This window comes from Achromobacter sp. NFACC18-2, from assembly GCF_900108985.1.
Taxonomy (GTDB): Bacteria; Pseudomonadota; Gammaproteobacteria; order Burkholderiales; family Burkholderiaceae_B; genus Achromobacter.
The window spans coordinates 1-57,180 of the sequence record NZ_FNYM01000011.1; the positions used below are offsets into that span (position 1 = coordinate 1).

A 57,180-nucleotide genomic window follows, 5' to 3' on the forward strand; every position below is an offset into this window, starting at 1 on the left:
TCCTCAACCTTGTATGGTGCGGATGCGTCTTTCGAAGAAGAAAGGCGCTGGGGTAAGGGACGTCCTCAACCATCAGCCGGTTGCACCCGGACTGCCACTACGAGAGCATCCCACCCCGCCTCACGCGTCGATAAGGAATCTAGCGGCCGAGACCGCCGATTGATCGCAAGGTAACGCCCGAGGCGTGGCTACCCCAGCGGACTTAACGTATCGCAGGGAGAGCTGTCATGCAAACTTCAATCATTTTTATTGGGGTCGATGTCGGCAAGTTTGAGTTGCAAGTAGCCGGGGCCAACGGTGAGATCGTGGCAGGCGTCTTGCACAACAATCGCTCCAGCATCGTGGGCTGGTTAAAGCGTCTGCCGGACACTAGTGTGATCGCCATGGAAGCGACAGGAGGCTATCAAGAGCTCCTGGCTCGTGCGGCGCATGAGCGCGGATTTGAGGTTTATGTCCTTAATCCGACCCACGTCCATCATTACGCCATCTCGTTGGGGAACCGCGGCAAGACAGATCGATTGGATGCCGCCGTCATCGCGCAATACATCGCGCAGCATCACAAAAAACTGCATCGTTACGAACCAATATCTCCAGAATTGCAGGAAGTCAGAGCACTTCATGCGCTGAGATCGACGGTGGTCCGTGTGGGCACATCCTTGCGATTGTCGGCACAGCGACATGGTTGCGTAAGCAGCCATCAGAAGAAGGCACTCGCAAGTTTGACAGCCTGGTCAGAGCAGCTCGAAAAGGAAATGATCGCCAAGATTAAGGCCCACAGTGACTGGGCCAAGACGTATGGTCTGCTGACCGGAATCTGCGGCATAGGACCGATAACCGGGGTTGCCCTGACGAACTTGTTCAGCCGGATCGACTTTGCCACCAGCGATGCGGCGGTAGCCTTCTGTGGCCTAGATCCGAGGCCGAACGAATCCGGAAGAAAAGTCGGCCGGCGCCGGCTAAGCAAGCAGGGCGATAAAGCGGCGAGGACATTGCTCTACAACGCGGCTAGCTCAGCGGCGCGCACGGCACAATTCAAGGATTACTACGCCATGCTCAGGGCTCGAGGGCTGGCCCCGACTGCGGCCTTGGTCATAATCGCCCGCAAACTCTTGCGGATAGCGTACGGGGTATGGCGAACAGGCCAACCCTTTGATCCAGAGAAATTGCGACCGGCAATTGCTTGACCAAGACCATAGAATCTCGTCCGCCTTCGGCTCCCTTCGGTTTCCGTCGGGCGCACCTGAACGCCCCGCCCACCCCAGGCCCACGCCACACCGGGCTTTGGTGGTTTCAGCTTTGCGGCCGCTTGGACGGGTGGAGTTCTTTAGGTTCTTGCCTGCGCTGGTTGGGTGTTGGAACGTCTTGCGGGGCCCGCCCCCGGCCGGCCGCGCGGGCGGCCTTTGGGGGCTTACGCGAGGGCTTGCGCCGTTGCTTTGACGCTGCGCGCTCGCGGGGGCGTCTCTAGGTGTCTCCAGGTGTCTGACACCGGTAAACTGCGCGGTCATGCGGCGCGGCGCCAGTCGGCGGCCGGGGGTGCGCATCATCTGGAGAGCATTGCATCATGATTCGTCATCTGATCTTTTCAGCGTCTCTGGCGATTGCCGGCAGCGCGGCGGCCGCGCCGTCGTTCAATTGCGCCAAGGCCGCGACGCCGGTTGAAAAGTCCATCTGCGGCAATTCGGTGCTGGCGAACCAGGACGCGGCGATCGCGCAGCAATACAAGGCCGTGCGCGGTGCGCTGGATGCGGAGGCGGCCAAGGCGCTGAATGCCGATCAAAAGTACTTTCTTAGCGTGCGCGACAATGCCTACGCGGAGCCCTACTCGCAATCCACGCCGTTCAAGGCGCTCAGCGACACTATGCGTTACCGGCTGGAATTCCTGAAGGCCATCAATCCGAAGCCGGCCGCTGGCTTTGTGGGCAAGTGGAAGAACATCGAAGGCGAAATCGAGATCACGCAGAACGCGCATGGCGAGTTGCTGGTGGCCGCCAATTCGGCGCAGCCGTACAACGGGCGCTGGGTCTGCGATTTGAGCGGCAAGGCGGTCGAGTCCGGGGACACGCTGACGGTGACCTATCAGGACGGTGCGCCGTGGACGCTGACGCTGACGCGTCGCGGCGCGGTGCTGGTGGCGCGGGAAACGCCGCCGGCTGGCGTGAAGGAAGAGGGCTTTGGTCCGCCCTTCTGCGGGATGAACGGCAGCTTTTACGGCGACTGGTTCGCCGTGCGCTGACTGCCGCCCCCTTCCCTGTCGACGCCCCCGTGGCCTGAGCCGCGATCACCCACGCAGTCCGGTCACTCCAGCTTGATGTTCGCGGTCTTGATCAGATCGCGCCACTTCACGATCTCGTCCCGCACGAACGCTCCGAACTGCTCCGGCGAACCGGGCTTGGGCTCCGCGCCCGCCGCGATCATCGCCTTGGCCGTGCCCGCGTCCGACAAGACCTTGACCATGTCCGCGTTGATGCGTTTGACGATGTCGGGCGGCGTGCCTTTCGGGGCCATCACGCCGCTCCAGGAATAGGCCTCGTAGCCGGGCAGGCCCGATTCGGCGATGGTCGGGATGTCGGGCACCATGCTGGATCGCGTGGGGTTGCCGACGCCCAGCGCGCGGATCTTGCCGCCTTTCAGGTGGGGCACCGCCGACGGGCCGTCGGCGAACATGACCTGGACCTGGCCGCCCAGGAGGTCCTGCATGGCCGGTGCGCTGCCCCGATAGGGCACGTGCTGGATGCGCACGCCAGCCATGGCGTTGAAGAGTTCGCCGGCCAGGTGCGTGCCGCCGCCGGTGCCGGATGAACTGAAAGAGAGCTTGCCGGGGTTCTGCTTGGCGTAGGCGATCAGTTCGCTGACCGAGTTGACCGGCAGCGATGCATTGACGACGAGGATGATGGGAAACACCGCCGCCATGCCGACCGGCACGAAGTCGGTGGTGATGTCGTAGCTGAGGTTGGCGCGCAAGCTGGGCAGTACGGCGTGGTGGATGGACGCGAAAAAGAAGTTGTAGCCGTCGGGTTCGGCCTTGGCGGCGAACTGGGCGCCGACGATGCCGCCCGCGCCGGATTTGTTGTCGACGACCGTGGGCACGGACCACATCTGGCCCAGGGGCTGCGTCGTGAATCGCGCGGTGGTGTCGACCGGGCCGCCTGCGGGAAAGGGGACGATGAAGGTCACGGCGTGGCCCGGCCAGGTGGCGGCGCGGGCCCAGGAAGGAAGCATGGCGGCGCCGCATGCGGCGCCCAGCCCCGCGAGGACGCGGCGGCGGTCTTGATTGGTCACGGCAGTCTCCTGAGTCTTGTTCTGGTCGCGGTCGGGCATCGCGCACTGCCGCCCGCCGCTGTTTTTTATTATTTGCCGAATGCAGGAAACCGCCGCTACATATTTGCAAAAGCCCCTCTTTCGCGCGGCCTGAAGGTTCGCTCACCGGACACGGCAAGCGCTGCGCCACGCCGCTACGGCCCACTGCCTACGGCATCTGGACGAGGACGCCGGCCCAACCCGCTGCGCCATGACGCCCGGTAAGGCCGGCAGTTTTCGTTATTGTCCGCGCGCCGCGCGTTGCACGTGGCCGATGAAGCATTCAGCGAAGCTGGGCAGGTCTCGGCCGCGCTGGCGGCACAGCAGGCGGTCGCGCAAGGCCCAAGGATCGTCGAGCTTGAGCACGTGCAGGGCGTCGGGACGGCTGTAGCGCGCGGCGCAGGCGCGCGGCACGACGGCGATGCCGGCGCCGGCCTCGACCATGCGGCACACGGCCTCGAAGCTGCCCACGTGCACGCGCTGGCAGAGGCGCTTGCCCAGGCCGCTGGCGATGTCTTCCAGGAAGGTCTGGATGGCGCTGTCGGGATGGATGCCGACGAATTGATAGGCATCCACCAGGTCCGCGAAATGCGCGGTCTCCTGGGCAGCCAGCGGATGGTCCAGCGCGGTCACCACGGTGAGTTCGTCGCGGAACAGCGGCGTGACGTCCAGGCCTTCGACGTCGATGTTGCCGGCCACGAGGCCCAGGTCCCCCGCCCCCGCGCGAATCGCGATGACGATGTCGCCGGAGATCTTTTCTTCCAGCTCGACGTCGACGTCCGGGTTCTCGGACAGGAACGTCGACAGCGCATCGGCCAGGAAGGAGTTGGTGGCGGTGGTGTTGGCCAGCAGCCTGAGCCTGCCTTTCAGGCCGCTCGCATAGGGCTGCAGGTCGGCGTTCAGGCATTCGAGCTGCCGGAAGACGGCGTTGGCGTGCTTGAGCAATACCTCGCCGGCCGGCGTCAGCGCCACACCGGTAGCCATGCGCACCAGCAGCCGGGCCTTGAACGCCTCTTCCATGTGCTTGACGCGCGCGCTCGCGGCCGGCAGGGACAGAAACGTGCGCTCCGCCGCACGGGTCAGATTGAGTGTTTCTCCCACGTTCAAGAACAAACGCAGGTCAGTCAGATCATGTCTCATGTTCCACCACGCAGAAGGGGGGCATTTCTAATTTTGAATTCTTCGAATGCCGTGTCGAATCTACCATGAGGCATGCCCATGAACCAGACGGGTTGATGCGGAACTGTTTTCCACACACGGCGTGCGCGCCGCAGCACAGGAGTCAGATGCAATGAGCGGCTTGGTATCCGGAAAAGTGGTGATCGTGACGGGCGCGGGCGGCGGCATCGGCCGCAGCGTCGCGCTGGCAATGGCGCAGGCGGGCGCCAAGGTCGTGGTGAACGACATCGGCGTGTCCCTCACGGGCGAAGGCGGCGCGGACGGTCCCGCGCAGGCCGTGGTCAAAGAGATCGCCGAAGCGGGCGGCGTCGCGGTGGCCAATACCGACAGCGTGGCCGCGTACGACAGCGCCAGCCGCGTGGTGCAGACCGCCATCGACGCCTTCGGCCGCATCGACGCGGTGATCAACAACGCGGGCAACCTGCGCGACCGCGTTTTCCACAAGATGAGCGAAGAAGAATGGCGCCAGGTGATCGACGTGCACCTGAACGGCTCGTTCTACATGAGCCGCGCGGCGGCGCCCTACTTTCGCGAGCAGGAGTCCGGCGCGTTCGTGCACATGACGTCCACGTCGGGACTCATCGGCAACTTCGGCCAGGCCAATTACGCGGCCGCCAAGCTGGGCATCGTGGCGCTGTCCAAGTCCATCGCGCTGGACATGGCGCGCTACAACGTGCGGTCCAACTGCATCGCACCATTTGCCTGGAGCCGCATGACCAGCTCCATCCCCGCAGAAACAGACGAAGAGAAGGCGCGCGTCGAAAAGCTCAAGAAGATGGAGGCCGGAAAAGTCGCACCGATGGCGGTGTTCCTGGCCAGCGACGCGGCCAGCGAAGTCACGGCGCAGATCTTCGCCGTGCGCGCCAACGAGATCATGCTGATGAGCCAGCCGCGCCCGCTGCGCACCGTGCACCACGCCGAAGGCTGGACGCCGGAGCGCATCGCCGAGATCGCGGCGCCCGCCATGCGCAAGCACTTCTACGCGTTGGAGCGTTCGCCCGACGTGATCGACTGGGATCCCATCTGAGGCCGCCACATGCCGTTGGACTATGCAACCGTGAAGGACTGGCGTTTCGACGACGTGCGCCAGCGCTACGACCAGAAGGACACGATGCTGTATGCGCTGGGCATCGGCCTGGGGCAGGACCCGGAAGACACGGGCCAGCTTCGTTACGTCTACGAAAAAGACCTGCGCGCGTTTCCGACGATGAGCGTGATCCTGGGCTATCCGGGCTTCTGGGTCAGCGACCCGCGCTCCACCGTCGACTGGGTGAAGGTGGTGCACGGCGAACAGCGGCTGACGCTGCATGCGCCGCTGCCCGTGGCGGGCGTGGTCGTTGGCCGCACGCGCAACACGCATGTGATCGACAAGGGCGCGGACAAGGGCGCCATCATCGTCAGCGAACGCACGCTGCACGATGAAGACGGCGCGTGCCTGGCCACGCTGCGCAGCAGCACGTTCTGCCGCGGCGATGGCGGCTTCGGCGATGGCGACGCCAGCCCCGAGCCCCTGCCCGCCGCCCCCGACGGCGATCCCGAACTGCGCTGCGAACTGCGCATCCCGCCCAGCGCGGCGCTGCTGTATCGCCTGAACGCCGACCGCAACCCGCTGCACGCCGATCCGGACGTCGCACGCCAGGCCGGCTATCCGCGTCCCATCCTGCATGGCCTGTGCTCCTACGGCGTCGCCGCGCACGCGCTCGTCAAGACGTTCTGCGACTACGACGCGACGCGGCTCACCAGTTTGAACACGCGCTTCTCGGCGCCCGTGTACCCCGGCGAAACGCTGCAATGCGACATGTGGCGCATGCCGGATGGCCAGATCCGCTTCATCGCCCGCGCCAAGGAGCGCGGCGTGTTGGTCATGAGCCACGGCACCGCGACGGTGCAATCATGACGCGCCCGCCTCCGCTCGATGGCATCCGCGTGCTGGACCTGTCGCGCATCCTGGCCGGTCCGTGGTGCACGCAGAACCTGGCCGACCTGGGCGCGGACGTCATCAAGATCGAACGGCCGCGCGTGGGCGACGACACGCGCGCCTGGGGACCGCCCTACCTGAAGGATGGCAACGGCCAGGACACCAACGAATCGGCCTACTACCTCAGCGCCAACCGCAACAAGCGCTCGGTCGAGGCCGACATGGCCACGCCGGAAGGCGCGGCGCTGATCCGCGAGCTGGCCGCGGTCAGCGACATCCTGGTCGAGAACTTCAAGGTGGGCGGCCTGGCCAAGTACGGCCTGGACTACCAGAGCCTGAAAGCGGTCAATCCGCGCCTCATTTATTGCTCGGTCACCGGCTTCGGCCAGGACGGGCCGTTCGCGCAGCGGCCCGGCTACGATTTCATGATCCAGGGCATGGGCGGGCTGATGAGCATCACGGGCGAGCGCGACGACCTGCCCGGCGGCGGACCGCAGAAGGCGGGCGTAGCCGTCACCGACATCGTCACCGGCATGTACGCCACCGTGGCGGTGCTGGCAGCCCTGCAGGAGCGCCATCGCAGCGGCCAGGGCCAGCACCTGGACATTGCGCTCCTGGACAGCCACGTGGCGCTGCTGGCCAACCAGAACTCCAACTATTTCAATTCGGGCGTCGCGCCCACGCGCGCCGGCAATGCGCACCAGAACGTGGTGCCCTACCAGGTGTTCGCCGCCAGCGACGGCCACCTGATCGTGGCCACGGGCAACGAATCGCAATATCGCGCCTACTGCCGCGCCATCGGCGTGCCGGAACTGGGCGACGATCCGCGTTTTGCCACCAACCGGCTGCGCGTCACCAACCGCGTCGAACTGATCGGGATCCTGACGGCGATCATGCGCGAAGGCCGCCGCGACGACTGGATCGCCAAGCTGGAGGCCGTGGGCGTGCCCTGCGGACCGATCAACGACATCGCCCAGGCGTTCGCGCATCCCCAGGCGCAGGCGCGCCAGTTGCGGCGCGACATGCCGCATCCGGCCGGCGGCGTGGCGCCGGTGACGGCCAGCCCGCTGCGGTTTTCGGATTCACCCGTGGTGTACCGGCGCGCGCCGCCGCTGCTGGGCGAGCACACCGAGGAAGTGCTGCGCGACGTGCTGGGCAAATCCGCGCAGGCGATTGCGGCGTTCAAGGGTGACGCAGAGACGTAACGGTGCGTGGAGGCCCGATCACGCCTTTGCGGCGACGGGAAGCCGGAACGGGGCGCCCAGCCGATTGAACGCATTCATGGCCGCGATCGTGATCGTGAGGTCGACCAGGTCTTTGGGCTCGAACGCGGCCGAGGCGGCGGCATAGGCCTCGTCCGAGGCATGGGTTTCGCTCACCCGCGTCACCTCCTCCGCCCAGGCAAGCGCGGCACGTTCCTGGTCGGAGAACAGGTGAGGCACCTCGTCCCATACCGGCAGCAGCGTGATCTTGTCGACCGACATGGTTTTCCGGAGGTCGCGGCTGTGCAGGTCGATGCAGTGCGCGCAGCCATTGATCTGCGAGACGCGGAGAAAAACGAGATGAACGAGTTCCTGCGGCAGGTTCGTTCGGGTCGTGACGTAGTGGTAGACGCCAAAGAGCGCCTTCGCGCCTTCGGGTGCGATCTCTTGCCAGTTCATGCGGGTCATTTCAGTCCTTTGCGTTCGTCGAAAGTGAACACCGCCACCTTACCTGCCGGCGACCTGGCGAAACAGGTCCAAGAATCGGCGTATTGACTGAGCCAAGATCCGCGCGGAATGCCCAAAAAATTGGCCGCTGTCTCCAGCGGCCAATTCATCTGTACTTAGGACTTAGGCAACGGCAACCGGGATCTTCCCGATCTTCGCCTGCCACTCCTTGGGTCCGGTCGTGTGGACCGACGTGCCCTGGGCGTCGACCGCCACGGTCACCGGCATGTCCTTCACGTCGAACTCATAGATGGCTTCCATGCCCAGGTCGGCAAAGCCCAGCACCTTGGCACCGCGGATCGCCTTGGACACCAGGTAGGCCGCGCCGCCCACGGCCATCAGGTAGGCCGAGCCGTGCTTCTTGATGGCGTCGATGGCGACCGGGCCGCGCTCGGACTTGCCGATCATCGCGATCAGGCCGGTCTTGTCCAGCATCATGTCGGTGAACTTGTCCATGCGGGTGGCGGTGGTGGGGCCGGCGGGGCCGACCACTTCGTCGCGCACCGGATCGACCGGGCCCACGTAGTAGATGACCCGGTTGGTGAAGTCCACGGGCAGTTGCTCGCCCTTGGCCAGCATGTCCTGGATGCGCTTGTGCGCGGCGTCGCGGCCGGTGAGCATCTTGCCCGACAGCAGCAGGGTCTGGCCCGGCTTCCAGCTGGCGACTTCTTCGCGGGTCAGGGTGTTCAGGTCGACCTGCTTGGACTTGTTGTAGTCCGGCGCCCAGTGCACTTCAGGCCATTCGGACAGCGACGGCGGGTCCAGGCGCGCGGGGCCCGAGCCGTCAAGCTCGAAGTGCGCATGGCGGGTGGCCGCGCAGTTCGGGATCATGGCGACGGGCTTGGATGCCGCGTGCGTGGGGAACGTGTTGATCTTGACGTCCAGCACGGTCGTCAGGCCGCCCAGGCCCTGCGCGCCGATGCCCAGCGCGTTGACCTTTTCGTACAGTTCAATGCGCAGCTCTTCCAGCTTGTTCTGCGGGCCGCGGGCCAGCAGTTCGTACATGTCGATGTCTTCCATCAGCGACTGCTTGGCCATCAGCATGGCTTTTTCGGCCGTGCCGCCGACGCCGATGCCCAGCATGCCGGGCGGGCACCAGCCGGCGCCCATCGACGGAACGGTCTTGAGCACCCAGTCCACCAGCGAATCGCTGGGGTTCAGCATGGCGAACTTGGTCTTGTTTTCGGAGCCGCCGCCCTTCGAGGCGATCTGCACGTCAACCTTGTCACCCTGGACAAGTTCGACGTGCAGGATACAGGGCGTGTTGTCGCGCGTGTTCTTGCGCGCGAACAGCGGGTCGTCCAGCACCGAGGCACGCAGCGGATTGTCCGGGTTCAGGTAGCCGCGGCGCACGCCTTCGTCGCACAGTTCCTGCAGGGTGCGCTTGGTGTCGAAGCGCACGCTCATGCCGATCTTCAGGAAGACGTTGACGATGCCGGTGTCCTGGCACAGCGGGCGCTTGCCCTCGGCGCACATGCGCGAGTTGGTCAGGATCTGCGCCATCGCATCGCGCGCGGCCGGGCTTTCCTCGCGCTCGTAGGCGCGCGCCAGGTGGCGGATGTAATCGACGGGATGGTAATAGCTGATGAACTGGATCCCGTCGGCGATCGACTGGATGAAGTCTTCTTCTTTAATGATGACGGACATGGCGATTTGCAGGTCTGGAGGGAAAACGTGAAAACGCGGCGGGCGTTGGCTGCCCGCCGCGCGAGGTAAACGCTATTTTTGCCGTGGCCCCGCCTGAAGGCAAATGGGGTTGCCGGGGACAGGTTCCGGCGCTGCGGCGTGGCGCTTCGAATTCAATTCACTTGCCTTGCCACACGGGCTTGCGCTTTTCGGCAAAGGCGGTGGCGCCTTCCTTGGCATCGGCCGACGTGAAAATGTGCGCGATCAGCGGACGCTGGCGGTCGAACATGCCTTCCTGGTCCCAGTCGCCCGCCTGCGCGACGATGCTCTTGGCGGTCTGGACGGCCAGGGGGCCGTTCTCGACGATGGCGCGGGCCAGTTCCAGCGCGCCGGCCAGGGCGCCGCCCGGCTCGGTCAGGCGGTTGACCAGGCCGAAGGCGTGGGCGCGCTCGGCGCTCAGCATTTCGCCGGTCAGGATGACTTCCATGGCGATGTGGTACGGCAGGCGGCGCGGCAGGCGCAGCAGGCCGCCGGCGCCGGCCACCAGGCCGCGCTTGACTTCGGGCAGGCCGAACTTGGCGTTGCTGGCGGCCACGATCAGGTCGGAGGCCAGGGCCATTTCGCAGCCGCCGGCCAGGGCATAGCCTTCAACCGCCGCGATCAGCGGCTTCTTGGGGGGACGCTCGTTCAGGCCGGCGAAGCCGCGGCCATCCACGTAGGGGCGCTGGCCCGACGCGGCGAACGCCTTCAGGTCCATGCCCGACGAGAACGTGCCGCCGCCCCCGGTCAGGATGCCGATGCGCACATCGTCACGGCTGTCCAGCTGGTCCAGCGCGGCGGCCATGGCCACGGCGGTTTCCAGGTTGATGGCGTTCTTGGCCTCGGGACGGTTGATCGTGATGATCTGGATGCCGTCGGTGACTTCCACCGTGATCAGGTCGGACATGGGACTGCTCCTTTTTCGCGAATTTCTCGGAATCGGGTTCCGGGTTTTATATAAGACTCAGGCTCAACCCGGAATCATACGACCATTGGTTTGCGGGCGCAGGCGCGGGCGGCGCGCGTGTCCACCAGCGGCACATTCAGGGACGCTTCGCCCGGGCAGATGTAACCGGAATGTCCCCCTCGCGGCCCGCTACGGTCGCGGGCCAGTTAAAATGCCGGGTTTCCCACGCGCAGGGCAGCCCTTGCCTGGCGGCCGAATTCCAAGAATCCTATGCTCACCTTTCAGCAAATCATCCTTACGCTCCAGGAATACTGGGACAAGCAGGGTTGCGCCCTGCTGCAGCCCTACGACATGGAAGTCGGCGCCGGCACCTCGCACACCGCCACGTTCCTGCGCGCGATCGGCCCGGAACCCTGGCGCGCCGCCTACGTGCAGCCCTCGCGCCGGCCCAAGGATGGCCGCTACGGCGAAAACCCCAATCGCCTGCAGCATTACTACCAATATCAGGTGGTGCTCAAGCCCGCGCCCCCCGAAATCCTGGATCTCTACATCGGTTCGCTCAAGGCGCTGGGCATCGATCCCACGCAGCACGACATCCGCTTCGTCGAGGACGACTGGGAAAACCCCACGCTCGGCGCCTGGGGCCTGGGCTGGGAAGTCTGGCTGAACGGCATGGAAGTGACCCAGTTCACGTACTTCCAGCAGGTCGGCGGCCTGGACTGCACGCCCACCACCGGTGAAATCACCTACGGCCTGGAACGCCTGGCCATGTACTTGCAGGACGTGCAAAGCGTCTACGACCTGGTCTGGACCGAAGGCGCCAACGGCAATCGCGTGCTGTACCGCGACGTGTTCCACCAGAACGAAGTCGAGCAGTCCACCTACAACTTCGAGCATTCGTCGGCCGAGATGCTGTTCTCGCATTTCAACGACTACGAAGCCGAGGCCAAGCGCCTGATGGACGTGCCGCTGGCGCTGCCCGCCTACGAGGCCGCGCTCAAGGCCGCGCACACCTTCAACATGCTGGACGCGCGCGGCGCGATCAGCGTGACCGAACGCGCCGCCTACATCGGCCGCATCCGCAACCTGTCGCGCGCCGTCGCGCAGGCCTACTACGATTCCCGCGAACGACTGGGCTTTCCCATGCTGGGCCGCGACAAGGCCGCCGGGGAGGCTGCATAAATGACGACGAACATCCGCCCGCTGCTGGTCGAACTGCTGACCGAAGAACTCCCGCCCAAGGCCCTGCAAAAGCTCGGCCAGGCCTTTGCCGAAGGCGTGCGCGCCACGCTGGACCGCCACGGCCTGCTGGCCGACGGCTGCGCCGTGACCGCGTATTCGACGCCGCGCCGCCTGGCCGTCCACCTGTCGGCCGTGCTGGCCCAGGCGCCCGACCAGGCCTACGCCGAAAAGCTGATGCCCGTGAAGATCGGCCTCACTGAAGACGGCAAGGCCACGCCCGCGCTGCAGAAGAAGCTGGCCGCCAAGGGCCTGGAAAACATCGACGTGTCCACGCTGGACCGCGAATCCGACGGCAAGCAGGACTACCTGGTCGCGCGCGGCACCGCCGCGGGCGCCCAGCTGGCCGCTGGCCTGCAGGAAGGGATCGACGCCGCCATCGACGGCCTGCCCATCCCCAAGGTCATGCGCTACCAGCTGGCCGACGGCGTCACCACCGTCAAGTTCGTGCGCCCGGCGCATGGCCTGATCGCCCTGTTCGGTGCGGACGTGGTGCCGGTGTCGGCGCTGGGCCTGACCGCCGGCCGCGACACCCTGGGCCACCGCTTCATGAGCCAGGGCGCCGTGTCCATCGCCGATGCCGACGCCTACGCCGCCACGCTGGCCGAAAAGGGCCGCGTCGTGGCCTCGTTCGAGACCCGCCGCGATGAGATCCAGCGCCAGTTGCAGGACGAGGCGACCCGCCTGTCGGCCACCCTGGGCGACGACCCCGAAGTGGCCGCGCTGCTGGACGAAGTGACCGCGCTGGTCGAACACCCCACGGTCTACGTCGGCCAGTTCGAAGAACAGTTCCTGCAAGTGCCGCAGGAATGCCTGATCCTGACCATGCGGCTGAACCAGAAGTACTTCCCGCTGTTCGATCCGGCCACCGGCCGCCTGACGCACCGCTTCCTGATCGTGAGCAACATGCGCACGGACAACCCGGTGAACATCGTCGAAGGCAATCAGCGCGTAGTGCGTCCCCGCCTGGCCGACGCGCAGTTCTTCTTTGAAACCGACCGCAAGACGCCGCTGGCCGCGCGCGTCGAGCAGCTGGGCTCCATCGTATACCACAACAAGCTGGGCACCCAGCTCGAACGCGTGGAGCGCGTGCGCGCCATCGCGCGCGGCATCGCCGGCCAGATCGGCGGCGACCAATCCGCCGCCGACCGGGCCGCCATGCTGGCCAAGGCCGACCTGGGCTCGAACATGGTGGGCGAATTCCCCGAGCTGCAAGGCATCATGGGCGCCTACTACGCCGCCGGCGACGGCGAGCCCGCCAGCGTCGTCGAGGCCCTGCGCAGCCAGTACCGCAACCGTTACGACGCGCCGGTGACGCAGGACACCCTGACCGCCGCGACGCTGTTCATCGCCGAACGCGTGGAAACGCTGGTCGGCATCTGGGCGATCGGCCTGGCCCCCACCGGCGAGCGCGACCCCTTCGGCCTGCGCCGCGCCGCGCTGGGCCTGATCAGCGCCTTCGAACAACTGGCGGCGGGCGGCTGGCTGAAGATCAGCCAGGACGGTCCGCTGAGCCTGGACGGCCTGCTGGCGTTGGCCGCGGGCACGTTCCCCGAGGGCAAGATCCCGGCCGACACGCTCCCCGAGGTCCGCGCCTTCATCTACGAACGCTACCGCAACCAGCTCATCAACGACTTCGACCGCAATGCCGTCGAGGCCGTGATCGCGCTGACCCCGCCGCTGCACCAGGTGGCCGAGCGCGTGCGCGCCGCCGCGGCCTTTGCGCAGTTGCCCGAGGCCGCCAGCCTGGCCGCCGCCAACAAGCGCATCGGCAACCTGCTCAAGAAGGCCGAAGGCGAGATCGGCGCGGTGAACGACGCGGCGCTGGTGGAACCGGCTGAAAAGGCCCTGGCCGCCGCCGTGGCGGCCCTGCGTCCCAAGGCCGAGGCGCAACTGGCAGCGGGCGACTTCGCCGGCAGCCTGTCCACGCTGGCCCAGGCGCGCGAACCCGTGGACGCCTTCTTCGCGGACGTCATGGTCATGGCCGAGGATCCTGCCGTACGCGCCAACCGTCTGGCCCTGCTCGGCCAGCTTCATGGCCTGATGAACCAGGTCGCCGACATTTCCAGGCTCGCACAGTGAAGCTCATCATTCTCGATCGCGACGGCGTCATCAATCAGGACAGCGACGCCTTCGTCAAGACGCCCGACGAGTGGATCGCCCTGCCGGGCAGTCTGCAGGCCATTGCGCGGCTCACGCAGGCCGGCTGGAAAGTGGTGCTTGCCACCAACCAGTCGGGCCTGGCGCGCGGCCTCTTCGACATGGACACACTGACGGCCATCCACACCAAGATGCGACGCGAACTCGCCGCCGTCGGCGGCAGCATCGACGCCATCTTCATGTGCCCGCACGGCCCCGACGACGACTGCGCCTGCCGCAAGCCGCGTCCCGGCATGTTCGAGCAGATCGGTCACCGCTACGACGTCGACCTGGCCGGCGTGCCGGCGGTGGGCGATTCGCTGCGCGACCTGCAGGCCTCGTCCGCCGCCGGGTGCTCGCCCTGGCTGGTGCTGACGGGCAATGGCGCCAAGACGCTCGCCAAGGGCGGACTGCCTGACAACGTGCGCGTCTGCGACGACCTGTTGGCCGTGGTCGACACCCTGCTGCAGGACGCGTGACCCGATGGCCCGGCTCCGTTCGCTGCTGTATTTCCTGTTCCTGTCCGTCACGGTCATCCCCTACGCCTTCGCCTGCATCCTGTGGGCGCCGCTGCCGCTGCACTGGCGCTACAAGCTGACGGTCGGCTGGCCGCGGCTGGCCATCTGGGGCGCCAAGGTCATCTGCGGCATCCGCTGGCAGGTCAAGGGCTGGGAGAACCTGCCCGACGGCCCGGCGGTGCTGCTGTCCAAGCACCAGTCGGCCTGGGAAACCCTGTTCTTTCCGGCCTACATGCCGCGCGAGGTCTGCTTCGTCTACAAGAAAGAACTGCACATGGTGCCGTTCTTCGGCTGGGGCCTGGCGCTCCTGCGCATGATCGCCATTGACCGCGCCAAGGGCCGCGACGCCTTCGAGCAAGTGGTCAAACAGGGCCAGACCCGCCTGGACGAAGGCCGCTGGCCGCTGCTGTTTCCCGAAGGCACGCGCGTGGCGCCGGGCAAGACCGGACGCTTCAAGATGGGCGGCGCCCTGCTGGCGTCGCGCACCGGCGCGGCGGTCATTCCCATCGCGCACAACGCGGGCGAATGCTGGCGGCGCAACGCCTTCGTCAAGCAGCCCGGGCTGATTACCCTGTCGATCGGTCCCGCGATAGAATCCAAGGGTCTCTCCCCCGAAGAACTGAACCAGAAGGTCCAGGACTGGATCGAAGGGGAAATGCGGCGTCTCAACCCAGAAAGGTATGCCCAGCACTGATCAGCTCGAACTCCTGTTCGACTCGCAGGAACACGACGCGCCCTCGGGCGCGCCGCCGCTGATCGCCGCGCCGACGCCGCCGGCCGCGCCCCGGCCGCCGTCTTCCGGACCCGGCGCCCCTCGGCCGGTCCCACCCGCCAACCTGTTTCCCGACGCCGCCTCGGCCCCCGCGCCCGTGGGCGAACCGCTGCTGACGCCGTCGCCCAACGCGACGGCGCGCGTGCCCACGCCCTGCCCCGATCCGCTGCCGCCCGGCGCGCGCTGGCGCGAGGTGCCCACCGAGCAGCAGCCCATCGGCTTTGTCCTGTTGCGCTCGCGGCGCCGCAGCATCGGCTTCGTGATCACCGACGACGGCCTGCGCGTCACCGCCCCCAACTGGGTGACGCTGACGCAGATCGACGACGCGGTGCGCGAGAAATCGCGCTGGATCCTGGCCAAGCTGCGCGAATGGCACGCCCGCAAGCAGCAGCTCGCCATGGCGCACACCCGCTGGCAGGCCGGCGGCGAGCTGCCCTACCTGGGCCGGCGCATCATCATCGGCGTGGGCGGCGACAGCCGCCAGGCCAGCCTGTCCGGCGACGCCGAGGCGCCGCAGGACGGCGACACCCTCTGGCTGGCGCTGCCGTCCCATGCCGACCAGGGACGCATCCGCGACGCGGCGCAAGCCTGGCTGCAACAGCGCGCGGGCGCCTGGTTCGGGGCGCGCCTGGCGCATTTCCTGCAGGTCAGCGGGCTGAAGATCCGCCGCTGGCGCCTGTCGTCGGCCGCCACCCGCTGGGGCTCGTGCACCAGCGACGGCAACATCATGCTGAACTGGCGCCTGATCCATTTCGCGCCCGCCATCATCGACTACGTCATCGCGCACGAGCTTGCCCATTTGCGCGAGATGAACCACAGTCAGGACTTCTGGCGCGAAGTGGGCCAGATCCTGCCCGATTTCGAAGACGCCAAGAACATCCTGCGGCGTCACGATCCCGCTTCGCTGCCCCAATTCTGAGGCCCGGGGCGCCCCAGCGCCCCGGTTCCCCCAACCCCTCACCGCTTAAGGAATCCTCCCATGCGTCTGCTCCACACCATGCTGCGCGTCGGCAACCTCGACAAGTCCATCGACTTCTACACCAACGTGCTGGGCATGCGGCTGCTGCGCCGCAACGACTACCCGGACGGCAAGTTCACGCTGGCCTTCGTGGGCTACCAGGACGAAGCGGACGGCGCGGTCATCGAACTGACCCACAACTGGGACACCGACAAATACGACCTGGGCAACGGCTACGGCCACATCGCCCTGGAAGTCGACAATGCCTACGAAGCCTGTGACAAGGTCAAGGAACGCGGCGGCAAGGTCACCCGCGAGGCCGGCCCGATGAAGCACGGCAAGACGGTCATCGCCTTCGTGGAAGATCCCGACGGCTACAAGATCGAGTTCATCCAGAAGAAAGGCCGCCAGGACTGACCGGGACGCCCGCCATGATCCATCCCATCCTGAAAATGGGCGACCCGCGGCTGCTGCGCGTGGCGCCGCCGGTCGAGCGCTTCGACACCCCGGAACTGCACGCCCTGATCGACGACATGTTCGAGACCATGGCGGCCGCGCAGGGCGTGGGGCTGGCCGCGCCGCAGATCGGCGTGGACCTGCAACTGGTGATCTTCGGGTTTGACCGCAACGACCGCTACCCCGACGCGCCGCCGGTGCCGCAGACCATCCTGTGCAATCCGGTCATCACGCCGCTCTCGGACGAGATGGAAGACGGCTGGGAAGGCTGCCTGTCGGTGCCGGGCCTGCGCGGGCTGGTGCCGCGCTACCGCCACATCCGCTACAGCGGCCGCGACCCGTACGGCCAGGTGATCGAACGGGAAGCCGAAGGCTTTCACGCGCGGGTCGTGCAGCACGAGTGCGACCACCTGATCGGCCGCCTGTATCCGTCCCGCATCCAGGATTTCAGCAAGTTCGGCTTTACCGAAATCCTGTTCCCGGGCATGGATCCCAATCAGGACGACTAGGCGTTTTCGCCGGGTTCCGGCGCGGCCGGGGGGGCCTCCTCCCGCTGCGCGCCGGCCGGCGCCGCGTCGCCTTGGGGCGTCCGCGCTTGCGGCATCGGTGCGTCCGGCGTCAGTTCCTGCGGCGCGAAATCATCCACCTGCAACACCCGCAGCACCGTCGCTTCGGCGGCCTCGAGCTGCGCCGCCTGCGCGTCCGTGATCGCCCCGCGCTGATGGGCCTGGCGCCAGTCGCGCACATTGGACTGGCGCAGGCGGTCGCGGATGGGCTGCACCGCGTCGGCCAGCGCGAACGCGCGGGTCAGGAGGCCCAGCGGATCGTCGCCCGGCTCGCGCTGCAGGTCTGCCGCCAGGCGCGCGTGGGTGGGCGACGGCTTGAGCAGCAGGTCGGCGCATTCCCGCGTGAGCGCGTCGCCCGGCCCCTTGGCCAGGCGGACGGGCAGGATGGCCGCGCGCAAGCCCCAGGACAGCAGCTTGACCGGCAGGTTGCGCAGCGCCTGGTCCATGCTGTGTTCGATGCTTGCATAGCCGCGTTCCATGCACCACCGCACCAGCGGCAGGTCATCGTGCTTGCGACCTTCGTCTGCCCAGCGCTTGAGCACGGCGGACAGCAGATAGAGTTCGGACAGGATGTCGCCCAGGCGCGCGGAGATCATCTCGCGGCGCTTCAGCCCGCCGCCCAACTGGGCCAGCGTGGCATCGGCCAGCAGCGCGAAGCCCGCGGCATAGCGCCCAAGCCGGCGGTAATGGACGGCCACCGGCCCGGAGGCCGGCGCGGGCGCCAGCAGGCCGCCCGTCCAGGCCCGGCCGATGGCGCGCAGCGCGTTCAGGCCGGCGTGGCGCAGATGGCGCCAGAAAACATCGTGGAAGACCTCGATGCCGCGTTCCTCGTCCGGATTGCCCAAGGCCAGGATTTCCGGCATCAGGTAGGGATGGGCGCGGATGGCGCCCTGCCCGAAGATGATGAGGTTGCGCGTCAGGATGTTGGCGCCCTCGACCGTGATGGCGATGGGCACGGCGCGGTACAGCGCCCCCAGGTAATTGCTGGGGCCGTCCATGACGGCGCGGCCGGCATGCACGTCCATGGCGTCGTTCACCGAGACCCGCATGCGTTCGGTGGCGTGGTACTTCATGATGCCCGAGACGACCGCGGGCTTGATGCCCTGGTTGAGCGCGGCGCAGGTCAGCCGGCGCGCGGCCTCGACCAGATACGCGTTGCCGGCCAGGCTGGCCAGCCGTTCCTGCACGCCCTCGAACTTGCCGATCGGAATGCCGAACTGTTCGCGCACCCGGGCGTACATGCCCGTGGTGTGCGCGCACATCGACGTGGCGGCGGCCGACAGCGATGGCAGGGAAATGCCGCGCCCGGCGGCCAGCGCGCCCATCAGCATCTGCCAGCCCTGCCCGGCGCGTTCGACGCCGCCGATCAGCGCATCCAGGGGCACGAAGACGTCGCGCCCCGAATTGGGCCCGTTCTGAAAGACCTGCATCGCCGGCAGATGCCGGCGGCCGATTTCCACGCCCGGCGCGTCGGTGGGCACCAGCGCCACCGAGATGCCGATCTCTTTGGCGCCGCCCAGGATGCCGTCGGGGTCGGACATCTTGAACGCCAGGCCGAGCACCGTCGCCACCGGCCCCAGCGTGATGTAGCGCTTGTGCCAGTTGAGCCGGATGCCGATGATCTCGCGGCCGTCCACGACCTGGCGGCACACGATGCCGGTATCGACCATGGAGGCCGCGTCCGATCCGGCTTCGGGGCTGGTGAGGCCGAAGCACGGCACCTCGCGGCCATCGGCCAGCCGGGGAAGCCAGTAATCGCGCTGGGCGGGCGTGCCGAACTGCATGAGCAGTTCGCCGGGCCCCAGCGAGTTGGGCACCATGACCGTCACGCCCGCGGTGATGGAATAGGCGGAAATGCGCCGGACCACCTCGGAGTGCGCATAGGGCGAGAACCCCAGGCCGCCGTGGCGCCGCGGGATGATCATGCCGAAGAAGCGTTGCGACTTGAGGAATTCCCAGACCTGCGGCGGCAGGTCGCGCCGGTTCCAGTTGATGTCCCATTCATCCAGCATGGCGCACAGTTCGCGCACGGGACCGTCGATGAAGCGTTGTTCGTCCGGCGTCAGCGTGGCGGGGGGGACGCTCAGCAGCTTGCGCCAGTCGGGGTTGCCGGTGAACAGATCGGCGTCCCACCAGCTGTCCCCGGCTTCGATGGCTTCGCGTTCGGTGGCCGACATGGCGGGCATCGCGTTGCGCGCCCAGCGGTATGCAGGTTCCGAAATGCGGCGCCGGCGCCAGGCGTTGAAATCCATGAATCCCCCTTGTATTCGCGACAGGACGTACCGGGGCAAAGTACCAGAATTGGCGCTGCCCGGCCAAGCTGCGGCTTGCCGACTCTGCGACAATGGGCGTCGCCGCGCAGATGCGCAATCAACCGCTGTCCGGGCTCGTCCGCATGCTGAACAAACTCTGGCTAGGCTTCTTTCTCACCGCCGCCGCGGCCGCGCTGTACCGCTGGCTGGTCATCGGAGATCCCGAGGTCTTTCGCCAGATGGTCGCCAGCCTGTTCGACATGGCGCGCGTGTCCGTGGACGTGATGGTGCTGCTTTTCGGCACGCTGACCCTGTGGCTGGGTTTCTTGCGCATCGCCGAAGGCGCCGGCCTGGTCGAAAAGCTGGCGCGCCTGCTGGGGCCGCTGTTTGCGCGCCTGATGCCGGAGGTGCCGCGCAATCATCCGGCCATCGGCCTGATCACCCTGAACTTCGCGGCCAACGGGCTCGGGCTGGACAATGCCGCCACGCCCATCGGCCTGCGCGCCATGCGCGAGCTGCAATCGCTGAACCCCACGCCGCAAACCGCGACCAACGCGCAGATCCTTTTCCTGGTGCTCAATGCGTCCTCGCTGACGCTGCTGCCCGTCACGCTGTTCATGTTCCGCGCGCAACAAGGCGCGCCCGACCCCACCCTGGTCTTCCTGCCCATCCTGCTGGCCACCAGCGCGTCCACGCTGGCCGGCTTTCTGGCGGTGGCGATCTGCCAGCGCCTGCGCCTGGCGGACCCGGTCGTGATGCTCTGGCTGGGCGGCGCGGCGCTGGCGCTGGGCGGATTCATGGCGCTGCTGGCCAGCATGTCGGCCGCGGCCATTGCCTCGCTGTCCTCGCTGATGGGCAACCTGGCGCTCTTCGGCATCCTGCTGGCCTTTCTCGTGGTGGGCGCCTGGAAAAAGGTGCCCGTGTACGAAGCCTTCATCGAAGGCGCCAAGGAAGGCTTCGATATCGCCAGAAGCCTGCTGCCCTATCTGGTGGCGATGCTGTGCGCCGTGGGGGTGCTGCGCGCGTCCGGCGCGCTGGATTTCCTGCTGGACGGCGTCCGCTGGCTGGCGCTGCAGGCCAGTTGGGACACGCGCTTCGTGGACGCGCTGCCGACCGCGCTGGTCAAGCCGTTTTCGGGCAGCGCGGCGCGCGCGATGATGCTGGAGACCATGACGCATTTCGGCGTGGACAGCTTTCCTGCGCTGCTGGCCGCCGTCATGCAGGGCAGCACCGAGACCACGTTCTATGTCCTGGCGGTGTACTTCGGATCGGTGGGCATCCTGCGCGCCCGCCATGCGGTGGGCTGCGCGCTGATCGCCGATCTGGCCGGGGTGCTGGCCGCGATCGGCGTCTGCTACTGGTTCTTCGGATAGGGCGGGCGATTCGCGGGGGCTCAGTCCACCCGCAGGATCTTCATTCCGTTGGTGCCGCCGCTGTCGCGGTAGAAATCGCCCTTGGTCAGGATCACCCAGTCGCCCGTCTGCACCAGATTGCGCTTGCGCAGCTCTTCGATGGCGGCGTTGGACAGCTCGGCGGGATCGTAGTCCGACGGCGCGAACGGAATCGTGTACACGCCGCGGAACATCGCCACGCGGTTCTGCGTCAGGCTGTGCGGGCTGTAGCAGTAGATCGGCACGCCCGAGCGGATGCGCGACATGATCAGCGGGGTATGGCCGCTTTCCGTGAGCGCGATGATGGCCTTCACGCCCGGGAAATGGTTGGCCGCGTACATGGCCGCCAGCGCGATCGTCTCATCGCAGCGCGTGAAGGTTTCGCCCAGGCGGTGATGCGATTTCGTCGAGGTGGGGTGCTTTTCCGCCCCCAGGCACACGCGCGCCATGGCCTGCACGGCTTCGACCGGATACTGGCCCGATGCGCTCTCGGCCGACAGCATGACGGCGTCGGTGTAGTCCAGCACCGCGTTGGCCACGTCGGAGACTTCCGCGCGTGTCGGCATGGGGCTGGAGATCATCGACTCCATCATCTGCGTGGCGGTGATGACGACCTTGTTCAGCGTGCGCGCGTGCTGGATGATGCGCTTCTGGATGCCCACCAGTTCGGCGTCGCCGACTTCCACGCCCAGGTCGCCGCGCGCCACCATCACGCCGTCGCTCGCGCGGATCAGCGCGTCCAGGGCCTCGTCGTCGGCCACCGCTTCGGCGCGCTCGATCTTGGCGATGATCCATGCCTGGCTGCCGGCCGCCGCCAGCAGCGTGCGCGCCTCGTCGATGTCGCTGCCATAGCGGGGAAAGGACACGGCCACGTAGTCCAGTTCCATTTCGGCGGCCAGCTTGATGTCGACCCGGTCCTTGTCGGTCAGGCTGGGCGCGGACAGGCCGCCGCCGCGGCGGTTGATGCCCTTGTTGTTGGACAGCGGCCCGCCGACCGTGACGGTGGTGTGGACCTCGTCGCCGTCGACGCGGTCCACGACGAGCACGACGCGGCCATCATCGAGCAGCAGTTCGTCGCCCACGCGGCAGTCGGTCACGAGTTCCGGATAATCGATGCCGACGATGCTGGCGGTGCCCGCATCCTTGGGATGCGCGCGCGACAACGTGAACGGCTGCCCCACCTGAAGCTGCACCAGCTTGTCGGTGAAGCGGGCAATGCGGATCTTGGGCCCCTGCAGATCGCCCATGATCGCGACGAACCGGCCCTGCCTGGCGGCAATCTCGCGCACCAGGCGCGCGCGTTCGCGATGATCGTCGGCGCTGCCGTGCGAGAAGTTCAGCCGCGCCACGTCCAGCCCCGCGCGGATGAGCGCGTCGATGCGTTCGGGCGACGAGGTCGAGGGTCCCAGGGTGGCGACAATTTTTGTGCGGCGCAATACAGGCATGGCGGTCCACTCTCGCAAAAACAACGGAAGCGCTATGGTACGCCGGCCGCGTTCGCACGGGTATCATGGGGCTCACATCGACCTTCAACGCGCCCATCGACACCCGTGAAAATCGTCATCGCTCCCGACTCGTTCAAAGAAAGCGTTTCCGCGCCCGATGCGGCCGCGGCCATCGCGCGCGGCGTCAAGGCCGCCTTCCCCGGCGCGCACACCGTGTGTGTGCCCATGGCCGATGGCGGCGAAGGCACCGTCGAGGCCGTGCTGGCGGCCACCGGCGGCAAGGAGCAGCAGATCACCGTGAACGACGCGCTGGGCCACAAGGTCGACGCCGTCTGGGGCCTGCTGGACGATGGCACCGCCGTCATCGAGATGGCCGCGGCGGCCGGGCTTGAATTGATATCGCCTTCCAAGCGCGACCCCATGCGCGCCAGCAGCCACGGCGTCGGCGAGATGATGCGGGCCGCGCTGGACGCGGGCGCCACGCGCATCATTCTGGGCCTGGGCGGCTCGGCCACCAACGACGCGGGCGCCGGCATGCTGACGGCGCTGGGCGTGCGCCTGCTCGATGCCGGCGGCAACAGCCTGCCGCCCGGCGGCGGCGCGCTGGGCCAGCTTGCCTCGCTGGACACGCGCGGCCTGGACCCCCGGCTGGCCCGCATCCGCATCGACATCGCCTCCGATGTCGACAACCCTTTGTGCGGTCCGCACGGGGCGTCCCACATATTCGGCCCGCAAAAAGGCGCTACGCCGGAACAGGTGCAGACGCTGGACGCGATGCTCGGCCACTTCGCCGACATCTGCGCGCGCCACCTGCATGCCGATCACCGCGACGCGCCCGGCGCGGGCGCGGCCGGCGGACTGGGCTTTGCGGCCAAGGCCTTCCTCAATGCGCATTTCCGGCCGGGCGTGGAGATCGTCGCCGAACTCGGCGGGCTGGCCGAGGCCGTGCAGGGCGCGACCCTCGTCTTCACGGGCGAGGGCCGGATGGACGCGCAGACATTGCGCGGCAAGACGCCCGCCGGCGTGGCCAAGATCGCGCAGCGCGCGGGGGTGCCCGTCGTGGCGCTGGCCGGTTCGCTGGGAGAAGGCTACGAGGCCCTGCACACCTGCGGCATCAGCGCCGCATTCAGCCTGGCCCCCGGCCCCATCACGCTGCAGCAGGCCCTGGCGGACGCCGAACGCCTGCTTGCGGATCGGGCGCGCGACGTGATGCAGCTCTGGATGGCGGCCCAGAAACGCATGCTGTGAAATGCAATCTGTGAAAAGCAATCTGTGAAATGCACAAAGGCCCCGCGGGGCCTTTGTGCATGCGAATCCGACGGGGCGGTTCAGTCCCGCGGCAGCACGCCCGCCTGGACCAGCGCATCCGACAGGCCGATGTAGCGGTCCACCGAAATGTCCTCGGCGCGCGCGGTCGGCGCGATATCCAGCGCTTCCCAGGGCACCTGCGGCGCCCAGTCCGCCAGCACCCGGCGCAGCATCTTGCGGCGTTGCGAAAACGCGCGCGCCACCACGGTTTCAAAAGCGCGCTCGCTGACGGGCCGCAGGCGGTCCGCCGGCAGCGGCACCATGCGCACGATGGCCGACACCACCTTGGGCGGCGGATCAAAGGCCTCGGGCGGCACGTCGAACAGCTTGTGCATGCGATAGCGCGATTGCAGCATCACGGACAGCCGGCTGAAATCGCCGGAGCCCGGCTTGGCCACCATGCGGTCGATCACTTCGCGCTGCAGCATGAAATGCTGGTCGCGGATATGGTCGGCCCAGGTCATCAAGTGGAACAGCAGCGGACTCGAAATGTTGTAAGGAAGATTGCCCACCACGCGCAGCGCGCTGCCGAACTGCGAGAAATCGATCGTCAGCGCATCGGCCTCGACCACCGTCAGGCGCGAGGCGTCGAACTGCTTGCGCAGCCGGGCGGCCAGGTCGCGGTCGATTTCAACCGCGGTCAGGTGATCCAGGCGTTCGAGCAGCGGCCTCGTCAGCGCGGACAGGCCTGGGCCGATTTCGACCACCGCATCGTCGCGGGCAGGCGCCACCGCCCGGACGATGGACTCGACGACGCTGTCGTCGGTCAGGAAGTTCTGGCCGAAGCGCTTGCGCGCCTGGTGCTGAGACATGAAAAGCCCGTGATGCGTTTAGCGGTTGTTCTGCTGGATTTGCTGCTGCTTTTCGAGACGATTGTCCACGTAAGCCTGCGCGCGCAGTTGCTCGAGCCAGTCTTCGAAGGCGGGCTGCGCACGCCGTTCGAACAGCGTCTGACGGGCACGCATGCGCGCCAGGTCGTCGGTGGCATCGTGGTCGCGCCGTTCTTCCACCTGGATCAGGTGCCAGCCAAAAGGCGTCTGCACCGGCTGGCTGATCTCGCCAGGCTGCAGGGCGTTCATGGCGGCCTCGAACGGCGGCACGGTTTCGCCAGGATTCAGCCAACCCAGTTCGCCGCCTTGCGGCGCGGTGGCGTCCTGCGAATACTGGCGCGCCATTTCCTCGAACTTGGCATCGCCGTTCACCAGGCGCTGACGCACCTGCTGCAGGCGCTGGCGGGCGAGGTCGTCGCTCATGACGGTCGAGGTCTTGATCAGGATGTGGCGGGCGCGGGTCTGGACCACCTGCGTGGGACCCTGCGGCGCCTGCGGACGCGCGGCGGGCTGCGGCGCGGGCTGCGGCGGCGCCGGGGCGCGGGCGGTGCGGCCGGGCGCGGGCTGGGCGGTGCCGCGGTCCATCACCTTGATGATGTGAAAGCCGTTGCCGCTCTGGATGAGCTGGCTGACCTGGCCCTTCTGCAGGTTGCTGATGGCCTTGACGAAGAGGTCGGGCCAGCCGTCCAGCGGGCGCACGCCCATGACGCCGCCCTGCAGGGCCTCGGGACCGTCAGACGAGGCGGCGGCCAGGCTGGCGAAGTCGTCCCCGCGCTTGGCCTGGGCCAGCAGGCCCTCGGCCTTCTTGCGCAACAGCGCCAGTTGTTCGGGCGACGAGCCTTCCGGCACGCGCACCAGGATCTGGGCCAGCGCATACAGCATGGGGCCGGCGGGCACCGCGGCCTGCTCCGGCGCGGGCTGCGGCTGCGGCTGGGGCTGCGCTTGCGGCGCCGCGCCGAACGCCGGGTTGCGGCGCTGGTCCTTCAGGAAGGCATCGACTTCCGCATCCGAAATGACGATGGTCGAGTCCACCGCGCGCTGGCGCAGGCGATCCGTGCGGATCTCATCGCGCAGCGACTTGCGGTAGGCCTCCCACGACGTGCCGGCCTTTTCCAGTTCCTGGCGCAGCTGGGCCACGGTGATCTTGTTGCGGGACGCGATGGCCTGGACGGCCGTATCGATCTGCGCGTCGTCCACCCGGATGCCGAGTCGATCGGCTTCATGGCGCTGCACGCGCTCCATGATGAGGCGCTGCAGCACCTGGTGCTGCAGCGTCTGGTCGTCCGGCACCTGGATGCCGCGCGCCTTCAATTCGCTCGCGATGCGCTGGGAGGCCTCGCGCAGTTCGCGCAGCGTGATCACGTCCTTGTCGACGATCGCGGCGATGCCGTCCACGAACTGCTCGCCCTTGGGCGCGGACGCGTCTTTGTTCTGCGCGACGGGAGCGGCCTTGGCGCCGCTGTTCGCGCCCCGGGCGGCTTGCTCGGCCGCGTGGGCGGCGGGCAGGCCGGCGCACAGGGCCAGCAGCAGCGCATTGCCGGAGAGCCGGCGCAAAGAGTGCAACCTACGCATCATTCATACCTTTCAAATGTGGTCCCGGCCGGCACGGGCGGCGTGATGCGCGTGTAACCGGGGATGCTTCTGTTCAGCAGGTTCATCGGGTCGGTTCCGAGGGAACCCAGGCCCGTGAGCTCAAGCTGGAAGAACAGCGCGGAGTTGGTGTCCGCCGCCGATACGGCGTAGCGCTGGTAGACCATGCGGCCCACCCAGCAGCAGTCGCCCTTGTACTCCAGGCCGGCGATGGCCTGCGTCACGCGGGGGGATTCCGTCGTGTTGGCCACCGTGCTGGACGGGCCCGAACGCAAAGAATAGTCCACCCGGCCCACGCCGTACCAGCGCTTGCTGAACGGCCACTGGACCGCCAGGCTGATCTGGTTCTGTCCCTGCGGCTGGTAGCGCACGCCCGGCTGGGGGTCGCGCTGGTAACGGTAGGCCAGGGCCACCGTGGTCAGACGCTGCGGCGACCAGCGGGCGCTGACGAGCCCGCGCGACCAGTTGTTGTCGTACGGGTTGTACTGGGCGGCGATGTCGGTGTTCAACGAGTCGGTCAGGGCCGCGCTGGCCCCCACCAGGAAGTCGGAACGCACGTTCTCGCGCGGCGTCTCGCCGGGCAGCGTGACCTCCTGATCCTCGAAGTACAGGCGTTGGGCCACGCCCAGAGACATGCGCTCAAAGCCGGTGTTGGCATCCAGCCAGCGCGTGGTCAGCGCCGCCGTGAGCTGGTTGGCGTTGGCGATGCGGTCCCAGCCGCCGGTGTAGATGTTTTCCTCGAACGCCTGCGAGAAGCTGAAGTCGGACAACGAGGTGTCATAGACCGGCAGCGTGGACTGGTCGCGATACGGCACGCGCAGGTAATACAGGCGAGGTTCGAGCGTCTGTGTGGAGGACTTGCCGAACAGCGTGGTGTCGCGCTCGAAGATCAGGCCCGCGTCCAGCGACATGATGGGGAGCGTGCGCGACTGCGAACGGGGCAATCCCACCGCCGATCCGTTGTTCAGGCCCAGCGCGTCCACGCCATACCATTTGGTCTGGTAATGGGTGTAGTTGACGCCAGCCTTGGGAACGATGAACCAGCCGGGACGCACAACAGGATAGGATGCTGTCAAATACGTTTGGAGGCGGTCACCGTCAGGATACCGGAGGGCAGAGCCAAAATCCGGCATGCGGAAGCGCACCGCGGTCGAAGTCCAATCCACATCAAAACCACCCCAGTCGTAACGGGCGCCGCGCAGGTAAAACTCGGGTTCTTTGTCATACGGAGGCACCAGCGGCGCATCCGGGTCCTGCAGCGTCTGGTATTTATAGACTTGAGCGTAGGCGCTCCAGTTTCCGGACGCCCAACCCACGCGGCCGCGCTGCGGCAGGTAGGTGGTGGAGGCTTGGTTCAAGCCCAACTGCGAAATATCGCGGAAATAGTTGTCGTCCGAAACCTTGGCGATATCCCAGTCGGTATAGAAGCCGCGGGAAAACGTCTGCTGGTGGCGCCACCAGTACATCCAGCGATCTTCGCCGGTGACATCGTCGTCAGGCAGGTAGGTGCCGTCGATGGTGCCCTGGTAGCTCGATCCCAGATACCGGAACTCCCCACCCAGTTGCGTACCACGCTTGGAGAAGTACCGCGGCTGCACCGTCAAATCGTAATTGGGCGCCAGATTGAAGTAATACGGGATCGAGATGTCAAGACCGCCCTGGCTGGTCGTGCCGTACGTCGGAATCAGGAAGCCCGACTTGCGTTCGCGCTTGACCGGGAAGGTCAGGTAGGGCGAGGCCAGGATCGGCACGTCTTTGAAATACAGCACGCCGCCGCGGGCCACGCCCTCGTTTTCGTCGAAATCGATGTCAACCGAGTTGGCCTTGATGTACCAGGAGGGTTCCGGGCACGGGCACCCGCTGTACGTCACCGTGTGCAGCCGCATCTGCGACTTGCTGAAAATGTCCGCGTGGTCGGCCACGGCAAAGCCGCCCGTGGCGCCCAGCCAGAAGTTCGGCTTTTCGACCTCGCCGGAATACCGGTCCACGTTGAACTTGGCGCGCGGCCCCGTCACCAGCGTGCCGTCGCGCATCATGCGCGCGCTGCCGCGGACGTCGACTTCGCCGGTGTCCTTGCGGTAATTGATTTCGTCGCCCTTGATCACGCCATCGATGCGGCGCACCTGTGCATTGCCCGACAGCGTCAGCTCGTAGTCGGGATCGCCCGAGATGCTGTCCGCTTCCATGAAGGCGGGAATGCTGTCGTCCGGCAACCGGTGCATCCGCAGGCCGGGAGACGTGCGCAATTCCGGGGTTGACGTGGCCGACGGCGCGGAAGCAGCGGCGCCCGGGCTACCTTGAGCCTGGACGGCTCCGGCGGCGACGCTGACAACGGAGAGGATCAACCACGGAACCTTGCGCACGAATGAAAACAGCCCTTTTTGACCATCGGAGAGCCGGACAAAGGCTCCCTGGCGGGGCCAATGCTGACGGAAACGAGCCGGTATTATAGAGAAGCCGCGAACAACGCCCAGCCTTAAGTTCGCCCGACCCAAATTTCAGCAATATTGCCCTTCTGACACGGATCTTCCTTGAAAAACGATCACGACCCCCGCCTGGCGCAAGTGCGCAACTGGCTGGAAGGCCTGCCTCCCGCCCTGAACCTGGCCGTGCAGACCCTGCGCCCCGCGTCGGCCGACGCGAGCTTTCGCCGCTACTTTCGGCTGGACGCGGGCCCGCGCACCCTGATTGTCATGGACGCCCCGCCCCAGCACGAGGACTGCCGCCCGTTCCTGCACGTGGACAAGCTGCTGGCCGACGCCGGCCTGAACGTGCCGGCGGTACTGGCCCAGGACCTGGACCAGGGCCTGCTGCTGCTGTCCGATCTGGGCGAGCAGACCTACTATCAGCGCATCCAGGCCGGGCTCGACGATGCCACCCTGCAGACGCTGTACCGCGAGGCGCTGGCCGCCCTGGTCAAGCTGCAGCAGGCCTCGACCGCCGGACTGGGCACCTATGACAGCGCGCGCCTGGCCGACGAGCTCACGCTCTTTCCCGAGTGGTACGTGCAAAAGCATCACGGCGTGACGCTGGACGACAAGACCGCCAACGCCCTGCAAAAGATCTTCGCGCTGCTGTCGGCCAGCAATGGCGGACAGCCGCAGGTGCTGGTGCACCGCGACTTCCACTCGCCCAACCTGATGGTCTGCGACCAGCCGCAATACGGCCCCAATCCCGGCGTCATCGACTTCCAGGACGCGCTCTCGGGCCCCATCACCTACGATCTCGCGTCGCTGGTGACCGATGCCCGCACCACCTGGGAAGAACCGCAGCAGCTCGACTGGGCCATCCGCTACTGGGAAATGGCGCGCGCCGCCGGCCTGCCCGTCGATGCCGATTTCGCGGAATTCCACCGCGCCTATGAATGGATGGGCCTGCAGCGCAACCTGCGGATCCTGGGCGTCTTTGCCCGCCTGAACCACCGCGACGGCAAGGCCCACTACCTGGCCCACATCCCGCGGGTGAACGGCTACGTGCGCCAGGTCGCGCAGCGCTACGGCGTCTTCACGCCGCTCCTGCGGCTGCTGGACCGCCTGGACGACCGCCAGGTCAGCGTCGGATACACGTTCTGATGCGCGCCATGATTCTTGCCGCCGGCCGCGGCGAACGCATGCGCCCGCTGACCGACCGCCTGCCCAAGCCCATGCTTCCGGTCGGCGGCAAGCCGCTGATCGTCTGGCATCTGGAACGACTGGCCGCGGCGGGCATCCGCGACATCGTCATCAACCATGCCTGGCTGGGCCACGAAATCGAGGGCGCCTTGGGCGATGGCGCGGCCCAGGGCGTGCGCATCCGCTATTCGGCCGAAGCCCGCGCCCTGGAAACCGCGGGCGGCATCGCGCAGGCCCTCCCCCTTCTGGGCGAGGACCCGTTCCTGGTCATCAACGGCGACATCTGGTGCGACTGGGATCCGGCCCAGGCGCATGACCTCGCGTCCCGCGCGCAGCCGGGCGGCGCCTGGCTGCTGCTGGTGGACAACCCCGCGCACCATCCTGCCGGCGACTTCGTCCTGACGGCCGATGGCCGCGTGCAGGCGCAGGGAACCCCTCGTTTGACCTTTGCCGGCGTCGGCGTCTACCATCCGTCGTTGTTCATGGATGTGCCGCGCGGCCAGGCAGCGCCCCTGGCGCCGCTACTCAGGCAGGCCATGGAGCGGGATCTGGCGCGGGGGGCCCGTCATACCGGCCGATGGACCGACGTGGGAACGCCGCAGCGGCTGGCCGACCTCGACGCGGAACTCGGCGACGGCACCGCTTGACGTCCACATATTTCACAATATCAAGGTGCGCAACGAGGCTTGTCTGCGCACGCATCGCCCCCGGCTGACGGGGTATTCTCTGACGCTTTGGCATGCGCGCGCCGCCTGCCCACGAGCACACACACAGGAAGTTTTCTAGGAATGGGGATGTTTGGAAGATCGCAACGGGCCGTATTCAAGCCCTCCGTGTACCAGCCGGGTCAACGCACGCGCCGCATGCCGCGCTGGCTTGTCCTGCTGCTGGTTGGCATTGCGCTTGGCGCGGGCGGCGTGCTCTTCCTGCAAACCAACTACGGTCCGCAACGCCTGACCGTCGAACAATCCGAACAGCTGCACACTGAACTGAGCGCCGCCAACATGGAGCGCCAGCGCCTGCAGGCGCAGCTGGAAGAAGCCACGCAGCAGCGCGACGCCAACAAGGCCGGCCACGAAAAGCTCACCAGCGACCTCTCCGAGGCCCGCGCCCGGATCGAAACCCTGAACAAGGAACTGGTGCTGTTCCAGGACGCCATGCCGCCCGACCCCCGCGGCGGCAACCTGGGCATCCGCTCGGCCACCTTCAAGCGCGCCCCCGGCCAACTGGACTACCAGGTGCTGGTCATGCGCGAAGACCGCGAGGGCGCGCCCTTCAACGGCACGCTGACCTTCGCCATCGAAGGCTCCTATCCCAACGGACGTGCCGCCACGGTCACGCCCGAAGGCCCGGCCCTGAAGGTCGACCGCTACGACTACGCGCTGGGCCAGCTCAAGCTGCCCGACGGCTTCACCCCGAGGGTCGTGGTGCTGCGCGTGATGGATGGCAACCAGAAGCAGCAGGCAATGCGCATCTACAACGTGCGCAACTGAGGTCCGCCTCGCCGCGCTTAAAAACCCGCTTTGCCGCGGGTTTTTTTACGTCCGCCGAAAATAGTTGCGCACGCAACCTGCCAGGCATATAGTTGCGCAAACAACCAAATCCTGGAGACAGCATGACGCTCCCCTCGCACGTTCCCGTCCTGATCGCCGGCGGCGGTCCGGTCGGCCTGACCCTGGCCGCACTGCTGGCCGAGTACGGCATCGCCTCGCTCACCGTGGAAGCCGACGAAGGCTATTGCAGCGGCAGCCGCGCCATCTGCATGTCGCGCCGTTCGCAGGAAATCCTGGGCTGGATCGGCGCGGACCGGCCGCTGATGGCCACCGGGCTGGCCTGGACCGGCGGGCGCAGCTACTTCCGCGACCGCGAAGTGCTGCACTTCCAGATGCCGCACGATCCCCTGCAGCGCTACGCGCCCATGGTCAACATCCAGCAGTACTACGTCGAGGAATACGCGCACCAGGCCATGCAGCGCCACCCCGGCCTCGCCACGCTGGCGTGGTCGGCGCGCGTCACGGGCGTGCAGCCCGGTCCCGACGGCGTCTCGGTCGAGGTCGAATCCGGCGGAACGCGCCAGACCGTGCGCGCCGACTGGCTGGTCGCCTGCGACGGCGGCCGCAGCACCGTGCGCGACGCCATGGGACTGAAGCTGGAAGGCATGCAATACGAAGGCCGCTACGTCATCGTCGACATCGAGCAGGCGTCGCAGCGGCCCGTCGAACGCCTGGCCTGGTTCGACCCGCCTTCCAACCCGGGGTCCACCCTGCTCATGCACCGCCAGCCCGGCAACGTGTGGCGCGTGGACTACCAGATCCGCGACGACGAAGATCCCGACGAGGCCGTCAAGCCGGAAAACGTGCTGCCGCGCGTGCAAAGCCATCTGGACATGATCGGCGAGACCGCGCCCTGGAAGCCGCTCTGGATTTCGATCTACAACGCCAAGTGCCTGACGCTGGACAGCTACCGCCACGGCCGCGTGCTGTTCGCCGGCGACGCCGGCCACCTCGTGCCGATCTTCGGCGTGCGCGGCTTGAACTCCGGGCTGGACGACGCCGGCAACCTGGCCTGGAAGCTTGCCTGGGTGCTGAAGGGCCAGTCGCCCGACAGCCTGCTGGACAGCTACAGCATCGAACGCGTGCACGCCACGCGCCAGAACCTGGCCTACGGCGCCAAGAGCACCGAGTTCATGGCCCCGCCGGACTACGGCTTTCGCCTCATGCGCGAGGCCGCCCTGCGCCTGGCGCTCGTGGACGAGGGCGTGCGGTCGCTGATCAATCCGCGTCAGTCCGCGCCCATTTCGTACGACACCTCGCCGCTGAATCAGGAAGACCGTGCCCCGCAGGCCGGACCGGCGGCGGCGCCCGGCCAGCCCGCGCCCGATGTCCTGCTGCAGGACGGCGACGCGCCCCAGTACCTGACCGCCCGCTTCGGCGCGGGCTTTGTTGCGCTGGCCATTGCGCCGGACGCGGCCTTGTCGGCGGCGCTGGATGCGCTGGCCCGGGCCACCCAGGCCGCGCCGCACCCGCTGCAGGTGCTGCGCACAGGCGACGGCGGCCTGGCCGACCCGCACGGCCAGCTCCGCCAGCGCTATGGCGGCGAGCCCGGCACCGTCTATCTGCTGCGGCCGGACGGCTACGTGCTGGGCCGCTGGACGGCGCCCGCCGCCCATGACCTGCGCGCGGCGCTGGCGCCCTACTACCCCTCGGTTTCCCTGAACCCGAATGCCACGACGAAAGGCCAAGCATGAACCACGAAGAACTGGACCAGGTCTACACCAGCATGGCGCAGGCGGTGACGCGCGCCGGCGAATCGCGCGCGCCGCTCTTTCTGTCGATACTGGGATTGTCCCTGCTCAGCCGCCTGCCCTCGGCGCAAGAGGCCAAGGCGCTCCTCGACCAGGCCGAGGCGGCCAGCCTGGAGGACGGCGCTGTGGCAAACTATTCGGCCTGCGCCCCCACGGCCCCCACCTCCGCCCGCCCGACGTGACAACGCCTGCCCTGGAACGATTCCTGACCTACCGCCTGCACGTGCTCAACAAGATCACGGACCGGGACACGAATCGCGCCTATCTCAAGGACTGCGACATCCCGCTTGGCGAGGCGCGCTGCCTCGCCGCCATCGGCCGATACGCGCCCCTGTCGGTCAACGACCTGGCGCGCGCCGCGAACCTGAACAAGGGCCAGGCCAGCCGCTCGGCGCAGGCGCTGGTGGACCGCGGGCTCGTGGAAAAAACGGTCTCCGCTTCCGATGGCCGCGGCGTGGTGCTGGCGCCGACTCCCGAGGGCATGACGCATTACCGCCGCATCATCGATCTCATCGCACGCCGCAATCAGGAGATTTTCGGCTGCCTGAGCGCCGAGGAACAGCGCCGGTTCGGCGACATGCTGGACCGGCTGATCGGCCACCTGCAGGCCGAGGCGAACGAGACGAACGAAGCGGACGAAGCGAACGAAGCCGGCGGCTGACCGCCCGCCGCCGATCGCCCGCAGCCGGTCGCCCGCAGCCGGTCGCCCGGTTCAGGGTTGCGTCTTGGGCGCGGTGGCGCCGGCCTGCTGCGCGACCTCGTCCATGAACTGCGCCATGCGCACGTCCAGCTCGGTCACGCCGCCCGCGTCGTGCGTGGTCAAGGTCACGTCGACGCGGTTATAGACGTTGGTCCATTCGGGATGATGATTGAGCTTTTCCGCAAACATCGCCACGCGCGCCATGAAGCCGAACGCGGCGTTGAAGTTGGGAAAGCGATACCGCTTTTCGATGGCATCGCGCATGGCCACGGCCTGCCAGCCGGTGAGCGCGGCGACGGCGGTCTCGGTGCCGATGCGGGCGGGAGGAAAGTCGCTCATGTCAGACTCCGGAAAGAAAAGGCGGCGGCGCATCGCGCCCGCCGCCTGTCAGCAAGGAACGCGCCCCGCGCTTACTGCCGGACCGCGTACAGGTAGATCTCCACGCGCCGGTTCAGCGCGCGCCCTTCGGCGGTTGCATTGTCGCCGATCGGATCGTTCGGGCCACGGCCCTCCACGCTCAGGCGGCCCGCCGCCACGCCCTGCCGGGCCAGGTAATCCGTCACGCTCTTGGCGCGGTTCACCGACAGGGTCTGGTTGTGCGCCAGCGATCCGGTGCTGTCCGTATGGCCCACCACCTTGGCCCGCAGCTCGGGATGCTGATTCAGCGAACGCGCCACGCTGTCCAGCACCGGCAGCAACGCCGGCTTGAGCTGCGTCTTGTCCGTGTCGAACGACACGCCGCTCGGAATATTGACCTTCAGGCTGCCATCGGGCATTTCCACGACGTCGATGCCCAGCGACGAAGCCCCGGACTTCTGCACGTCGTCCTTGACGACCTTCCAGTTGTAGCCCACCAGGCCGCCCGCCACCGCACCGATGCCGGCGCCGATGGCCGCGCCCTTGCCGTGTCCGATCAAGGCGCCGATGCCCGCGCCCAGCGCCGCACCCGCGCCCGTTCCCACGGCGGTATTCGTTTGCTGTTGCGTGGCGCACCCTGCCAGCAACACGCCCGCCGTCGCAAGCACGGCGATCCGGTTGATTGTTCTTGAATTCATGGGAACCTCCACTGTCCATCCAGAAACCGGTTCATTCCGGCGTGGAACATGCTAGCAAGGGCAGCCGGGGCGACGGGCAACATTTTGTATGCCTCGCCGGCGCCGTCCGGGGCCGGCCGACGCCCGCCACGTTAAGATCGCCCGATCGGAGAAAACATCCATGACAGTCGCTCGCACCTACTTTTTCAACCGGATGGCCGACAACGAGCTGGCCGGGTTGTGCGGCGCAAAAGACGACTTCTTTCTGGAAAACATCGACGACCTGGAATCCGCCGTCGCCCGTATCCGGGCCATGCTCAAGCAGGCAGGCATGCGCAGCGAAGTGGAGCACGCCCCGCTCAACGCCGCCCCGGGCATCGGCGATCTCCTATCGGCTGTCGCGCCGGCCGTCGGCCTGATCTGGGCGTCCGTGCGCGCGCTGGGATCGACCGGACGTCCTCGTGCCGACGCGACATTGCGCGTGACGTCGAACAGTTCCCTCAGCGTGGTGTTCTCCCGAGGGCCGTGCCCGCCCACCGCGCAATGAACCGCGAGGCGGCAATGTGCCGCCGGTCGGCGCCTGTCACCCCCGCCGGCCAAACAGCATCGCCAATCCGAACAACGCGCCCAGCCCGCCGACGATGGCCAGCGATATCGACGGCTCGCGCAGGTTCAGCGCCATGATCGCCGACCCCGCCCCCAGGGCCGTGATCAACAAGCCCACCAGGCGCCCGGCCGTGGAGCCGTAGAAATGCGTGCGGCGCGCCGCCTGCGTGCCGGCGGGCTGGCGTTTCTGCCAGGCCGCCAATGCCTGCTCGAACTCGCGCAACAGGCGTTCCCGGCTGGGCAGGTCCACCGCGCTGACGAGCAACGTCGGCAGGCCGGCGCGGGCCAGCTTGAGATAGTCGTCCGTGCCCCAGCTGGACAGATCGGCAAAGGCCACGGAAGACCGGCGCGAAAACTCCAACCCATCGGCCGTCACCCTGACGGCATTGCGCGTGGGAAAGCCCTTGTACGCGATCAGCGGCGGCACGAGCAGGCCCAGCAGCGCAAGCCCCGCGGCCAGGCCCATCGGTCCGCGGTTGAACACCACGAGCATGAAACTGCCTGCCGCCAGCGCGAAGGCCAAGGGCACCGACAACTGGTGCCATCGGGTATAGACCGAGACCTGAATCCCTTCGTTGCTGTTCATGCTTGCATCTCGTCAGTTGTTTGCTTTCACCAGGTTGGAACCGTTGGCGCCCATCGGCACCGAGCGGATGTCGGGCATGCGGTCCGGGTCGGGCCAGTATTCGACCTTGATGACCGCTTCCTGGAAGATATCGTCATCGACCAGCACTTCCGTGCGCAGGATCGCGCAGCCATTGCTCACGTGGAATTGCACCGACTCGTCCCAGGGCTTGGCCGTGAATTCAATGGACTGGCTCCGGTCCTTGCGTACCCAGCGCCAGGCATCCGCCCACCCGGGGCGAGACTGCATATTGTCCACGTATTGGTCCACGCGGTCGGCCCACGTTTCCTCGCGCGGACGGCCCTGCACGAATTGTGCATTGGACGGCCCGCGCGGCTGCAATTCGGGATCCTGCGAACGCACAGAGCCCTTGCTCGCGACGACGGCGCTGACGCCCTGCCCGACGAGCTTGAGGTTATACGCGTAGTCGCTATGCTCGGAATAGCCCGGCATCACCACTTCCAGCACCAGGCGGTCCCGGCCGAAAACCTCGCCCTGCCAAAGCCCGTTCCAGTCCAGCGTCACGCGCACGCCGAACACGGCCCGGTTGAACGCCTCCAGTTCCTCCACGCGCGTTTCGTAGAGGGTGCGTTCCTTCACGTCCGCGTACGCCGCGGAGCGCATGCAGCAGCAGGTGAACCAGATCTCCAGCTCGCTTTCCTTGGCGCTGTCGCCCCAGAACTTGAAGTACAGCCCGGCCGCCAGCAGGCACAGGCCCAGCGCAATCCAGCCCCACACCGGGATACCCAGCAGCACGGTGCCGCCGCTGGTCAGGCCGACCATGGCGCTGCCAAAGCCCCCCGCGCCCGCCACCACGCCGGCCGCGCTGAAGGCCCCGCCCAGCGAAACCAGCGCCGTGGCGACGCCGGTCAGCCCGGACAGCAGCAGGAACACGGACGAGGTCGCATAGGCACTGCCCGCCTCGTAGTTCTTCACGTCGTACTGGTCGATCGCGCTCAGTGCGTTGTTGGCCCCGTCGACGAACGTGGCCGCCGCCGCAAACACGGCGCCCGCCGTCCGCACGGCCGTCAGGCGCATGTTCAGCTTCAGATTCATGGTGAAGGCCGTGTTGGCGCCCACTCGCGCGCCGATCGCGCCCGCCGTCACTTCGATCGCCACGCTGCCCACACCCAGCACGCCCGACGTGATGCCGAACCAGGCCTTGCGCGCGGCCTTGGCGTCATGGATGACCTGCGCCTTGCGCAGATCCGACACCGATGAATAAAGCGCCACCAGCGTCATCACGCCCGTCGCGCCCGCATTCGCGCCGTCCTTGGTTTTCGCCCATTTGACCAGGCCCGCCAGCGGCGACATGGTGGGCGCGGGCAGGGCCAGCACCGGCGCGGGCGCCGGCAGCGACAGTTGCGGCGTTGCGCCGGCCCCGGGCTGCGGCCGCGCCGTGGCGGCGGCGTTCAATTGCGCGTCGACTTCCTCGGGAATGATGTAGTTGAGCGTGACCGGCGTGGCGCGCTCGGCCTGGGTGCCCATCCAGCCAGACTGCATATGCGAGTTCGCATAGATGCCGTTCCCGCCGCCCACCGTCACCGAGGTCCGGTCCGGTTCCCAGACGATCTGGTGCATGTCCGCAATCATCCGGGGCACGGTGGTGGTATGCGTGCGCACCGCCATCACGATGTTCATGCGCGCCGACATCGTCAACGTGACGCGCGCGGCGACGCGCTCGGCAATGGGATCGCCAGCCAGGGTCAGCCGCAGCAATTGCGTCGCCATGAAGCGGCCGATCGCCGCGGTGGCCACCCGCATCGGCGGCAACTGCCCCTTGGCCGCCCGCTCCTTGAGCCAATCGTTGTAGCTCTTGATCATCCGGCGCACGCTGGATATCTGCTTGGAGATGACCTTGCCCTTGGCCTCGCGGTCCAGAAAGCCCAGCAGCTCGCCGTCGTTCGCCGCCAGCGCGCGCCAGATCGCCGCATAGGTGCTGGAGCCGTCCTCGTCCTTCAGCGAATCGTCGATGGCTTTGTGTTCGCTTTCGATCGCGCCCGCGCCGTCCACGCACAGCGCCATGTCCTCCTCCAATCGCTCGCCGGCGGCGGCGTCCTGGGACGAATAGGCCTTGAGCGCCAGCCAGAACGTGTCGCGGCCATACCACCACGCCCAGTCCTTGCCGGCGCCCTCGATCTTTTCGCGCATCCGGGAGATGGCGGCCTTGTTGTCGCTGAGCGTCTTGGCGACCTTGCCCGTGTCGATGCGTTCGCGCAGGCGCGTGATCTCATCGCCCGTGGAGCCCATCTGCTTCTGCAGGCCATCGATGATTTGCGCCACGCCCACTTCGCGCATGCGCGTCGGGTCCAGATGGTGTTCGGCCAGTTCGCCCATGCACTTATTGCGCCACGTCGCCACATCCGCCAGGATGCCCACGGGATCGCGCAGCGCCAGCACGATGCCGCCCTTGGGCGTCATCTGCCGCATCTTGGCCGCCATGGCCGCGGCCTGCCCGCCGAATGCGCTCACGGCCGGCGCCAGCGTATTGCCGAACAGGGTGCCGGCGCCCGCCGCATCGCGGAACTCGATGGCGTGCTTGTCCAGGTTGGCGCCGTCCTCCGCCACGCGATAGCCGGTCTCCGGCTTGGGATGGCCGCCTCCCCACACCGCCTTGGCGTCCAGTTCCACCATGATCTTCTTGCGCCAGCGGTCGTCGCGGGCCAGGTCGCGGCGGATGTCCCGCGTCCACCATACCCGTGAATAACCCACCCACACCGTGCGCGACGCATTGGCGGGCGCCTCCACGTTGATCAGCGACGATTCCAGGCCATGGCCTTCCCGCGTGCAGGTGAACGTGGGCTGTTCGGCCGGGCGGTTGTCGTCGTCGACCGGGACTTCCTTCATCTGGCCGGTCGCCGTCGCCGCGAACGCGCGCCACCCGTAGCTGCGGCGCGGATCCCAGATATACACATAGCCCGCCGTGATCGCGCGCAGCATGTACGCGCCCTGGCGCAGGGTCTCGTAATACAGCTCCGGGTCCACGTACACCCCGTCGGGCAGGTCGTTCTTGCCGCCCGGCACGTAGGCGATCCGCATCGGCAGGATGGGCAGCCCCGGCCGGCCGCAGAACTTGCCCTTGCAGGGCAGCGCGTCGTAGTCAGTCGTCATGCTTGCAGATCCTCCCGAGCCTGCGCCTCGTGCGCAAACCCCTGCCATTCCTCGTCGTCCATGTCCTCGGCGGCGCGATACAGGCGGCCGCCTTCCTCGCGCACTTCGCGCAGCAGCGCCAGGAACGAGGGCGCGCGTTCCAGCGGCGCCGCCAGGCGCACCCGCCAGGCGGCGAACAGCGCCGCGTCGTCGTCATCCTCGATGCCGCAGGCCGCGGCGGCGTCCAGCGCGCGACGCACGGGTTCCAGCGCCGACGGCCCATGGCGCAGGCCGTCCGCGTTCAGCCGTTGCAGCACCGCATTGACGCGGCCCAGCCGCGCCAGCCGGGGCCAGTCCGGCGTGACGGTCTGCATCGGGCCGCCCGCATCCGGCAGGGCCTGCCACTGCCCGAACCCGTCCACGCTCATCCACGTCACGCCCGCGATCCATGAGGACGGCACCGTGCCCGCGTACAGCTCGCTCTGGAATTGCGTGGTGCGCGGGTCCCAGAACCGCAGGATGCGCACGCGCCCCCGCGCATCGCGCAGGCGCGCACGCTGGACCAGGCGCTGTGCCACTTCCCCCAGCGGCAGGTCGGTGGCCAGCCACGCCGACATCGACCTCGCCCGCCGGGCGGCCGGCGCCGGGCGCACGGCTTCATCCACCGCCCGCCGCAGACTGGCGTTGACCAGGCGCTCGTGCCGCACTTCGTCCGGCACTTCGGCCAGATACAGGGGCGGCGCGGTCGCGCCTTGTGAGAGCAGATCGACCTCGCGGCGCGCCAGGCCGGCCGAGGCGATCTGCCTTGCCAGCGGATCGCCCAGCGTCGAATCGCACAACAGCAGCACGCGCCGGTCGGCGCGACTGTCCAGGACCGCCCGCAGGCCCGCGATGGCGCGCTCGACGCGGGCTTCGGCGCCGTCCGTCCAGTATTCGGGGTGGCGAGGCGTCGCGTCCATCGTCATGCCGCCAACGCGCCGCTGCCGGCCGCGTCCTCCAGCGCCGCGGCGCAGCCTTCCAGATCGCCTTGCGGCGGCTGCGCGGGGCCGGCGCCGCTTTGCGGCCCCACCCAGTTATGCACGCCCGCCTTCAGTTCCACCTTGCCGGGCGCGTGCAGCTGGATGCCGCCGCCCTCGATCCGCAGGTACGCGCCTGCGGCCGTCGCCAACACCTTCTTCGACGCTTGCACGTCCACCGCGCCCTGCGCCGACGCCAGCGTCACCGCCTTCTCCGCCGCCAGCCGCATGCGCGCCTTCTGGCTTTGCAGCCGCAGTTGTCCGCCCGCCGCATGCAGGCGGATGCCTTGTTCTTCAACCGCCCGGCCGCTGCCGCCCAGGCCCTTGGTGAACAGCACGACGCCTTGCGCCACGCACATCGACAGGTTCGCGCCCGCCGCCCAGTTCACGTCCGGGGCGATCTGGCACAGCGTCGCGCCGGCGACCGTGTATGCGTTGTGCGGCGTGTACTGGCCTATTCCGCTGGGCGCGCTGACCTGGATGTGCGGCGTGGTGTAGGCCGGGACACGGACCTCTGCCTCGGCCTTGGTGCCCTCGATGATCTCACGCACCGCATCCAGCTCCTTCAGCGCGCGCGTCTTGTCGGCGTCGCCGGGCAGATTGGCTTCCTGGCGGCCGGCGCTGGCGGACAGTTCGCCCGCCTGCGCGATGGACTTTTCCATCTGCTTGATGGCCTCTTCGCTGTCCAGCAGGCCGCCGACCGCGTCCTCGCGCTTGTCCGCGCTGATCAGCAGGCCTTCCCCCGCGCGCAGCGCCAGCGCTTCGCTGGTGGCCAGCTCGGCGCCATGGCCCAGGTCCGACAGGCGCTCGTTGTCGCGCTGCTGCTTCAGATGCCCCAGATTCAGCCGCGCCTCGGCCTGCGTGGTCGACGCCGTCAGCCGCGATTGGCCCGGCGTGTCATCCTGCACGAGCTGGTTGTAGCCGCCCATGCCTTGTCCACTCGTGGCAAGCGCCTGGGTCTTGAACCCCGACATCACCACGTTGTGCGCGTGCCCCGCGTCGCTGCCCGCGAACCAGGCAGGCGCGTTGCCGGTCGCCTTGGCCGCCCCGCCCTGGACCTGGTTGTTGGCCGCGTTCTCGGCGCCGGCGCCGTTGTACAGCGCGCCCACGACGACCGGCCGGTCGATGTCGCCATGCAGGAACTGCACCAGCACCTCCTGCCCCAGCCGAGGCACGAAATGGCCTCCCCAATCCGATCCGGCCACGGGCTCGGCCACGCGCACCCAGGCGCCCAGGGCCTCGCTGGCCGGCGCGTTGTCGTCGCCGGCCGGATGATCCTGGCGGTTGCTGGACGCGCTGCCGCGCTGCCAGTGAAACTGGATCTTGATGCGGTGATCGCGGTCGGTGTGGACCGGATCGCCGGTCCCCACCACCAGCGCGGTCTGCGCGCCATGGACCGTGGGCCGGGGATGCAGGCGCGCGCCGTGGCCGTCCCGCGTGCGGGGACGGTATTCCAGCGTGGCGGCAATGGCCTCGAAGCGGTTGCGGTAGAAGTCCGCCTCGCCGGCCGCCGGATCGCCGGCCGCCGGATCGCCGGCCGCCGGTTCGCCGGCCGCCGGTCCGCCCGCCGCGCCCAGGGCTTGCGCCACGGCCTGCCCCAGGCTTTCGTCGAAATTGTTGCGCGCCTCGTGGCGCATGCCGATCACCACGAAATCCGCGCCCGCCCCTTGCGACGGCCCCCAGTGGCCCGTCAGCGTGAAGCGCTGCCCCGGCGCCAGCGTGCGGGCGGTGCCTTCGCCTTCGCACAGCGATTGGCGCACGCGTTGCGCCGCCAGCGCGTTGTGCGCCAGGCGCTCGCCTTGCGCGCCGTCCTCGAACAGGTACTGTCCGGGGTAGTCCGAATCGGCCAATTCCATCGCATTGGCGAACTTGTCTTCGACCTGGGCGCTGACCTTGCGGGCCTGCATGGCGCGGTAGTCCCAGGTGGCCAGGCGCACCGCGTTGGTTTTCCACGCGCGGCCCTGCCGCCAGCCCTGGATGGAATCCTGCTTCTCGGTGGCATCGGCGCGTTGAAACGGGATGCTGTCCTGCGGGCCGGGCTCGAATGCGCCATTGTGGTCCGCGATGACGATCGTGGCTGTGCCGGGCGCGTCCTCGCCGCCTTCATGCTCGACCCAATAGAACAGCCCCTCTTCGGCCAGCAGGCGCTCGACGAACGCGAAGTCGGTTTCCCGGTACTGGATCGTCAGGCTGCGCTTGGCGTAGGCATCGCGATCCCTGACTTCCCAGCGCCATAGGGGCGCCAGCGCGCCCTGGCCCTGGTAGTCGCCAAACACGCTGTCGACGATGTCGATCACCGACAGGTCCTGGAATACGTAGCTGTCGCGCCGCTGGCGCAGCAGCGCCAGCCACGGTTCGATGCGCAGGCGGTAGCGCGCGAAGCCGCCGTTGGCGCCCTCGAACCGCGCCTCGGTCACCAGGCCGCACCAGACGCGGTGCTCGTCCGGCCCCAGGGCGGTCCGCAGCTTCACCTGCGCGGCCTGGCCGATCAGCGACTTCAGCGGAATGTGGGCATCGTCCGACAGCGCATCCACGTGCAGCACGAAGCCGCCGTCGCTCAGCTGCTCCGTGCCTTGCAACCGCTCCGCCAGCAGCTTGTCCTGCCCGAGCGGCGTCGTCAGGTCCAACAGGCGATCGGCCTGCGTAAAGCCTGCGCCCAGCAGACTGGCGGCGGCGAGTTCTAGGGCCATGACTGCATTTCTCCTGGTCAGCTCATCCGGAACCGGAACTCGCCGTTCTTGCCCGCGCTCACACGGATCCTGGCGATGGGCTCACCCTGCGCCATGCGACTCAGGACGTGCTCGGCAATCTCCGGCAGCAGCGTTCCGTTCAGGATGTGGTCCACGTTGCGCGCGCCGGTATCCACTTCGGTGCAGCGGGCCAGCACGGCGTCCACCAGCCCCTCGTCCCATTCGAACACCGCGCGGTGCGTGGCCTGGACGCGGCGGGCGATGCGTCCGAGCTTCAGGCCGATGATGTGCGCCAGCGCGTCGTCGTCCACCGGGTAATACGGAATGGTCTTCATGCGCCCCAGGAATGCGGGCTTGAACGCCTTGTACAGCTGCGGCGCCAGCAGCGCCGACAATTGCTCGGGCGATGGGCGCTCGCTGGCCGGCTTGTTCAGGCAGGCCTGCATGATGGCGCTGGACCCAACGTTGGACGTCAGGATGATCAGCGTGTTGCGGAAATCGATCTCGCGTCCTTCCGCGTCGTCCATCACCCCCTTGTCGAACACCTGGAAGAACAGCTCCAGCACGTCGGGGTGCGCCTTTTCGATTTCATCCAGCAGCACCACGCTGTAGGGCTGGCGGCGCACCGCCTCGGTCAGCACCCCGCCCTCGCCATAGCCGACGTAGCCGGGCGGCGATCCCTTCAGGCCGGAAATGCTGTGGGCCTCCTGGTATTCGCTCATGTTGATGGTGACCAGCTTGCGCTCGCCGCCGTATAGGATGTCCGCCAGCGCCAGCGCCGTCTCGGTCTTGCCGACGCCCGAGGGGCCCACGAACAGGAACACGCCCTTGGGCTTGTCCGGATCTTCCAGGCCGGCGCGGGCCGTGCGCACGCGCTGCGCGATGGCATGCAGCGCGTGGTCCTGACCGATCACACGCTCGGCCAGCATGGGCTGCAGTTGCAGCACGGTGCGGATCTCGTCGTTCACCATGCGGCCCAGCGGAATGCCGGTCCACGCCGCAATGATTTCGGCCACGACCTGGGCGTCCACGCAGGCGGGCACCAGGGGCTGCTCCCCTTGCAGGGCGCGCAATTCGTCCATCAGGCCGGCCAGGCGCTGCTGCCCGGGCGTGAGGGCGAGGGGCGCGGACGCCGCCTTGCGCCGGCTCGCGGGCGCCTGCGGCGCGGGCGAATCCTGGCCCTGCGTCTCCGGGCTCGCCGCTTCCAGTTCGGCCCGCAGGGCATGGATGCTTTCGACCAGTCCGGTCTCGGCCGCGTGCCGGGCCTGCGCCTCGGTCAGCGTCGCCTCCACCGCGGCGATCTCCGCGTCCAGCTCGGCCAGCCGCGCCTGCGGCGCCCCGGTGGCGGCTTCGCGCCGCAGCGCCTCCTGCTCGGTGCGCAGCCGCGTCAGGCGATGGCGCGCATCGTCGATCAGCGCCGGCGTGGCGCTGCGGCCCAGCGCCACGCGCGCGCAGGCCGTGTCCAGCACGCTGACGGCCTTGTCCGGAAGCTGACGGCCGGTGATATAGCGATGCGACAGCCGCGCCGCGGCCACAATGGCCTCGTCCAGGATGCGCACGCCGAAATGGCGCTCCATCAGCGGCGCCATGCCGCGCAGCATCGACGCCGCCAGCGCCTCGTCCGGCTCCTCGACCTTGACGACCTGGAAGCGGCGCGCCAGCGCGGCATCTTTCTCGAAGTACTTCTTGTATTCGCTCCAGGTCGTGGCGGCGATGGTGCGCAGCTCGCCGCGCGCAAGGGCGGGCTTGAGCAGATTGGCGGCATCGTTCTGCCCCGCCTGCCCGCCCGCGCCGATCATCGTGTGCGCCTCGTCGATGAACAGGATGATCGGCGAGGCGCTCTTCTTGACCTCGTCGATCACATTCTTCAGGCGGTTCTCGAACTCGCCCTTGACGCTGGCGCCCGCCTGCAGCAGGCCCATGTCCAGCACCCGCAGCGTCACGCCGGCCAGGGCCGGCGGCACGTCCTCCGCCACGATCCGCAGCGCCAGCCCCTCGACCACCGCGGTCTTGCCCACGCCCGCCTCGCCGGTCAGGATGGGGTTGTTCTGCCGCCGCCGCGTCAGGATGTCGATCATCTGGCGGATCTCGGCGTCCCGGCCGATCACCGGGTCGATCTTGCCGTCACGCGCGCGCTCGGTGAGGTTGGCGGTGTACTGGTCCAGGGCGGGCGTCTGCGACAACGCCGGCGCGGGCTGGCCGGTCTGGCCCTCCTGCGCCGCGCCTTCGGCAAAGTCCACGGCCTGGCCGGCCTCTTCCGAGCCCTGCGTCAGGGCGGCGAAATCGTGCTTGAGCTCGTCCAGCCGGAACGACTCGAACAGGGACGATCCCCGCTGCGCCAGTTGCGCCAGGTCGGGCTCCGTCAGCAGCGCCAGCAGCAGGTGCCCGGAGCGGATGCGGGTCGTCTGCGTATCCAGCGACGCGATCAGCCAGGCGTGCTCGAACAGCTTGGGCAGATGCGCCGAAAACACGGGCGTGCGCGTATTGCCGTTCCTGAAGCGGCCGATCTCGGCCTTCAGGTCGGCTTCCAGCGCATCGGTCTGGATGTGGCAACGCCGCGCAATGATGCTCACATCGCTGGCCGGCTTTTCCAGGAGCGCCAGGAACAGATGCTCCAGATCCACTTCGTAATGGCCTTGGGCCATGCACAGGCTGGCCGCGCGCTCGGCGGCCTGGCGGCAGGTCTGGTTCAACTTCCCGATCAAGGTCTTCAGCGGAGTGCCCATGAATCTCTGTGGTGTGATGAGGTCAGTGAATGGTGTGCAGTTCGTAGCTGGCGTCGTCGCGGTCCTCGCGCGCCGGCTCGGTGCATAAGAAGGAATTCCAGCCCAGGCGGACCTCGCCGCCTTCGCCAAGCCGGCACGGCGTGACGCTCTCGCGCGCCAGCACCAGCCGCACCTCGTACTCGAAGGTCATGCCGCCGAACATCGTCAACAGCTTCTCCAGCGCCCGCGCGCGCTCGCCGCCCGGCAGGAAGTCGGTATAGGCCTGGCGCGCCAAGGGGCCGATCCACAGCCGGATGCGCAGGTCGCGCTGCCAGATGCGATCGCCCGCCAGCGCGGACACGCCCAGCACGGCGCCCGGCTGTCCGAGCCGCGTGCGGTTCTGCGGCGGCACGTCATACCAGCGGCCCACGAACTGCTCCACCCGCAGCGGCACGCCGAAGTAGTCCTGCAGCACGCGCTGCAGGAATGGCGCCGACACGGGCCGCTGGCGCGCGGCCGCGGCGTAGTGGGCAACGGACTCATCGAATACCCTGCCCGCGCCGTTGTGCAGCCGGTCGCGCAGCGCCGGGTGGCCGATGCCGCCCAAGGCCAGCAACAGAGGCAGGAAATGATGGTCCTGGTCGGTTTCATGCCGCAACGGCATGCGGTACCTCTTCCAGGCGGCGTAGAACAGCGCGGCCGCCCGGTTCGAGAAAATGTCGAAGAAGGCGCGCGCGCCCCGGTCGCGCCGCAGGCTCTCCCGGTTCGCCAGCATTTCCGAATAGTGCAGCGGCAGCGCGCCCTGCCCGCCCAGCAGCCCGAAGAACGCCGGCGTCACGTCCACGCGGCCCAGCCGGCCCTCGGCCACGGCGGCCTGGCGCGCCGCTTCGTCGGCCAGCACCTCGCCATGCTTGTCATACGCCACCGCGTCGACGATTTCGCTGGGCGGAAATCCCAGCCCGGGCGCATTGGGAAAGCGCAGATGCACGGGCACCGTGTGGCGCGTCGCGCCGCGCTCCTGCCGCGCAAAGCACTGCTCCAGCAGGCGCACCGCCTGGAAAAACTTGAAGCGCTGCGGCTCTGCCAGCAGCGCGTCCATCACGCTAGGATGGCGTCGCCGTTGCATGGGGGGCATCGTAGTAATTCCTCCGCGCCGCGGCGCGACAACACGACCAATTGCACGAAACTGTTGGCGTGCACGTACAGGCCGAAGAAGCGGTTGATGACGGCCACGAACGCATGCAGGCTTGTACCCACAAAGTGGTCTTCGTTGACGGTCAGCCGGATCTCGATGCCGCGGACGAACGTCGCGAAAGGCTCGCCGGGCATCCAGTGCGTGGCCGGCTTGTAGTCCAGGCCGACCAGGCCTTCTATCTGTCGCGCCGCCACCGCCGACCCCGACAGGTCGTACAGGCGCAGCGTTTCCTTCAAGGCCGGCAGGCCGCTCTGCACCAGGGACAGATGGTTCAGGGCCAGATGGGAAATCAGCCGCCAGTGCGCCGCGCGCCCCTGCTGGAATCGGTGCGAATGCGTCGGCCGGCGCAGCATCCGGATGGCGCGCGCCACCGTCCCGCCTTCCAGGAACAGGTCGCCGCCCGATTGGCCCACCGCGATGTGCGACGGCAGGTCGCGATTGGTGCAGGTCAGGTCCAGGCTCAGGGTTTCGGTCTGCGGCACCGACGGATCGAAATCGATATCCACGATCGATATCTCGGTTTCGTATCCCGGGCTGCGCTGGGCCATCGCGGCATCGCGCCGCATCGTCCAGTAATGGCCGGCCGACTCCGGCGACTCGCCGTGATGCAGCGAGTAGAACGGCCGGAAATCCACCACCGCGTCGCCCTGCGCGTTCTGCCGCACCTGACGCACGCGGTCGATGGAATAGACCTCGTAGCCATAGGCGCGCCGCGCATCGGCCACCACCGGATAGGACGCCGCCGCATGCGTCACGCGGATGGGGTCGGCGCGCTGGGGAAACAGGTTCACCACCGGCGTGCAGCCCAGCCGCAGATTGTCCGCCGACGTCGACTCCAGCAGCCGCGCCGTGTTGGAATCGGCGCGCACCCCGCTTACCGGCAGATGCAGCGTGAATTGCCGCACGGTGCCCAGATAGGGGCGCAGGGCCGCCAGGTCGATGTCGACGAAATTGAATTTTTCGGAAAAGACGAAGTACTCGGCCAGCAGGCGATACGCCGGATGCGAGCTGGCCGGAAAGTCGATCAGCGCATCTTCCTCGGCCAGTCCGACCTGCGCCAGCGGAATCGCGGGCAAACGGTCCCAGCGCCCCGGCTGCCACTCCACATACGCCGCGGCCGCGCGCAGGAACAAGGCGTCGCGCAGCGCCGCCACGAACGACGGTTCGCCGTGCAGGTAGACGCGCAGCCGGTCGATGCCCAGCATGCCGAAGTGCTGGTTCTCGCCCTGGCACCCCAGCGTGACCGAGAAGCGGGCGGTGACGCCGGCGGGCAGCTTGGCCGTGGCCGGCGCCGTCGCGCTGGACACGAACCCCGCGCGCTGCACCTCCACGGGCGCCAGCGCGACCTCATACGCCGTGCGGAAACGGCACGCCACGCCGCGCACCGGATGGGATTTCAGCTCGGTGCCGCGGCCGATGCGCACGGGCGCGGTCAACTGCGCGCCCGCGCCGCCCAGGTCGAACTGCGCCACGCTGCAGGAGGGAAACGGCCGCAGGTAATGCGGGTACATCACCTCGAACAGCGCCTCGGTGAATTCGGGGTAGTCGTCGTCCAGCTTCTTGTTGATGCGGGCGCTCAGCAACGCGAACGACTCGATCATGCGTTCGACGTGCGGATCTTCGCAGGTCTCGCCCGACAGCCCCAGCCGCGCGGCGATCTTCGGATAGCGCTCGGCGAAGTCGCGCGACGACGTGCGCAAGAAGCCAAGTTCGCGCTCGTAATAGGGCAGCAGTTCTTCCATTGATGTCTTCCTGTCCGGCGCGCCGGGGCACCTGCACCGCGGTTCGATGCGTCAGACCGTGGCCGGGCTCTTGGCCCAGCCCTTGGTCACGGAGTACTGCAGGGTCGATGGCTGCAACGTCGCGTCAAAGGTCACGGGCTCGTGGGCGGGCCCCACGTCCAGCATGGCCGTGATCGCGAAATACAGCACCGACGTCGCGCGGCCGTCGACCTGCAGCATGACCCGCACGTGCGTCAGCCGCGGCTCGTGCCGCGCGATCGCCTGTTCGAGCGACCGGCAGATGAACTCGCGGTCGTAGTGGCTCGCCAGGCTCAGCCCGGAGAAGTCCGACAGCCCGTACGTCAGCAGCGAACGCTGGCAGTTCGGGTAGCGCCGCAGATCTTCCTCGGTGAACACCATGCGGGTGTTCAACAGGGCCTCGATGTCGCGCGCCACCGTCTCTTTCATTTCCTCGATCGACAAGCGCCGCAGCGCATAGGGCGACTGGCCCTCTGCTTCGAACAGCTTGTCGAAGAGACTCGGTTCGAATCCTTTCATCGGGGCCTCGAAAACAAACACAGCGACGTGGCAGGGCCACGGCCGCGTCGGGCCGCGGTCTTCCTGCCAGCGGGCGCGATCAGACCGAGTAGGTCTTGTCGTTCTTGGTCAGGCTCCAGGCGCCCTGGGCATTGCCGCCCTGGTTGCCGCCCACCTTCTGCTGCGTGTACTTCCACTGCACGGCGGCGTACTTCAGCGAGAAGGTCTCGTGCGGCAGGCCTTCGGCCACCACTTCCGGCGCCACGCGCGCGATGATCACGTACTTCAGCTTGATTTCCAGGTACTTGACGCGGTTGCCCTCGCCGTCGGCGCGCAGGAAATCGATGGTGACTTCATCGAACGTGGTGCCGCCCGAGGCGTGCTGATACAGCAGCGGGCTGACGACGTCCAGGTCCTTGGTGAAGATCATTTCCCCATGTTCGGTGCGCTCGGCGGTGTGGCCGCCCGAGGTCGAGGCGGTGGCCGAACGCGGCTGGATGATCTCGTGGCGCCACGAGCTGACTTCGATCCAGTCCGGGTGGTCCTTGTCTTGCGACTCGCCCTTGAGCGCCGGATTGCCGAACTTGACGTAGATGTCCTTCATTGTGGATAACCTCTTTCAATGGATGAGTTGTCAGTGCAATGACGCTCAGGATTTCTGGGCCTGGGCCGGCAGTTCGGCGACCAGGCGCAAGGAAATCGAAAGTTCGTCAAGCTGGAAATGCGGCCGCAGGAACGCCACGGCGCGGAACACGCCAGGACGACCGGGCACCTCGGCCACTTGCACCGAAGCTTCGCGCAGCGGGAACTGCGCCTTCTGTTCCTGCGTCGCGTTGTCGTCCAGCAGCACATACTGCGACACCCAGCGATTCAGGAAACTCTCTACGGACTGCGCCGACGCGAAGCTGCCGATCTTGTCGCGCATCATCGCCTTCAGGTAGTGCGCCACGCGCGACACCGAGAAGATGTATTGCAGCTGCGCCGACAACACCGCGTTGGCGTTCGCGCTGTCCGTGTTGTACTTCTTGGCCTTCTGCACGGACTGGGCGCCAAAGAAAGCCGCGTAGTCCGAGTTCTTGCAATGCACCAGCGGGATCAGGCCCTGGTCGCTCAGTTCCTTTTCACGGCGGTCGGTGATGGCGATTTCGGTCGGGCACTTGAGCGCGATTTCGCCGTCGTCCGTCTTGAACGTGTGCGTGGGCAGGTTCTCGACCAGGCCGCCGCCTTCCACGCCGCGGATCGCCGCGCACCAGCCGAAGTCGGCGAATGCCGCCGTCAGGCGCGCGCCGAAGGCCCACGCGGCGTTGCACCAGAGGTACTTGGAATGATCGGTGCCATCCACGTCCTCGACGAAGTTGAAGCCTTCGACCGTGGTGCCCTCCACCGGGTCGTACGGCAGGCGGCCCAGAAAGCGCGGCATGGTCAGGCCGACATAGCGCGAATCCTCCGAGTCGCGGAAGCTGCGCCACTTGGTGTATTCGACCGTGTCGAAGACCTTGGCCAGATCGCGCGGGCGTCCCAGGTCGGCAAAGCTGTCCAGGCCCAGCAGCTCGGGCGAAGCCGAGGCGATGAACGGCGCGTGCGACGCGGCGGCCACGTGCGACATCTGTTCGATGAAGTACATGTCCTCCGGCTGGCGCGTGATCTCGAAGTTGCCCAGCAGCGCGCCGAACGGGGCGCCGCCGAACGTGCCGAATTCCTCTTCGTACACCTTCTTGAACATCAGGCTCTGGTCGAAGTCGATCGCCGTCTGGAAATCGCGCACCAGGTCGCGCTTGGTGGTGTTGAGCACCTTGATCTTCAGCATCGGGCTGGTGTCGGTTTCCTGGCACAGGTAGTGCAGGCCGCGCCAGGTGCTTTCCAGCTTCTGGAACTCGGGCGCGTGCATCACTTCGCTGAGCTGGGCCGAGATCAGGCGGTCCAGCTCGGCGACGCGCGCGTCCAGCATGGCCGACAGGTTGTCGGACACCACGACGGTGCCTTTCATGACTTCGCGCACCAGCTCGCCAATGATGTCCTTGGCGCGGTCGTGCTCGGCGGTGGACTTGGCGACACGGCTCTGCTCGACGATCTGGTCCAGCAGCCCGCTCTGCGTTTGCGTGGCGTCGGCGGTGGCGGCGGCGTTTTGCGCGGCGGCGGAATTACTCATTGCGGCCTCCCTTGTCGGTCTCGCTGGTCAGCTGTTGCAGCTTTTCGGTGCTGGTCAGCACTTCGCCCAGCAGGTCTTCGAGCTTGTCGTTGCCGGCAAGCTTGTTGCGCAGATCGGCCAGCTTGGTGCGGATGTCCAGCAGCTCGCGCAGCGGATCCACCTGCTGCACCACGGCTTCCGGACGAAAGTCCTCGATGGAACGGAATTTCAGGTCGACGCCGAACGTGCCGCCCTCATCGGTCAGGCGGTTCTTCACCCGATACGCCGCGCGCGGCTCCAGCCCGCGCATCACGTCGTCGAAGTTGTCGACATCGATGTTGACGAACTTGCGGTCCTTCAGGCGGGGCAGCTCTGCTTCGGACTGCGCCGAAAAGTCGCCCACCACGCCGACCACGAAGGGAAGCTCCTTCTGTTCGATGGCGTCGCCCTTCTCCACGTCGTACGTGAGCTGAACGCGCGGCGGACGGACTTTCTGCAGTCGTTTCTGAACGCTTTCTTTCTTGGCCATGGCAGGCTCCGTGCAAAGGATCTTGTCTGTCGGTCAGGGGCGCCGCCGTGGGCCGCGCGCTCCCGGATGAATCACTTGGTCAGCAGGTCGCCGAACGGATTCGGCGCGCGGTTGGGCGGCTGAGCGGGCGGGTTGGCGGATTGCTGCGGGGAAGACGGGGCGGCGGACGGGGCCGGCGTACCGGAAGCGGCCGGCGTGGCAGAAGCGGCCGACGACGCGGACGGGGCCGGGGTGGCGGCAACCGGCTCGACCTTGCGCGGTTGGCGCGGACGCGGCGGTCGCTTGCCTTCGGGGAACAGCACGTCCTGGCCCAGGGTTTCGCGCATCGACGCAGCCAGCGCCACGGCATCCGCACGGGCGTTGCCGGCCAGCAGCGCGTCGGCGCGCAGGTCGGCCAGCGACTGCATGGCCACGCGCAGGCCCCCGACGGCGCGCACCGTCTTGGCCACGAAGTCATCCGGATCGCGGCTCAGGGTTTCATCGGCGGCGACGATCGCCTGGCCGTATTTCTGCTGGTCGAAGCGGATCTTCGCGATGTAGGACCACGGCTCGCCCTTGGACGGATTGCGCTGGGCGATCTCCTCGAACTGCGCGACAGCCTGGTCGGCACTCTTTTGCTCCAGCGTCTTTTGCGCGGCGGCCAGGGACTTTTCGTATTCGGCTTCCGACTGCGGCTTGACGGACGCGCAACCGGCCATCAATGCGACGACACCTGCGATAACAACGAGGCGGGAAAAGGGCATTTTTTAAGCACCTAGCGGGGTTGTAACTAGGGGCCGTATTTCAACAACCTTTTGTTAGTGCAAGGCTACAGCGAGTGTCTTCATGTTACTTAGCGCCAATTTGCACGCATCATGCCGCGATCTGTATTGCTTCACACACTTCCGGTATAAAGAGCCATGTCCAAACATATCTATTTATCACGTTTGTTCACGGCGGTGGCATGCGCGCTTGCAAGCACCGCCATCACTGGATGTGCGGCCGTTTCGGCCATTGGCGCGGTCGCCGGTTTGACGGGGAATGCGATCGAGATGGCGGGCCTGAAAAAGCCCGAAAACGCGCCTGTGGAAGTGAAATTGGCGATTCACGCCGGAGAAAATTTGAATGCCGGCGCTGGCCAGCCGATGGCGGTAGTTACAAAAATATACTACCTGAAGAATCCTGAGCAATTCCAGCGTGCGCCGCTCACGCAATTGATAGACACTGCCGGGGAGAAAGCGGCGCTGGGGGAATCGATGCTGGGTTCGCGCGAGCTCACGCTCACGCCGGGACAGCGATACGAAACCGTCGAAAAAGTCTCCAAGCAAGCTGACTACATCGCTGTCGCCGGGCTGTTCTACGCCCCCGCGCCCATGCGGTGGAAGTACGTATTCAAGGTTGAAAGCGTGGAAGACGACGGCATCGTATTGGGCGCGCACGCTTGCGCGTTGACGGTGGCCACGGGCAGCCCCACGCTGCCGGCGGGCATGCCCGCCTACGATCCGTCGCGCCTGTCCGGCGTGCAGTGTCCGGGTTGACGCGCATCGCGGCCGCGCGCCGTTCGTCCAACCCTTTCATCTATATAGCCATACAGAACCAGGAAAGAAGCAAGAGGGAGCGCTTATTTTGAGTTACTCAGCCAAAGTCCTTTGGGGCGAAGGTTTGTTCCTGCGGCCGCAGCATTTCCAGCGGCAGGATGCCTATCACGAAGACCGGCTGGCCGAGATGGCCCGAGCGCTGCATCCCTATGCGTGGGGTCTGCGTTCGGCGCGCTTCGATGCCGCCGCGCTCGCCAACGGCATGTTGCGCGCCACCGAAATGAGCGCGGTGTTTCCCGATGGCGAACTCTACAGCGCGCCGCATGGCGATGAGCTGCCCCCGCCCGTTGCCCTGACGGCGCTGGACGGCGTGAGCGAAGCCGTGTTCTATCTGGCGATCCATCCGCTGAAGGCGATCGGCGGCAACTACCGCGACGCACAGACCACGGGCAGCTTCGACACGCGTTACACGCATGACAATGCGCCCGCACCCGATCTCTACACGGGCGCCGCCTCTGCCGAGCTGGCGTTCCTGCGCAAGGACGTGCGCCTGATTTCCGAATTGGAACCGCGCGACGAGTTGCTGGCGATCCCCGTCGCGCGCGTGCGGCGCACCGCCAGCGCGGGCTACGAACTGGACACCACCTTCATCGCCCCCAGCCTGTCGCTCACCGCGTCGGGCGCGCTGCACGAACAACTGCGCCGGCTGCTCGACGCCCTGCAGGCCAAGGTCAACGCGCTCTATGGCTTTCATCGCGAGCCCAGCAAGAACATCATCGAGTTCCGCTCGGGCGACGTCGCCTCGTTCTGGCTGCTGCACACGGCCAACGAAGCCTACGCCACGCTGTCGCACCTGTTCCATCACCCGCAACTGCATCCCGAACGCCTCTTCCAGGAGCTGGCGCGGCTGGCAGGCGCGCTGATGACCTTCTCCAAGGTGCATACGCTGGCCGATCTGCCCGTGTATCGCCACGATGCGCCCGGCCCGGCGTTCGCCCGCATGGACGAGATCCTGCGCGACCTGCTAGAAACCGTGATCTCGACCCGCTACTTCTCCATCATGCTCGAAGAGCTGCGTCCCTCGTTCCACATGGGACGGCTCGACTCGGACAAGCTGGACGAGACCACGTCGCTGTATCTGGCCGTGCAGGCCGCGATGCCCGCCGCCGAGCTGTCGGAGAGCGTGCCCATGCGCTTCAAGGTGGGCGCGCCCGAAGACGTGGACAAGCTGGTGCTGTCCGCCATGCCCGGCGTGCCGCTCGCCTACACGCCGCAGGTGCCGCCCGCCGTGCCCGTCAAGCCGGGCGCCGTCTATTTCGCCCTGCAGACGCGGGGCTCGCTATACGACCGCATGCTGCAGGCGCGCAGCATCGCCATCTATGCGCCCGCCGGCATTCCCGAACTCAAGCTGGATTTGATCGCAGTGACCCGCTGACAGGACCGACACCGCCATGATCGCTGACGCCCCTTCCCTGATGCCTGGCGCGACGCTGCCGCCGCGCGCGGCAGAATTTCACGCAAGCCGCCCCGCCAAGTCATTGCTGGACCTGATGTACGACGGGTTCCTGATGCTGTTCCTGCTCAAGCGCGGACAGGAGCCCGCCGACGCGGCCGCCTTCTCCGCGCGCGTGCAGCAGTTCCTGGCGGACTACGAACGCGCCGCCAAGAAAATGGACATCGCCGCCGAGGACGTCTACGCCACCAAGTACGCGTTCTGCGCGGCCGTGGACGAGACCGTACTGAACTCCCGCTTCGCGATCCGCGACGCCTGGATGCTTCAGCCGTTGCAGCTCACGCTGTTCGGCGAACAGCTGGCGGGCGAGAACTTCTTCGCCCGGCTGGAGGACCTGCGCGCGCAGGGCGCGCCGCGCCTGCAATCGCTTGAGATTTACTACATGTGCCTGCTGCTGGGCTTCCAGGGCAAGTACCTGATCGAAGGCCAGGAAAAGCTGGGATACCTGACGGCCCGGCTGGGAGACGAGATCGCGCTGCTGCGCGGCAAGCGCACCGGCTTTGCGCCGCACTGGCCGCTGCCCGACAAAGTGGCGCACACGCTCAAGCGCGATGTGCCGCTGTGGTCGATCATGGCGCTCTTCGCATTGCTGGGCCTGCTTGCGTTCCTGGGCATGGGCCACTTCCTGAATACCGAAATGCAGACCGCGATGGCGCCCTATCACGACATCGTCAAGCTGGGCCCGCGCGCGGCGCATTTGACGATTTCGCTGCCCTAGCGGCGGCAAGCGGGCCCGCGCGGTCCGCGCGGATCGCGCCATAACCGCGATCTGCGCAAAGACCACATCGCGCGCGGCCATGTTTGCCAGCCCTTTCGTCCCTTCCGGCGCGTCCCGCGCGCCGTCGGCGCCGCCGACCGAATACCGCCTAGCCCTATGAACGCCTTGCCTTCTAACGCCCCGGCCTACTCTTCGCTGAACATCGCCACCCTGTCGCAACACGCGCGGCTGCTGCGCCTGACCACCGCGCTGGACACCGAGCTGCTCGTCGAGCACATGCGCCTGCGTGAAGGCATCTCGCGCCTGTTCTCGTTGACGCTGGATTGCCTGGCCGCCAGCGCCGAGCTGGACGTGGCGGCCTTGCTGGGCAAGGAGATCACCGTCAGCCTGCTGCAGGCCGACGGCTCGATGCGGCGCTGGCATGCGGTGGTGGAAGGCGTGGATGCGCTGGGCGCAGACGGCGGCCTGGCCCGATACCGCCTGCACGCCGCGCCGTGGATGGCGGCGCTGGCCTTGCGCCGCGACAGCTTCGTCTATCAAGACCTGTCGGTGCAGGACATCGTCAGCGAAGTGTTTTCGGATTATCCCCAGGCGGCGTTCGCCTTTGAACTGACAGACGCGCCGCCACCTCGTCCCATCTGCACGCAGTACCGCGAATCGGACCTGGAGTTCGTGCAGCGCATCCTGGCCGAGGCCGGCCTGTGCTACCGCTTCGAGCATCAGCAGGACGAGGGCCAGGCCGCCGGCGGCGGCGCGCGCCATCGCGTGGTGATTTTCGATGCGGGCGCGGCGCGCCCGGAAGACCCGTCATCGCCGCTGCGCTTTCATCGCAGCGATGCCACGGAAGCCAGCGACAGCATCACGCGCTTTGCCGCCGTGCAGTCGGTGCGTCCGAACAGCGTGACGCGCGCGGCCTGGAACGAACGGTCGTTGACCGCGCACGCCGCCCAATCCCAGTCGCAGGTCCGCGTGGAAGCGCTGCCCACGCTGGAGGACTACGACTACGCGGGCCACGGCCGCTACGCCGACGATGACGCCGCCGAACAGGGCGCGGCGCGTTCGCTGCGCGCGCACGAATCACGGCTGGTGCGCTTCGAGGGCGCCGGCACGGCCCGTTCTCTCGCCCCGGGCCGGGTCTTCGCATTGAGCCAGCACGACCGCTACGCGCAAGGCGGCGGCGGGCAGGCCATCGACGAACTTGCCGGCAACCGCTATGTGCTGATCGACGTCACGCACGAGGCCACCAACAACCTGGGCAGCCAGGCCGCGCAGGTCCTGGACGCGCCCGACATGGAGCGCGGCACCTACCGCAACCGCTTCCGCGCGCAGCCCGAGGCGGCGGCGCTGGTTCCCGCCTGGCGGGCCCGTCCCACCGCGCCCGAGGGCCTGGCCGCCGTGGTGGTCAGCGCGCAGGACGCGCCCATCACGTCGGACCGCGACCTGCGCGTGAAGGTCCAGTTTCCCTGGCAACGTGGCGAAAAGCCGCTGACGGGCGGCCTGCCGCATCGCACCCATGGCGATGCCAGCGGCAACGCGCCCGGCGACGACCGGTCCGGCACGTGGCTGCGCGTGGCCGGCGCCCAGGCGGGGCCCAACTGGGGCGCCCACCATCTGCCGCGCGGCGGCACCGAAGTGATCGTCGAATTCCTCGACGGCGATATCGACCAGCCTGTCATCGCGGGCCAGCTCTACAACGACGCCGACCTGCCGCCCTGGTCGGCCGGCGAGAACAGCGACGCCAACCACGCCGGCGTGCTGAGCGGCTGGCATAGCCAGGGACTGGATGGCGCCGGGCGCAACCA

General features: G+C 67.5%; 49 protein-coding genes (1 of these 49 only partly in view). 25 read left to right on the top strand and 24 right to left on the bottom strand.

The window, feature by feature from the left end; translation table 11 throughout:
* The first annotated feature begins 227 nt into the window (after positions 1-227).
* A complete protein-coding gene (locus tag BMW75_RS17295) occupies positions 228-1,184 on the top strand; it encodes an IS110 family RNA-guided transposase (RefSeq protein WP_092575218.1) in 957 nt (318 codons plus the stop codon).
* Between the two features lie 377 nt (positions 1,185-1,561).
* Entirely contained in the window at positions 1,562-2,233 is a 672-nt protein-coding gene (locus tag BMW75_RS17300) for a lysozyme inhibitor LprI family protein (protein WP_092581154.1), read from the top strand.
* 62 nt (positions 2,234-2,295) lie between these two features.
* On the opposite strand, the gene BMW75_RS17305 is transcribed toward BMW75_RS17300, so the two are convergent.
* Both BMW75_RS17305 and BMW75_RS17310 read right to left on the bottom strand, forming a co-directional pair.
* A complete protein-coding gene (locus BMW75_RS17305; protein WP_371467278.1) occupies positions 2,296-3,318 on the bottom strand; it encodes a Bug family tripartite tricarboxylate transporter substrate binding protein in 1,023 nt (340 codons plus the stop codon).
* Between the two features lie 219 nt (positions 3,319-3,537).
* Positions 3,538-4,437 (bottom strand): LysR family transcriptional regulator, encoded by a 900-nt coding sequence (locus tag BMW75_RS17310; RefSeq protein WP_092581155.1) that lies wholly within the window; start codon positions 4,435-4,437, stop codon positions 3,538-3,540.
* A gap of 151 nt (positions 4,438-4,588) precedes the next feature.
* Here BMW75_RS17310 and BMW75_RS17315 point away from each other — a divergent pair, with 151 nt between their 5' ends.
* Genes BMW75_RS17315 through BMW75_RS17325 form a run of 3 tightly spaced genes read left to right on the top strand, consistent with a single transcriptional unit; the run spans position 4,589 to position 7,599 of the window.
* A complete protein-coding gene (locus tag BMW75_RS17315) occupies positions 4,589-5,503 on the top strand; it encodes an SDR family NAD(P)-dependent oxidoreductase (protein ID WP_092581156.1) in 915 nt (304 codons plus the stop codon).
* A 9-nt stretch (positions 5,504-5,512) separates the two neighbouring features.
* Entirely contained in the window at positions 5,513-6,373 is an 861-nt protein-coding gene (locus BMW75_RS17320) for a MaoC/PaaZ C-terminal domain-containing protein (RefSeq protein WP_092581157.1), read from the top strand.
* Positions 6,370-7,599: a CaiB/BaiF CoA transferase family protein gene (locus tag BMW75_RS17325; RefSeq protein WP_092581158.1), complete on the top strand. Its 1,230-nt coding sequence runs from the start codon at positions 6,370-6,372 to the stop codon at positions 7,597-7,599. Before BMW75_RS17320 ends, BMW75_RS17325 begins: the two co-directional genes overlap by 4 nt.
* Before the next feature lie 18 nt (positions 7,600-7,617).
* Here BMW75_RS17325 and BMW75_RS17330 read toward each other — a convergent pair whose 3' ends face one another.
* The 3 genes from BMW75_RS17330 to BMW75_RS17340 form a co-directional block, all read right to left on the bottom strand.
* Positions 7,618-8,064 (bottom strand): carboxymuconolactone decarboxylase family protein, encoded by a 447-nt coding sequence (locus tag BMW75_RS17330; RefSeq protein WP_076518953.1) that lies wholly within the window; start codon positions 8,062-8,064, stop codon positions 7,618-7,620.
* A 162-nt stretch (positions 8,065-8,226) separates the two neighbouring features.
* Positions 8,227-9,750, bottom strand: coding sequence for a fumarate hydratase (locus BMW75_RS17335; RefSeq protein WP_076518952.1), 1,524 nt, complete (start codon positions 9,748-9,750; stop codon positions 8,227-8,229).
* Between the two features lie 157 nt (positions 9,751-9,907).
* On the bottom strand, positions 9,908-10,675 hold the full coding sequence (locus BMW75_RS17340) for a crotonase/enoyl-CoA hydratase family protein (protein ID WP_076518951.1): 768 nt from the start codon (positions 10,673-10,675) through the stop codon (positions 9,908-9,910).
* Positions 10,676-10,945: 270 nt separating this feature from the next.
* Here BMW75_RS17340 and glyQ point away from each other — a divergent pair, with 270 nt between their 5' ends.
* From glyQ to def, 7 genes are read left to right on the top strand one after another with little or no spacing between them, the layout of a single operon-like run.
* Positions 10,946-11,857 carry a glycine--tRNA ligase subunit alpha gene (gene glyQ / locus BMW75_RS17345; RefSeq protein ID WP_025136700.1) on the top strand — a complete coding sequence of 304 codons (912 nt, stop codon included), beginning with the start codon at positions 10,946-10,948 and terminating at the stop codon, positions 11,855-11,857.
* Positions 11,858-13,996: a glycine--tRNA ligase subunit beta gene (gene glyS / locus BMW75_RS17350; protein ID WP_092581159.1), complete on the top strand. Its 2,139-nt coding sequence runs from the start codon at positions 11,858-11,860 to the stop codon at positions 13,994-13,996. It abuts the gene before it with no gap.
* Positions 13,993-14,532 (top strand): D-glycero-beta-D-manno-heptose 1,7-bisphosphate 7-phosphatase, encoded by a 540-nt coding sequence (gmhB, locus tag BMW75_RS17355; RefSeq protein WP_092581160.1) that lies wholly within the window; start codon positions 13,993-13,995, stop codon positions 14,530-14,532. The genes glyS and gmhB overlap by 4 nt, the downstream gene beginning before the upstream one ends.
* Before the next feature lie 4 nt (positions 14,533-14,536).
* Positions 14,537-15,265, top strand: coding sequence for a lysophospholipid acyltransferase family protein (locus tag BMW75_RS17360; RefSeq protein WP_076518944.1), 729 nt, complete (start codon positions 14,537-14,539; stop codon positions 15,263-15,265).
* Positions 15,252-16,262: a M48 family metallopeptidase gene (locus BMW75_RS17365; RefSeq protein WP_092581161.1), complete on the top strand. Its 1,011-nt coding sequence runs from the start codon at positions 15,252-15,254 to the stop codon at positions 16,260-16,262. The genes BMW75_RS17360 and BMW75_RS17365 overlap by 14 nt, the downstream gene beginning before the upstream one ends.
* Before the next feature lie 60 nt (positions 16,263-16,322).
* A complete protein-coding gene (gene gloA, locus BMW75_RS17370; protein ID WP_092581162.1) occupies positions 16,323-16,718 on the top strand; it encodes a lactoylglutathione lyase in 396 nt (131 codons plus the stop codon).
* Between the two features lie 14 nt (positions 16,719-16,732).
* Positions 16,733-17,266, top strand: coding sequence for a peptide deformylase (gene def, locus BMW75_RS17375; protein ID WP_092581163.1), 534 nt, complete (start codon positions 16,733-16,735; stop codon positions 17,264-17,266).
* On the opposite strand, the gene BMW75_RS17380 is transcribed toward def, so the two are convergent.
* The gene (locus BMW75_RS17380) at positions 17,263-19,575 is read right to left on the bottom strand and encodes an acyl-CoA dehydrogenase (RefSeq protein ID WP_092581164.1); all 2,313 of its coding nucleotides are present in this window, start codon (positions 19,573-19,575) and stop codon (positions 17,263-17,265) included. The two genes, def and BMW75_RS17380, sit on opposite strands and share 4 nt — an antisense overlap.
* 143 nt (positions 19,576-19,718) lie before the next feature.
* Here BMW75_RS17380 and BMW75_RS17385 point away from each other — a divergent pair, with 143 nt between their 5' ends.
* A complete protein-coding gene (locus BMW75_RS17385; RefSeq protein ID WP_092581290.1) occupies positions 19,719-20,948 on the top strand; it encodes a nucleoside recognition domain-containing protein in 1,230 nt (409 codons plus the stop codon).
* Positions 20,949-20,968: 20 nt separating this feature from the next.
* On the opposite strand, the gene pyk is transcribed toward BMW75_RS17385, so the two are convergent.
* On the bottom strand, positions 20,969-22,411 hold the full coding sequence (pyk, locus tag BMW75_RS17390) for a pyruvate kinase (RefSeq protein ID WP_092581165.1): 1,443 nt from the start codon (positions 22,409-22,411) through the stop codon (positions 20,969-20,971).
* 105 nt (positions 22,412-22,516) lie between these two features.
* Between pyk and BMW75_RS17395 the strand changes: the two genes are divergently transcribed.
* A complete protein-coding gene (locus BMW75_RS17395) occupies positions 22,517-23,659 on the top strand; it encodes a glycerate kinase (RefSeq protein ID WP_092581166.1) in 1,143 nt (380 codons plus the stop codon).
* Positions 23,660-23,739: 80 nt separating this feature from the next.
* Here the strand turns inward: BMW75_RS17395 and rsmA are convergent, their stop codons facing one another.
* From rsmA to BMW75_RS17410, 3 genes are read right to left on the bottom strand one after another with little or no spacing between them, the layout of a single operon-like run.
* The gene (gene rsmA / locus BMW75_RS17400) at positions 23,740-24,531 is read right to left on the bottom strand and encodes a 16S rRNA (adenine(1518)-N(6)/adenine(1519)-N(6))-dimethyltransferase RsmA (RefSeq protein ID WP_092581167.1); all 792 of its coding nucleotides are present in this window, start codon (positions 24,529-24,531) and stop codon (positions 23,740-23,742) included.
* An 18-nt stretch (positions 24,532-24,549) separates the two neighbouring features.
* Entirely contained in the window at positions 24,550-26,124 is a 1,575-nt protein-coding gene (locus tag BMW75_RS17405) for a peptidylprolyl isomerase (RefSeq protein WP_076518939.1), read from the bottom strand.
* On the bottom strand, positions 26,121-28,502 hold the full coding sequence (locus BMW75_RS17410) for an LPS-assembly protein LptD (protein WP_092581168.1): 2,382 nt from the start codon (positions 28,500-28,502) through the stop codon (positions 26,121-26,123). Before BMW75_RS17410 ends, BMW75_RS17405 begins: the two co-directional genes overlap by 4 nt.
* A gap of 168 nt (positions 28,503-28,670) precedes the next feature.
* Here BMW75_RS17410 and BMW75_RS17415 point away from each other — a divergent pair, with 168 nt between their 5' ends.
* From BMW75_RS17415 to BMW75_RS17440, 6 genes are all read left to right on the top strand, one after another.
* Complete coding sequence (locus tag BMW75_RS17415) at positions 28,671-29,711, top strand: aminoglycoside phosphotransferase family protein (RefSeq protein WP_092581169.1); 1,041 nt, start codon at positions 28,671-28,673, stop codon at positions 29,709-29,711.
* Positions 29,711-30,397 (top strand): N-acetylmuramate alpha-1-phosphate uridylyltransferase MurU, encoded by a 687-nt coding sequence (gene murU / locus BMW75_RS17420; protein ID WP_092581170.1) that lies wholly within the window; start codon positions 29,711-29,713, stop codon positions 30,395-30,397. The genes BMW75_RS17415 and murU overlap by 1 nt, the downstream gene beginning before the upstream one ends.
* A gap of 147 nt (positions 30,398-30,544) precedes the next feature.
* Positions 30,545-31,243, top strand: a complete 699-nt coding sequence (locus BMW75_RS17425; RefSeq protein WP_092581171.1) for a DUF6776 family protein — start codon at positions 30,545-30,547, stop codon at positions 31,241-31,243.
* Between the two features lie 122 nt (positions 31,244-31,365).
* A complete protein-coding gene (locus tag BMW75_RS17430; RefSeq protein ID WP_092581172.1) occupies positions 31,366-32,997 on the top strand; it encodes an FAD-dependent oxidoreductase in 1,632 nt (543 codons plus the stop codon).
* On the top strand, positions 32,994-33,236 hold the full coding sequence (locus tag BMW75_RS17435) for a hypothetical protein (RefSeq protein ID WP_092581173.1): 243 nt from the start codon (positions 32,994-32,996) through the stop codon (positions 33,234-33,236). Before BMW75_RS17430 ends, BMW75_RS17435 begins: the two co-directional genes overlap by 4 nt.
* Positions 33,233-33,715: a MarR family winged helix-turn-helix transcriptional regulator gene (locus BMW75_RS17440; RefSeq protein WP_092581174.1), complete on the top strand. Its 483-nt coding sequence runs from the start codon at positions 33,233-33,235 to the stop codon at positions 33,713-33,715. Before BMW75_RS17435 ends, BMW75_RS17440 begins: the two co-directional genes overlap by 4 nt.
* Positions 33,716-33,766: 51 nt before the next feature.
* Here BMW75_RS17440 and BMW75_RS17445 read toward each other — a convergent pair whose 3' ends face one another.
* A complete protein-coding gene (locus tag BMW75_RS17445; RefSeq protein WP_175493207.1) occupies positions 33,767-34,093 on the bottom strand; it encodes a 4a-hydroxytetrahydrobiopterin dehydratase in 327 nt (108 codons plus the stop codon).
* Positions 34,094-34,164: 71 nt separating this feature from the next.
* Positions 34,165-34,809, bottom strand: coding sequence for a YiaD family glycine zipper/OmpA-like lipoprotein (locus tag BMW75_RS17450; protein ID WP_092581176.1), 645 nt, complete (start codon positions 34,807-34,809; stop codon positions 34,165-34,167).
* Positions 34,810-34,969: 160 nt separating this feature from the next.
* On the opposite strand from BMW75_RS17450, the gene BMW75_RS17455 reads away from it, so the two are divergent.
* Positions 34,970-35,335, top strand: coding sequence for a hypothetical protein (locus tag BMW75_RS17455; RefSeq protein ID WP_092581177.1), 366 nt, complete (start codon positions 34,970-34,972; stop codon positions 35,333-35,335).
* A 36-nt stretch (positions 35,336-35,371) separates the two neighbouring features.
* On the opposite strand, the gene BMW75_RS17460 is transcribed toward BMW75_RS17455, so the two are convergent.
* The 12 genes from BMW75_RS17460 to BMW75_RS17515 form a co-directional block, all read right to left on the bottom strand.
* Positions 35,372-35,980, bottom strand: a complete 609-nt coding sequence (locus BMW75_RS17460; RefSeq protein WP_092581178.1) for a hypothetical protein — start codon at positions 35,978-35,980, stop codon at positions 35,372-35,374.
* A 12-nt stretch (positions 35,981-35,992) separates the two neighbouring features.
* Positions 35,993-39,130 carry a T6SS effector BTH_I2691 family protein gene (locus BMW75_RS17465; RefSeq protein WP_092581179.1) on the bottom strand — a complete coding sequence of 1,046 codons (3,138 nt, stop codon included), beginning with the start codon at positions 39,128-39,130 and terminating at the stop codon, positions 35,993-35,995.
* The gene (locus BMW75_RS17470; protein ID WP_092581180.1) at positions 39,127-40,074 is read right to left on the bottom strand and encodes a DUF4123 domain-containing protein; all 948 of its coding nucleotides are present in this window, start codon (positions 40,072-40,074) and stop codon (positions 39,127-39,129) included. Before BMW75_RS17470 ends, BMW75_RS17465 begins: the two co-directional genes overlap by 4 nt.
* A complete protein-coding gene (locus BMW75_RS17475; RefSeq protein WP_092581181.1) occupies positions 40,071-42,815 on the bottom strand; it encodes a type VI secretion system Vgr family protein in 2,745 nt (914 codons plus the stop codon). The genes BMW75_RS17470 and BMW75_RS17475 overlap by 4 nt, the downstream gene beginning before the upstream one ends.
* A gap of 17 nt (positions 42,816-42,832) precedes the next feature.
* Complete coding sequence (gene tssH / locus BMW75_RS17480; RefSeq protein ID WP_092581182.1) at positions 42,833-45,541, bottom strand: type VI secretion system ATPase TssH; 2,709 nt, start codon at positions 45,539-45,541, stop codon at positions 42,833-42,835.
* Positions 45,542-45,563: 22 nt separating this feature from the next.
* Positions 45,564-46,655, bottom strand: coding sequence for a type VI secretion system baseplate subunit TssG (tssG, locus tag BMW75_RS17485; RefSeq protein ID WP_175493208.1), 1,092 nt, complete (start codon positions 46,653-46,655; stop codon positions 45,564-45,566).
* Positions 46,619-48,457: a type VI secretion system baseplate subunit TssF gene (gene tssF, locus BMW75_RS17490; protein WP_076518923.1), complete on the bottom strand. Its 1,839-nt coding sequence runs from the start codon at positions 48,455-48,457 to the stop codon at positions 46,619-46,621. The genes tssG and tssF overlap by 37 nt, the downstream gene beginning before the upstream one ends.
* Before the next feature lie 51 nt (positions 48,458-48,508).
* Positions 48,509-48,994: a type VI secretion system baseplate subunit TssE gene (gene tssE / locus BMW75_RS17495; RefSeq protein WP_062685260.1), complete on the bottom strand. Its 486-nt coding sequence runs from the start codon at positions 48,992-48,994 to the stop codon at positions 48,509-48,511.
* 79 nt (positions 48,995-49,073) lie between these two features.
* Entirely contained in the window at positions 49,074-49,577 is a 504-nt protein-coding gene (locus tag BMW75_RS17500; protein ID WP_076518921.1) for an Hcp family type VI secretion system effector, read from the bottom strand.
* A 45-nt stretch (positions 49,578-49,622) separates the two neighbouring features.
* Entirely contained in the window at positions 49,623-51,122 is a 1,500-nt protein-coding gene (tssC, locus tag BMW75_RS17505) for a type VI secretion system contractile sheath large subunit (RefSeq protein ID WP_076518920.1), read from the bottom strand.
* The gene (gene tssB, locus BMW75_RS17510; RefSeq protein WP_076518919.1) at positions 51,115-51,630 is read right to left on the bottom strand and encodes a type VI secretion system contractile sheath small subunit; all 516 of its coding nucleotides are present in this window, start codon (positions 51,628-51,630) and stop codon (positions 51,115-51,117) included. The genes tssC and tssB overlap by 8 nt, the downstream gene beginning before the upstream one ends.
* 71 nt (positions 51,631-51,701) lie before the next feature.
* On the bottom strand, positions 51,702-52,373 hold the full coding sequence (locus tag BMW75_RS17515) for an outer membrane protein assembly factor BamD (RefSeq protein ID WP_254792050.1): 672 nt from the start codon (positions 52,371-52,373) through the stop codon (positions 51,702-51,704).
* Between the two features lie 156 nt (positions 52,374-52,529).
* On the opposite strand from BMW75_RS17515, the gene tssJ reads away from it, so the two are divergent.
* The 4 genes from tssJ to tssI form a co-directional block, all read left to right on the top strand.
* Positions 52,530-53,147, top strand: coding sequence for a type VI secretion system lipoprotein TssJ (tssJ, locus tag BMW75_RS17520; RefSeq protein WP_092581185.1), 618 nt, complete (start codon positions 52,530-52,532; stop codon positions 53,145-53,147).
* 88 nt (positions 53,148-53,235) lie between these two features.
* Positions 53,236-54,582: a type VI secretion system baseplate subunit TssK gene (gene tssK, locus BMW75_RS17525; protein ID WP_092581186.1), complete on the top strand. Its 1,347-nt coding sequence runs from the start codon at positions 53,236-53,238 to the stop codon at positions 54,580-54,582.
* Between the two features lie 16 nt (positions 54,583-54,598).
* Entirely contained in the window at positions 54,599-55,378 is a 780-nt protein-coding gene (locus tag BMW75_RS17530) for a DotU family type IV/VI secretion system protein (RefSeq protein WP_092581187.1), read from the top strand.
* Between the two features lie 165 nt (positions 55,379-55,543).
* Positions 55,544-57,180, top strand: partial view of a type VI secretion system tip protein TssI/VgrG gene (gene tssI, locus BMW75_RS17535; protein ID WP_175493209.1) — the 5' portion only. The gene runs 6,973 nt beyond the window's last position; only the first 1,637 of its 8,610 coding nucleotides appear in the window; it begins with the start codon at positions 55,544-55,546; its stop codon lies beyond the right edge, outside the window.

Bases quoted from the DNA above. Each gene is read 5' to 3' on its own strand.
- tssB (WP_076518919.1), bottom strand. From the start codon at position 51,630: ATGGCCAAGAAAGAAAGCGTTCAGAAACGACTGCAGAAAGTCCGTCCG.
- BMW75_RS17380 (WP_092581164.1), bottom strand. From the start codon at position 19,575: ATGGATTTCAACGCCTGGCGCCGGCGCCGCATTTCGGAACCTGCATAC.
- BMW75_RS17360 (WP_076518944.1), top strand. From the start codon at position 14,537: ATGGCCCGGCTCCGTTCGCTGCTGTATTTCCTGTTCCTGTCCGTCACG.
- BMW75_RS17365 (WP_092581161.1), top strand. From the start codon at position 15,252: ATGCCCAGCACTGATCAGCTCGAACTCCTGTTCGACTCGCAGGAACAC.
- BMW75_RS17315 (WP_092581156.1), top strand. From the start codon at position 4,589: ATGAGCGGCTTGGTATCCGGAAAAGTGGTGATCGTGACGGGCGCGGGC.
- BMW75_RS17385 (WP_092581290.1), top strand. From the start codon at position 19,719: ATGCTGAACAAACTCTGGCTAGGCTTCTTTCTCACCGCCGCCGCGGCC.
- BMW75_RS17500 (WP_076518921.1), bottom strand. From the start codon at position 49,577: ATGAAGGACATCTACGTCAAGTTCGGCAATCCGGCGCTCAAGGGCGAG.
- BMW75_RS17455 (WP_092581177.1), top strand. From the start codon at position 34,970: ATGACAGTCGCTCGCACCTACTTTTTCAACCGGATGGCCGACAACGAG.
- BMW75_RS17530 (WP_092581187.1), top strand. From the start codon at position 54,599: ATGATCGCTGACGCCCCTTCCCTGATGCCTGGCGCGACGCTGCCGCCG.
- BMW75_RS17330 (WP_076518953.1), bottom strand. From the start codon at position 8,064: ATGACCCGCATGAACTGGCAAGAGATCGCACCCGAAGGCGCGAAGGCG.
- tssE (WP_062685260.1), bottom strand. From the start codon at position 48,994: ATGAAAGGATTCGAACCGAGTCTCTTCGACAAGCTGTTCGAAGCAGAG.
- BMW75_RS17450 (WP_092581176.1), bottom strand. From the start codon at position 34,809: ATGAATTCAAGAACAATCAACCGGATCGCCGTGCTTGCGACGGCGGGC.
- BMW75_RS17310 (WP_092581155.1), bottom strand. From the start codon at position 4,437: ATGAGACATGATCTGACTGACCTGCGTTTGTTCTTGAACGTGGGAGAA.
- BMW75_RS17465 (WP_092581179.1), bottom strand. From the start codon at position 39,130: ATGACGACTGACTACGACGCGCTGCCCTGCAAGGGCAAGTTCTGCGGC.
- BMW75_RS17325 (WP_092581158.1), top strand. From the start codon at position 6,370: ATGACGCGCCCGCCTCCGCTCGATGGCATCCGCGTGCTGGACCTGTCG.
- BMW75_RS17435 (WP_092581173.1), top strand. From the start codon at position 32,994: ATGAACCACGAAGAACTGGACCAGGTCTACACCAGCATGGCGCAGGCG.
- BMW75_RS17320 (WP_092581157.1), top strand. From the start codon at position 5,513: ATGCCGTTGGACTATGCAACCGTGAAGGACTGGCGTTTCGACGACGTG.
- BMW75_RS17515 (WP_254792050.1), bottom strand. From the start codon at position 52,373: ATGCCCTTTTCCCGCCTCGTTGTTATCGCAGGTGTCGTCGCATTGATG.
- tssG (WP_175493208.1), bottom strand. From the start codon at position 46,655: ATGCCCCCCATGCAACGGCGACGCCATCCTAGCGTGATGGACGCGCTG.
- pyk (WP_092581165.1), bottom strand. From the start codon at position 22,411: ATGCCTGTATTGCGCCGCACAAAAATTGTCGCCACCCTGGGACCCTCG.
- murU (WP_092581170.1), top strand. From the start codon at position 29,711: ATGCGCGCCATGATTCTTGCCGCCGGCCGCGGCGAACGCATGCGCCCG.
- BMW75_RS17335 (WP_076518952.1), bottom strand. From the start codon at position 9,750: ATGTCCGTCATCATTAAAGAAGAAGACTTCATCCAGTCGATCGCCGAC.
- rsmA (WP_092581167.1), bottom strand. From the start codon at position 24,531: ATGTCTCAGCACCAGGCGCGCAAGCGCTTCGGCCAGAACTTCCTGACC.
- BMW75_RS17340 (WP_076518951.1), bottom strand. From the start codon at position 10,675: ATGTCCGACCTGATCACGGTGGAAGTCACCGACGGCATCCAGATCATC.
- gloA (WP_092581162.1), top strand. From the start codon at position 16,323: ATGCGTCTGCTCCACACCATGCTGCGCGTCGGCAACCTCGACAAGTCC.
- BMW75_RS17425 (WP_092581171.1), top strand. From the start codon at position 30,545: ATGTTTGGAAGATCGCAACGGGCCGTATTCAAGCCCTCCGTGTACCAG.
- BMW75_RS17475 (WP_092581181.1), bottom strand. From the start codon at position 42,815: ATGGCCCTAGAACTCGCCGCCGCCAGTCTGCTGGGCGCAGGCTTTACG.
- tssC (WP_076518920.1), bottom strand. From the start codon at position 51,122: ATGAGTAATTCCGCCGCCGCGCAAAACGCCGCCGCCACCGCCGACGCC.
- glyQ (WP_025136700.1), top strand. From the start codon at position 10,946: ATGCTCACCTTTCAGCAAATCATCCTTACGCTCCAGGAATACTGGGAC.
- BMW75_RS17430 (WP_092581172.1), top strand. From the start codon at position 31,366: ATGACGCTCCCCTCGCACGTTCCCGTCCTGATCGCCGGCGGCGGTCCG.
- BMW75_RS17295 (WP_092575218.1), top strand. From the start codon at position 228: ATGCAAACTTCAATCATTTTTATTGGGGTCGATGTCGGCAAGTTTGAG.
- BMW75_RS17300 (WP_092581154.1), top strand. From the start codon at position 1,562: ATGATTCGTCATCTGATCTTTTCAGCGTCTCTGGCGATTGCCGGCAGC.
- BMW75_RS17405 (WP_076518939.1), bottom strand. From the start codon at position 26,124: ATGATGCGTAGGTTGCACTCTTTGCGCCGGCTCTCCGGCAATGCGCTG.
- BMW75_RS17470 (WP_092581180.1), bottom strand. From the start codon at position 40,074: ATGACGATGGACGCGACGCCTCGCCACCCCGAATACTGGACGGACGGC.
- tssH (WP_092581182.1), bottom strand. From the start codon at position 45,541: ATGGGCACTCCGCTGAAGACCTTGATCGGGAAGTTGAACCAGACCTGC.
- BMW75_RS17445 (WP_175493207.1), bottom strand. From the start codon at position 34,093: ATGAGCGACTTTCCTCCCGCCCGCATCGGCACCGAGACCGCCGTCGCC.
- BMW75_RS17305 (WP_371467278.1), bottom strand. From the start codon at position 3,318: ATGCCCGACCGCGACCAGAACAAGACTCAGGAGACTGCCGTGACCAAT.
- glyS (WP_092581159.1), top strand. From the start codon at position 11,858: ATGACGACGAACATCCGCCCGCTGCTGGTCGAACTGCTGACCGAAGAA.
- tssF (WP_076518923.1), bottom strand. From the start codon at position 48,457: ATGGAAGAACTGCTGCCCTATTACGAGCGCGAACTTGGCTTCTTGCGC.
- tssJ (WP_092581185.1), top strand. From the start codon at position 52,530: ATGTCCAAACATATCTATTTATCACGTTTGTTCACGGCGGTGGCATGC.
- BMW75_RS17460 (WP_092581178.1), bottom strand. From the start codon at position 35,980: ATGAACAGCAACGAAGGGATTCAGGTCTCGGTCTATACCCGATGGCAC.
- def (WP_092581163.1), top strand. From the start codon at position 16,733: ATGATCCATCCCATCCTGAAAATGGGCGACCCGCGGCTGCTGCGCGTG.